This is a genomic window from Ruegeria hyattellae, assembly GCF_041537925.1.
Taxonomy (GTDB): domain Bacteria; phylum Pseudomonadota; class Alphaproteobacteria; order Rhodobacterales; family Rhodobacteraceae; genus Ruegeria_C.
Genome location: NZ_JBGOSH010000008.1, coordinates 1 through 57,671 on the forward strand (window position 1 = coordinate 1; position 57,671 = coordinate 57,671).

At 55.0% G+C, this 57,671-nt stretch carries 50 protein-coding genes and 1 pseudogene (1 of these 51 running past the window's edge); 22 read left to right on the forward strand and 29 right to left on the reverse strand.

The features are described 5' to 3' along the window. The 12 genes and pseudogenes from AB1E33_RS17975 to AB1E33_RS18030 all read right to left on the reverse strand — a co-directional run. A pseudogene (locus AB1E33_RS17975) lies at positions 1 to 95 on the reverse strand (IS5/IS1182 family transposase); the annotation flags it as partial. A 23-nt stretch (positions 96 to 118) separates the two neighbouring features. After that, positions 119 to 808 (reverse strand): YHYH protein, encoded by a 690-nt coding sequence (locus tag AB1E33_RS17980; RefSeq protein ID WP_372578651.1) that lies wholly within the window; start codon positions 806 to 808, stop codon positions 119 to 121. Positions 809 to 883: 75 nt separating this feature from the next. After that, entirely contained in the window at positions 884 to 1,822 is a 939-nt protein-coding gene (gene kce, locus AB1E33_RS17985) for a 3,5-dioxohexanoate:acetyl-CoA acetone transferase (protein ID WP_372578652.1), read from the reverse strand. A gap of 4 nt (positions 1,823 to 1,826) precedes the next feature. Continuing rightward, on the reverse strand, positions 1,827 to 2,855 hold the full coding sequence (locus AB1E33_RS17990; protein ID WP_108862214.1) for a branched-chain amino acid ABC transporter permease: 1,029 nt from the start codon (positions 2,853 to 2,855) through the stop codon (positions 1,827 to 1,829). Next, positions 2,852 to 3,715 carry a branched-chain amino acid ABC transporter permease gene (locus AB1E33_RS17995; protein ID WP_372578653.1) on the reverse strand — a complete coding sequence of 288 codons (864 nt, stop codon included), beginning with the start codon at positions 3,713 to 3,715 and terminating at the stop codon, positions 2,852 to 2,854. Before AB1E33_RS17995 ends, AB1E33_RS17990 begins: the two co-directional genes overlap by 4 nt. Position 3,716: 1 nt before the next feature. Continuing rightward, a complete protein-coding gene (locus AB1E33_RS18000; RefSeq protein WP_372578654.1) occupies positions 3,717 to 4,424 on the reverse strand; it encodes an ABC transporter ATP-binding protein in 708 nt (235 codons plus the stop codon). Next, positions 4,417 to 5,145, reverse strand: a complete 729-nt coding sequence (locus AB1E33_RS18005; protein WP_372578655.1) for an ABC transporter ATP-binding protein — start codon at positions 5,143 to 5,145, stop codon at positions 4,417 to 4,419. The genes AB1E33_RS18000 and AB1E33_RS18005 overlap by 8 nt, the downstream gene beginning before the upstream one ends. 50 nt (positions 5,146 to 5,195) lie before the next feature. Continuing rightward, positions 5,196 to 6,476: an ABC transporter substrate-binding protein gene (locus AB1E33_RS18010; RefSeq protein WP_372578656.1), complete on the reverse strand. Its 1,281-nt coding sequence runs from the start codon at positions 6,474 to 6,476 to the stop codon at positions 5,196 to 5,198. Positions 6,477 to 6,519: 43 nt separating this feature from the next. Continuing rightward, complete coding sequence (locus tag AB1E33_RS18015) at positions 6,520 to 7,446, reverse strand: 3-hydroxyacyl-CoA dehydrogenase family protein (protein WP_372578657.1); 927 nt, start codon at positions 7,444 to 7,446, stop codon at positions 6,520 to 6,522. Next, positions 7,447 to 8,232: an SDR family NAD(P)-dependent oxidoreductase gene (locus AB1E33_RS18020; protein ID WP_372578658.1), complete on the reverse strand. Its 786-nt coding sequence runs from the start codon at positions 8,230 to 8,232 to the stop codon at positions 7,447 to 7,449. 11 nt (positions 8,233 to 8,243) lie between these two features. Beyond that, positions 8,244 to 8,588 (reverse strand): cupin domain-containing protein, encoded by a 345-nt coding sequence (locus AB1E33_RS18025; RefSeq protein ID WP_372578659.1) that lies wholly within the window; start codon positions 8,586 to 8,588, stop codon positions 8,244 to 8,246. A 66-nt stretch (positions 8,589 to 8,654) separates the two neighbouring features. Continuing rightward, positions 8,655 to 9,593 (reverse strand): cyclase family protein, encoded by a 939-nt coding sequence (locus tag AB1E33_RS18030; protein WP_372578868.1) that lies wholly within the window; start codon positions 9,591 to 9,593, stop codon positions 8,655 to 8,657. Positions 9,594 to 9,706: 113 nt separating this feature from the next. Between AB1E33_RS18030 and AB1E33_RS18035 the strand changes: the two genes are divergently transcribed. Further along, the gene (locus tag AB1E33_RS18035) at positions 9,707 to 10,453 is read left to right on the forward strand and encodes an IclR family transcriptional regulator (protein WP_372578660.1); all 747 of its coding nucleotides are present in this window, start codon (positions 9,707 to 9,709) and stop codon (positions 10,451 to 10,453) included. 185 nt (positions 10,454 to 10,638) lie between these two features. Here AB1E33_RS18035 and AB1E33_RS18040 read toward each other — a convergent pair whose 3' ends face one another. The 10 genes from AB1E33_RS18040 to AB1E33_RS18085 are packed head-to-tail and all read right to left on the reverse strand — an operon-like array spanning position 10,639 to position 18,848. Further along, positions 10,639 to 11,763 (reverse strand): cytochrome-c peroxidase, encoded by a 1,125-nt coding sequence (locus AB1E33_RS18040; RefSeq protein WP_372578661.1) that lies wholly within the window; start codon positions 11,761 to 11,763, stop codon positions 10,639 to 10,641. Then, positions 11,760 to 12,137, reverse strand: coding sequence for a hypothetical protein (locus AB1E33_RS18045; RefSeq protein ID WP_372578662.1), 378 nt, complete (start codon positions 12,135 to 12,137; stop codon positions 11,760 to 11,762). Before AB1E33_RS18045 ends, AB1E33_RS18040 begins: the two co-directional genes overlap by 4 nt. Next, entirely contained in the window at positions 12,134 to 12,940 is an 807-nt protein-coding gene (locus tag AB1E33_RS18050; protein ID WP_372578663.1) for an amidohydrolase family protein, read from the reverse strand. Before AB1E33_RS18050 ends, AB1E33_RS18045 begins: the two co-directional genes overlap by 4 nt. Positions 12,941 to 12,960: 20 nt before the next feature. After that, positions 12,961 to 13,827 (reverse strand): dioxygenase family protein, encoded by an 867-nt coding sequence (locus AB1E33_RS18055; RefSeq protein ID WP_372578664.1) that lies wholly within the window; start codon positions 13,825 to 13,827, stop codon positions 12,961 to 12,963. Between the two features lie 10 nt (positions 13,828 to 13,837). Further along, positions 13,838 to 15,142, reverse strand: a complete 1,305-nt coding sequence (locus tag AB1E33_RS18060) for a TRAP transporter large permease (protein WP_372578665.1) — start codon at positions 15,140 to 15,142, stop codon at positions 13,838 to 13,840. Continuing rightward, positions 15,139 to 15,690 carry a TRAP transporter small permease subunit gene (locus AB1E33_RS18065; protein ID WP_372578666.1) on the reverse strand — a complete coding sequence of 184 codons (552 nt, stop codon included), beginning with the start codon at positions 15,688 to 15,690 and terminating at the stop codon, positions 15,139 to 15,141. Before AB1E33_RS18065 ends, AB1E33_RS18060 begins: the two co-directional genes overlap by 4 nt. A 30-nt stretch (positions 15,691 to 15,720) precedes the next feature. Beyond that, positions 15,721 to 16,794, reverse strand: coding sequence for a C4-dicarboxylate TRAP transporter substrate-binding protein (locus tag AB1E33_RS18070; RefSeq protein WP_372578667.1), 1,074 nt, complete (start codon positions 16,792 to 16,794; stop codon positions 15,721 to 15,723). Between the two features lie 33 nt (positions 16,795 to 16,827). Next, positions 16,828 to 17,283, reverse strand: coding sequence for an OsmC family protein (locus AB1E33_RS18075; RefSeq protein ID WP_372578869.1), 456 nt, complete (start codon positions 17,281 to 17,283; stop codon positions 16,828 to 16,830). Positions 17,284 to 17,301: 18 nt separating this feature from the next. Beyond that, positions 17,302 to 17,967, reverse strand: coding sequence for a malonic semialdehyde reductase (locus AB1E33_RS18080; RefSeq protein ID WP_372578668.1), 666 nt, complete (start codon positions 17,965 to 17,967; stop codon positions 17,302 to 17,304). After that, a complete protein-coding gene (locus AB1E33_RS18085; RefSeq protein WP_372578669.1) occupies positions 17,964 to 18,848 on the reverse strand; it encodes a fumarylacetoacetate hydrolase family protein in 885 nt (294 codons plus the stop codon). The genes AB1E33_RS18080 and AB1E33_RS18085 overlap by 4 nt, the downstream gene beginning before the upstream one ends. 23 nt (positions 18,849 to 18,871) lie before the next feature. On the opposite strand from AB1E33_RS18085, the gene AB1E33_RS18090 reads away from it, so the two are divergent. From AB1E33_RS18090 to AB1E33_RS18105, 4 genes are read left to right on the forward strand one after another with little or no spacing between them, the layout of a single operon-like run. After that, positions 18,872 to 19,318 (forward strand): YciI family protein, encoded by a 447-nt coding sequence (locus tag AB1E33_RS18090; protein WP_372578670.1) that lies wholly within the window; start codon positions 18,872 to 18,874, stop codon positions 19,316 to 19,318. 41 nt (positions 19,319 to 19,359) lie between these two features. Further along, the gene (locus tag AB1E33_RS18095; protein WP_372578671.1) at positions 19,360 to 20,025 is read left to right on the forward strand and encodes a GntR family transcriptional regulator; all 666 of its coding nucleotides are present in this window, start codon (positions 19,360 to 19,362) and stop codon (positions 20,023 to 20,025) included. Position 20,026: 1 nt separating this feature from the next. Then, entirely contained in the window at positions 20,027 to 21,325 is a 1,299-nt protein-coding gene (locus tag AB1E33_RS18100; protein ID WP_372578672.1) for a malonyl-CoA decarboxylase, read from the forward strand. Beyond that, positions 21,322 to 22,845: a malonate--CoA ligase gene (locus AB1E33_RS18105; RefSeq protein WP_372578673.1), complete on the forward strand. Its 1,524-nt coding sequence runs from the start codon at positions 21,322 to 21,324 to the stop codon at positions 22,843 to 22,845. Before AB1E33_RS18100 ends, AB1E33_RS18105 begins: the two co-directional genes overlap by 4 nt. A 97-nt stretch (positions 22,846 to 22,942) precedes the next feature. Here the strand turns inward: AB1E33_RS18105 and AB1E33_RS18110 are convergent, their stop codons facing one another. From AB1E33_RS18110 to AB1E33_RS18125, 4 genes are all read right to left on the reverse strand, one after another. Next, the gene (locus AB1E33_RS18110; protein WP_372578674.1) at positions 22,943 to 23,920 is read right to left on the reverse strand and encodes a 2-dehydropantoate 2-reductase; all 978 of its coding nucleotides are present in this window, start codon (positions 23,918 to 23,920) and stop codon (positions 22,943 to 22,945) included. A gap of 4 nt (positions 23,921 to 23,924) precedes the next feature. Further along, positions 23,925 to 25,460, reverse strand: coding sequence for an acyl--CoA ligase (locus AB1E33_RS18115; RefSeq protein WP_372578675.1), 1,536 nt, complete (start codon positions 25,458 to 25,460; stop codon positions 23,925 to 23,927). A 60-nt stretch (positions 25,461 to 25,520) separates the two neighbouring features. Beyond that, entirely contained in the window at positions 25,521 to 26,204 is a 684-nt protein-coding gene (locus tag AB1E33_RS18120; protein ID WP_372578676.1) for a fumarylacetoacetate hydrolase family protein, read from the reverse strand. Positions 26,205 to 26,391: 187 nt separating this feature from the next. Then, on the reverse strand, positions 26,392 to 27,312 hold the full coding sequence (locus AB1E33_RS18125; protein ID WP_372578677.1) for a FadR/GntR family transcriptional regulator: 921 nt from the start codon (positions 27,310 to 27,312) through the stop codon (positions 26,392 to 26,394). 28 nt (positions 27,313 to 27,340) lie between these two features. On the opposite strand from AB1E33_RS18125, the gene AB1E33_RS18130 reads away from it, so the two are divergent. The 5 genes from AB1E33_RS18130 to AB1E33_RS18150 all read left to right on the forward strand — a co-directional run bounded on the left by AB1E33_RS18130 (position 27,341) and on the right by AB1E33_RS18150 (position 31,959). After that, positions 27,341 to 28,132, forward strand: coding sequence for a fumarylacetoacetate hydrolase family protein (locus AB1E33_RS18130; protein ID WP_372578678.1), 792 nt, complete (start codon positions 27,341 to 27,343; stop codon positions 28,130 to 28,132). A 126-nt stretch (positions 28,133 to 28,258) separates the two neighbouring features. Next, positions 28,259 to 29,218, forward strand: a complete 960-nt coding sequence (locus AB1E33_RS18135) for an ABC transporter substrate-binding protein (protein WP_372578679.1) — start codon at positions 28,259 to 28,261, stop codon at positions 29,216 to 29,218. After that, complete coding sequence (locus tag AB1E33_RS18140) at positions 29,215 to 30,024, forward strand: ABC transporter ATP-binding protein (RefSeq protein ID WP_372578680.1); 810 nt, start codon at positions 29,215 to 29,217, stop codon at positions 30,022 to 30,024. The genes AB1E33_RS18135 and AB1E33_RS18140 overlap by 4 nt, the downstream gene beginning before the upstream one ends. Further along, on the forward strand, positions 30,021 to 30,893 hold the full coding sequence (locus AB1E33_RS18145) for an ABC transporter permease (RefSeq protein ID WP_372578681.1): 873 nt from the start codon (positions 30,021 to 30,023) through the stop codon (positions 30,891 to 30,893). Before AB1E33_RS18140 ends, AB1E33_RS18145 begins: the two co-directional genes overlap by 4 nt. Further along, positions 30,883 to 31,959: an Ldh family oxidoreductase gene (locus tag AB1E33_RS18150; protein WP_372578682.1), complete on the forward strand. Its 1,077-nt coding sequence runs from the start codon at positions 30,883 to 30,885 to the stop codon at positions 31,957 to 31,959. Before AB1E33_RS18145 ends, AB1E33_RS18150 begins: the two co-directional genes overlap by 11 nt. Positions 31,960 to 32,001: 42 nt before the next feature. Here the strand turns inward: AB1E33_RS18150 and AB1E33_RS18155 are convergent, their stop codons facing one another. Further along, positions 32,002 to 32,679, reverse strand: a complete 678-nt coding sequence (locus AB1E33_RS18155; protein WP_372578683.1) for a GntR family transcriptional regulator — start codon at positions 32,677 to 32,679, stop codon at positions 32,002 to 32,004. Positions 32,680 to 32,688: 9 nt separating this feature from the next. Further along, positions 32,689 to 35,565 (reverse strand): FAD-binding and (Fe-S)-binding domain-containing protein, encoded by a 2,877-nt coding sequence (locus AB1E33_RS18160; protein ID WP_372578684.1) that lies wholly within the window; start codon positions 35,563 to 35,565, stop codon positions 32,689 to 32,691. 134 nt (positions 35,566 to 35,699) lie between these two features. On the opposite strand from AB1E33_RS18160, the gene AB1E33_RS18165 reads away from it, so the two are divergent. The 11 genes from AB1E33_RS18165 (at position 35,700) to AB1E33_RS18215 (ending at position 47,480) form a co-directional block, all read left to right on the forward strand. Then, complete coding sequence (locus tag AB1E33_RS18165; protein WP_372578685.1) at positions 35,700 to 36,863, forward strand: pyridoxal-phosphate-dependent aminotransferase family protein; 1,164 nt, start codon at positions 35,700 to 35,702, stop codon at positions 36,861 to 36,863. A 95-nt stretch (positions 36,864 to 36,958) separates the two neighbouring features. Next, positions 36,959 to 37,846, forward strand: a complete 888-nt coding sequence (yghX, locus tag AB1E33_RS18170; protein ID WP_372578686.1) for a YghX family hydrolase — start codon at positions 36,959 to 36,961, stop codon at positions 37,844 to 37,846. A gap of 567 nt (positions 37,847 to 38,413) precedes the next feature. Beyond that, a complete protein-coding gene (locus AB1E33_RS18175; protein WP_372578687.1) occupies positions 38,414 to 39,538 on the forward strand; it encodes an MHYT domain-containing protein in 1,125 nt (374 codons plus the stop codon). 117 nt (positions 39,539 to 39,655) lie between these two features. Next, positions 39,656 to 40,510: an FAD binding domain-containing protein gene (locus AB1E33_RS18180; protein ID WP_372578688.1), complete on the forward strand. Its 855-nt coding sequence runs from the start codon at positions 39,656 to 39,658 to the stop codon at positions 40,508 to 40,510. Between the two features lie 11 nt (positions 40,511 to 40,521). Continuing rightward, positions 40,522 to 41,016, forward strand: a complete 495-nt coding sequence (locus tag AB1E33_RS18185; protein ID WP_372578689.1) for a (2Fe-2S)-binding protein — start codon at positions 40,522 to 40,524, stop codon at positions 41,014 to 41,016. Next, positions 41,013 to 43,439, forward strand: a complete 2,427-nt coding sequence (locus AB1E33_RS18190; RefSeq protein WP_372578690.1) for an aerobic carbon-monoxide dehydrogenase large subunit — start codon at positions 41,013 to 41,015, stop codon at positions 43,437 to 43,439. Before AB1E33_RS18185 ends, AB1E33_RS18190 begins: the two co-directional genes overlap by 4 nt. 44 nt (positions 43,440 to 43,483) lie before the next feature. Beyond that, positions 43,484 to 44,359, forward strand: coding sequence for an AAA family ATPase (locus tag AB1E33_RS18195; protein WP_372578691.1), 876 nt, complete (start codon positions 43,484 to 43,486; stop codon positions 44,357 to 44,359). Beyond that, entirely contained in the window at positions 44,356 to 45,537 is a 1,182-nt protein-coding gene (locus tag AB1E33_RS18200; protein WP_372578692.1) for a vWA domain-containing protein, read from the forward strand. The genes AB1E33_RS18195 and AB1E33_RS18200 overlap by 4 nt, the downstream gene beginning before the upstream one ends. Further along, positions 45,534 to 46,313 (forward strand): XdhC family protein, encoded by a 780-nt coding sequence (locus tag AB1E33_RS18205; RefSeq protein WP_372578693.1) that lies wholly within the window; start codon positions 45,534 to 45,536, stop codon positions 46,311 to 46,313. Before AB1E33_RS18200 ends, AB1E33_RS18205 begins: the two co-directional genes overlap by 4 nt. Further along, positions 46,306 to 46,914 (forward strand): nucleotidyltransferase family protein, encoded by a 609-nt coding sequence (locus AB1E33_RS18210; RefSeq protein WP_372578694.1) that lies wholly within the window; start codon positions 46,306 to 46,308, stop codon positions 46,912 to 46,914. The genes AB1E33_RS18205 and AB1E33_RS18210 overlap by 8 nt, the downstream gene beginning before the upstream one ends. Positions 46,915 to 47,024: 110 nt before the next feature. Further along, positions 47,025 to 47,480, forward strand: a complete 456-nt coding sequence (locus AB1E33_RS18215) for an SRPBCC family protein (RefSeq protein WP_372578695.1) — start codon at positions 47,025 to 47,027, stop codon at positions 47,478 to 47,480. Between the two features lie 1,115 nt (positions 47,481 to 48,595). Here AB1E33_RS18215 and AB1E33_RS18220 read toward each other — a convergent pair. Then, complete coding sequence (locus tag AB1E33_RS18220) at positions 48,596 to 52,579, reverse strand: AAA family ATPase (RefSeq protein ID WP_372578696.1); 3,984 nt, start codon at positions 52,577 to 52,579, stop codon at positions 48,596 to 48,598. A gap of 369 nt (positions 52,580 to 52,948) precedes the next feature. On the opposite strand from AB1E33_RS18220, the gene AB1E33_RS18225 reads away from it, so the two are divergent. Further along, positions 52,949 to 57,671, forward strand: partial view of an alpha/beta fold hydrolase gene (locus AB1E33_RS18225; protein ID WP_372578697.1) — the 5' portion only. It continues 1,019 nt past the right edge of the window; the window shows 4,723 of its 5,742 coding nt (coding positions 1–4,723); its start codon is at positions 52,949 to 52,951; the stop codon falls past the right edge of the window.

A 57,671-nucleotide genomic window follows, 5' to 3' on the forward strand; every position in this document is an offset into this window, starting at 1 on the left:
TCAAACCAGATCGACAGCGAACCTCGTCGCTTTAGGGCTGCGTTGTAGTCTGACCAATTCTTGGTTTTGTAAGTCGTCGGTGTCCAGCTGCTCATGGCTGTCAGCTACCACACTGGATTCATAACATGAATCCCATCACCCAACTGGTGCAACAAAGCCCTGCGAAGCCAATAACTGGAGATGGCTTATCAAGGTCGTGATCCAAAAACAGAGCATTTGGATTGGAATGGTAATGATAGCTACCGTCGGGCTGGGCGTGAGCATTGTGAAGATCTACACCAAAATACTGATCGTAGGACAGCGGATCGAGCAACCAGGAATCAGTATCCCGACACCCTGCCAAAACGTTGCCATTCTTGTCTGCACGCGGGCCGCTTGGGCGATAACACCCGGCTGAAAGCAAATCGACTGGCACGCCGTTCAGAAGAATTGCGTCATAGCTACGTTGTGACAGTGCAGTTTGGCTTCCGGTTTTCATTGGATTTCTGGGAATCCGAAATGTGTAGGGCAATTCCCGCACATCGTTGGCGACGTTGGCTGTCGGCCCGTTGAAGTCATGGTTAGAGATGCCGTTGGTCTTGAGGATGCAGAGCTGACTATCCACGGAGACTTTGATTTCGGAGTTAATGCGTTGCTGGCGCATGACGTCTTCCACTGAAGCAGAATACACTCCAGCATAGTCCGCGCAGTCTCCAGACCGGTTGCTGAGCAAAAGATTGGTGATGTCCTGAGCCGCGTTCTGAGCATGAGCCTGAACGGCCGTAAATCCTGTTAGAAGCACGCTGAATGTCAAAACACTCACTCGCATGGTTCGATCTCCTTAGGGTTTTCAGAATTCCAAAAATATGTTGCTCAATGAGAGTTGCTGTCAGTCACTCTATCCTTAGAACGCGACGCGGTCCCCTCCTTTCAAGTCCAGGATTTCTCTCGCTTCGTCGGCAGTTGCGACCTGACTGCCCAGATCTTCTACGATGCGTCGAATTTTAGCGACTTGCTGAGCGTTGTTTTCAGCCAGTTTTCCACGAGAGATGAACAGGCTGTCCTCCAGTCCTACACGAATATTGCCACCCATCTGGCTTGCCGTCGTGGCAAGCGACATCTGCGCCCCGCCAGCCCCCAAGACTGACCACCGATAGTCGTCACCAAAAAGTCGGTCGGCCGTGCGTTTCATGAAGATCAGGTTGTCGACCTCGGGTCCGATGCCGCCGAGGATGCCAAAGATGAACTGAATAAAAATGGGTGCCTTGAATAGCCCGATATCCATGCAGAATTTCAGGTTGTACAAGTGGCTGACATCGTAACACTCGTGTTCGAATTTGATGTCATGTGGGGCCAGAGTTTCCGCCGCCTCGCGAATGTCCCGGAACGTATTGCGAAAGATGTTCTGATCGGAATTTGCGACATAGTCCTTCTCCCAATCAAACTTCCAATCGTCATCGCCATACCGGTTAGCTAGCGGATGAAACGAGAAGTTCATCGAACCCATATTCATAGAGCACATTTCGGGGCTGAAGGTCTTGGCCGGATTGATCCGGTCCTGAATGGACAAAGTCAGCGACCCTCCGGTCGACAGGTTCACGACAGCATCCGTCGCTTGTTTGATGCGCGGCAAGAAAGGTGCGAAGTCATTCGGGTCGACCGATGGTGAGCCGTTCTCGGGGTTGCGCGCATGCAGGTGCAGGATCGACGCTCCGGCCTCCGCAGCGTCAATCGCCTGACGCGCGATGTCATCATAGGTGTACGGAAGTGCATCCGACATGGTTGGCGTGTGGATAGCCCCGGTTACGGCGCATGTGATGATCGTTTTTTTCTGACGGGCCATAGGTTCAGTTTTCCTTGGATTGTCCGATGTGCTTGACGCGATAGCCCAGCGGGAAAAGTTGCAGGTCATAGCGGCTGCGGATAACGCCCCAGATGCCTTTTGGCGCCTTGAGCATGACAACGATTGCGACAACGCCGAGAACGATCAGATAAGTTGTACCGAGGTCTGCGAGTGTTTCGCGCAGGGCGAAAAAAACCAGCGTTCCAATAATCGGCCCTTCGATGGTGCCGATGCCGCCGATCACCACGATGAATATGACAAAGGCGGTCCAATCATTGACGCTGAACGCCGCATCCGGCGAGATGCGTAGCTTTTGCAGGAAGATGAGCGCACCGATCATTGCCGTAAACGCTGAGGTGACAACATAAACGATGAATTTTGTGCGCCAAATATCAATACCCAAGCTGCCGGCTGCGAGTTCGTTGTCGCGAATTGCCGTCAGCGCCAACCCTTGCCGCGAGCGTAGGAAGAGATACACGGCTGTCACCACCAGAACAGCGGCCCCGAGCGCCAGCCAATAGCTAAGCGCTTCTCGCATCGCACGACCCGACGCCAGCGATTTCACGATGGCAACGGGGAGCGAAGACCCCGATCCCCCTCCAAGCGCAGAGATTTGTGCGAAGCTCAATCGAAAGACTTCGGCAATGACCCATGTACCTATGGCAAAATAAGCGCCGCGGAGCCTGAAGATCAGAACAGCAACCGGGATTGAGATCAAAGCCCCCAGCACTCCCGCCGCTGCGATGGCGGCCAACGGGTGCAGCCCGCCCAACATCGTCAACGCAAAGAGCATATAACCACCGAAGCCCACATAGGCCTGCTGACCAACCGAGACGAGACCGGCGTAACCCGCCATAAGGTTCCAAAGGGTGGCGAGGGACAGGTAGAGAAACAACTCGCCCATCAGTCGCATGTCAGCGCGGCCCGCCCACCAGGGCGCTGCTATCAGAACGAGTAGAGTGACCGCGGCAAGGATCGCAGCAACCCGGGCTGCTTTTGACGATCGAGATACGGAATAGTCCTGCAGGTTCATCCTGAAATCCTCGGGAAGAGGCCGTTCGGACGAATGGCAAGAATGACAAGAAAGGCGATATGGCCAGCAAGCACCTGCCAACCCGGATCGATCTTGGCACCGATGGTCTGCGCAACACCAAGGATCACGCCGCCGACCAGTGTACCCCAAAGGTTGCCGAGCCCCCCGATAATGACGGCCTCAAAGCCAAAGATCAGACGACCGCCGCCGATTGAGGGATCAAAGCTAGTCCGAATCCCAAGCAGGATACCGGCAATCGCAGTCACACCCAGGGCCAGAGCCATGGCCAGACCAAAGATGTGCCGACGATTAAGGCCCATGAGCTGGGCGATGTCCTGATTGTCTGAAACGGCACGGAAGGCACGCCCCAGAGCGGTATGATAAAAGGTCCATTGCAGCCCCCAGATCACCGCGATGGCGATACCGAAGGTGAGAAGCGGTAAGATTCCGAGTGCCACACCGCCCACGGCAACGCTTGCTGTTTCCAGCGCACCGGCATTCAATGTTTGGGGGTCTGCGGTGTAGACCTCCAGCAACCCGTTCTGGATGATCACGCTTAGGCCGAAGGTGACAAGCAAGGGCGGAAGAATATCGTCTCCTAAAGTTTGGTTCAGAAGGCCGCGCTGAAGGGCATATCCGATCAACGCCATGGCGGGAACAACGATCACCAACGCGGCCATCGGATGCATTCCCGTCGCGGTCGTAACCGTCAGCCCGAGATATGCGGCCAGCACAATCAGGTCACCATGGGCAATATTGACCAGCCGCATGACTCCAAAGATCAATGACAACCCAGCCGCGAACAGAGCGTAAAGCCCGCCTAGCAGAGTTCCCTGCACGATAGCGTTCAGCCATTCCATGTTATTCGATCCCGAAATAAGCGCGTGAGATGTCTTCGCGCGAAACGGTGTCAGACGCGCTTTCCAGCGAAACGCGCCCCTCTTGCAGGCAGTAGACCCGGCTCGAGACCGACAGTGCCTTGGTGATGTCCTGTTCAACGATGATCGCGCTCATGCCCTCGCCAATGATACCGGGCAGCGCTTCGTAGATGTCTTTGATGATGATCGGCGCCAGCCCGAGGCTAACTTCGTCAAAAAGGATCAGATCGGGATTGGCCATGAGAGCGCGCCCGATAGCAACCATCTGCTGTTGACCGCCAGAGAGCGAAGTAGAGGCCTGATCTTTTCGCTCTTCAAGGATCGGAAATAGATCGTAGACGGCTTTCAGATCCCAGGGGCCTTTGCGGCCAACCTGAGCTCCTATCATCAGGTTCTCTTTGACTGACAAAGAGGGGAACAATTGGCGACCCTCTGGAACCATCGCCAGGCCAAGTTCTGCAACCTCGTCTGCGCGAAGACGGCTGATATCCTGACCCCGATAGAGAATCTGACACGGTCCGTTCGTCAGCAACCCTGTGATGGACCGCATCAAGGTGGTTTTTCCCGCACCATTCGCACCGATGATGGCAAGCACTTCGCCCTCGCCCACGTCCAGTTCGACGTCGTAGAGCGCTTGGAAGTCGCCGTAGTAAGAGTTCAAACCGTGTGTCTGGAGAATGGGATCAGGCATCGGCTTCGATCCCCAGATAGATTTCTTTGACTTCAGTGCTTTCCATGATTGTTTGCGGCTCGCCTTCGGCGATCTTTTTTCCGAAATCGATGACGATCAGGCGGTCCACAACGGCCAGCAGCGCATGCACGACGTGTTCGATCCAGATGATGGTGACGCCGGAGGCATGAATGTCCCTGATGGTTTGAACTAGTGAATTACACTCGGCTTCGGTAAGTCCACCGGCGATTTCGTCCAGCAGCAGCAATCTTGGCTTGGCGCAAAGAGCGCGTGTCAGTTCCAGGCGTTTTCGTTCCAGCAATGTCAGGCTGCCCGCAAGAACGTTCGCCTTTGGCAACAGTTCCGTTTGGTCCAATACTTCCAGACAAAATCGTTCAGCTTTGTGTCCATGCAGTCCAGCCGACTGTGTTGCAGCTATCATTGCGTTTTCGAAAACGGTCATGCCCGAAAAGGGCTGCGGGACCTGAAACGAACGTGCAATCCCTGCATGGCTGCGCCTTGCGGCGCTCCATTTGGTGATATTCTGCCCATCAAACTCGATACGTCCGGAATTCGATTTCAACGTCCCTGTTATCAAGTTGAACATTGACGTTTTGCCGGCGCCATTGGGGCCGATCACCCCCAGCGCCTCACCTTGTTGGACCTGATAGCTCAGCGCGTCGGCGACAGTGACCGCACCAAATGCTTTGCTCAGGTCTTGGAGATTCAGGATTGTTCTCATGCTTCACTCGGATGGAGGGTTCGGCGCCATGATCGGCGCCGAATGTCTGGTCAACCCAGCAGCTTCATATCTGCCGTAACCGGAACTTCCGGTGCGGTGTCGTTTGCAACGATCTGCAGTTCGTAGGCGTCCCCGGACTTTTGCCACTGGCCACCGACCAGTGGCGTCTTGGTGACGTTGTTCATCGGCCCATCACCCCAGTTCACCTGCCCGACGATTGTGTTCAGGTTGGTGGACGTTATCGCCGAGATGATCGAAGAGGGGTCTTCCAGATCATCTGCACGTTTGATGACATCCGCGACGACCTCGAACAGAGCGTGTTTGAAGCCGAGCGGTTGCGTCCACGGACGCCCCGACTCTGCCGTGTACCCTTCTGCCAGTTGTTTTGAAGAAATGCCGGTCAGCGAAGACGAGAACGGGTGGTGTGGAGACCACCAGACCTCGGTCGACAATCCGTCGCCACGATCGCCGAGCGATTCAATGACAGACGGGAACAATAGGGCCTTGCCGATCGTGACGACCTTGGGGTTAAACCCTTGCTGTGCGGCCTGACTCCAGAACGTCGCAAAATCCGGCGGGATCATGTTGCCGGTAACGATTTCACATCCAGCCGCTTTAAACGCTGCAATCTGGTTTGAGAAGTCATCGGACAGCGGCTGATAGCGACCGGGATCGGTGAGCGTGTATCCGGCGGAGGCAAGCGGTTTGGGCAGACCCAGTTCCGCATCACCCCAAGCATTGCCGTCGGCATCGTTGGGGAAAAGACCGCCCACTGTCTTGGCCACTCCGGTCTTTTCCCACATGTCGAGGAACGCGGCGATAACGTCTTCAAGACCCCAGAAGAAGTGATAGGTGGTCTCAAACCCTTCACCCGGAACGCCGTTGCGGCCAAAGAAATACGGCTGCCATGGGCAGTCGGTCGTGATGCAGGGGACTTCATTGATCTCTGCCTGATCAGCAACAGGGTTCACCGTGTCCGGCGTTGAAGCCGCGACGATGATATCGACCTCATCACCCAGAATCAGGTCAGCGGCGACCTCGGCAGCGCGGTTTGGATTAGACTGGCTGTCTTTTGAGATAATCTCGACATTCCATGTCTTGCCATTGTTGTCCAACCCGGCCGAAAAGACCTGCTGGATGGCTTGCAGCACATATTCATCGGCCTCGGCAAAACCGGCCAGTGGCCCGGTGCGCGGGCTGACATTACCGATCCGCAGCGTCGGGTTCGCAGCATAGGCACGCGTTGCCCGGAGTATGGCCGGAGCAGCAATTGCCGCCGTGGCCCCGGCTAAAAAATTGCGCCTTGTGGCTGTCTTAAATGTCCTTGTCATTGCGTCCTCCCTTCACCGGCCTCCCGCCAGTGTTTGATTGATCTTACAAAGTCTTTTCGAGATTTTTCAGATGTTTCGCGACGCGCTGGCGAACTTCATCCGCCTCGCCCTCGGCCCATTTTCTGAACCCTTCGCCGGATTTCATGCCCAGCTTGCCAGCATCGACAAGCGCCTTGAGATAGGATGAAGGGGCCTTGTGCGCTTCAAGATCGTGCAGCACGTTTTCGTGGATATCGAGCGTCAAATCAGTGCCAACAAGGTCAGCGTTCTCTAGCGGCCCAAGCACTGCCAGCCGGCGGCCAAAACTGGACTTTATCACGGTATCGACCGCCTCTGCGTCGCAGATACCGTTTTCCACCAGGCTGACCGCTTCACGCCATAAGGCGTGCTGAAGCCGGTTTCCGATAAAGCCAGGCACATCCTTTTCGACCATCACCGGAGTTTTTCCGGCATCCTTCAATAGATCGTACATCGTCTGCGCAGTCTCTGGGTCTGTCCACTCAGTCTTGATGACCTCGACCAACGGGATCATATGCGGCGGGTTCCACCAATGCGTTCCGAGGGCCCGGTTTTTCAGCCGCAAGCCAGACATGATCTGAGTGATCGGCATGACTGAAGTATTGGACGCGAGAATGCAAGTCTCTGGTGCGTGCGCCTCGATTTCAGCAAATATCGCTTGCTTCAGCTCCAATTTTTCCGGCGCCGCTTCGAATACTGCGTCGGCATTTCGAACCGCACTTTCCGTTATCGCAAAGACCTCAATCATCTTGAGGGTCTTTGTGATTTTAACCTCGTCATCCCCCATCGCCGCCATGCTGGCGCGAATGCGTTCTGACACCGTATCCCGGGCTTCTTTCACCGGATCCGTGATAGCGACGTATTGACCGGCCTTCGCTAAAGTCAGGGCAATTCCATGGCCCATAAGACCTGCGCCAATCACTGCCATCTGCTGCTTCTTACGCACCATCATTTAACCCGCCGTATATCCACCGTCGGCATGAAGGATATGCCCGGTGTAAAAATCTGATGCCCGCGACGCGAGAAACAGCAGAGGACCGGCAAGGTCTTCTGGCTCACCCAGTCGCCCCTTTGGAACACGGGTAAGGAAGCCATCGCGCACCGCTTTGGCCTCGTCGGTTTCTTCGAACATCCAAGCTGTTAAAGGAGACCTGAACACTGTCGGAGCGATCGCGTTGACGGTAATTCCAATCGGCCCGAGCTCACACCCCAAGGCTTTGGTGATCCCGTTTACTGCGGCCTTTGATGCGCAGTACGCTGTATAGCCAGCCGGGTGGCCAAGGATACTGCGAGCGGAACTGACGAAGATGATTTTGCCGTATTCGCTGACCTTCATCTGTGCCGCAGCCGAACGCGCGAGTAACCAGCTTTGATTGACGTTGGCATCCATCACCGCATCGAAGGTTTCGGGAGCCATTTCGTTGATTGGCGCAACTTTGTTCATGCCGGAAGCGACAACGAGAATGTCCAGCTTGCCAAAACTGTTGACCGCTTCATCGACCAATGCGTCGCATGACGCCTCATCGTTTGGGCGTGTGTTCACTGTTACAACAGCAGCTCCGAGCTCCTCGCACTCTTTGGAAATCTCATCGAGCGCTTGTTGGTTGCCTGCTGCCAAAACCAAGTTGCAACCAGCCCCGGCCAGAACACGTGCAGCCACCATGCCAAAAGCCCCAGAGGCCCCCGTGATCAGTGCGACATTGTCCTTAACATCAAACATCTTGAGTGGATTAGACATACTATTCGTCCTCAGCTTTCTGGCGGGTACGGAATGACGACAAGCATCTTGCAGGTGTAGTTCGAACGGTTTTCAATTTTGCGCACTTCGCCAGGCGCAACCGTGCAGCTGTCCATGGGTCCCAAGGTGGTTTCCATTCCATCAACGATGACGGTCATTTCGCCGTCCAAAACCACGTAGACCTTCTCGAACGGCGTAGAGTCCGGCCCCGCACCTCCACCCGGCAGGAACTGACTGAATCCGATCCACTGATTTGTCGGCCCGCCTTCCTCGAACCCCTGCAGCCGAAGCCCGTGGCATCCGAAGTGGTTCGGTGCTTCGTAGGGTTGGGCGTCTTTAAACCGCTTTAGATGCATGTTCGTCTCCGCTTATGGTTGGAGAGAGGGCGGCCGCCGGCGAACCGGCGACCAGTCCGTGAGTGTTCAGAAATCTTCGCCGGCTTCGATGCGGTAGGACTGGTTCTTGTCGATCATTGCGACCAATCGGATGATGCAGCCATCACCACGGTCCCAGTTCCAAGGAAAGAATGCAAAGGTGCATCGCTTGCCGGTCACCGCATCAAGGTCACCGCCAACATTTTCAATTCCAAGAATACCTTTGGAGAACAGCATGTTGTGCACCGGTTCCCACTCGGGGAAATCCACCTCCCAAGGCGTTCCACCTGACCACTCAAGATATTCCTTCTCGAGATGCGGCATGATCGGACCGTTTCGCTGCGGGCCAATAGCCGTTGCCAGCGGGTGATCGTTTGCCTGGGTGTCATGCCCGACAACTTTCACACCTTTTTCGATCATCCATTCGGCGGCCGAAGGGACAAGACCTGGACAGTAGGCGAAGTAGTCACCATCTTCGTACTGCTTGTGCCAACCGGTGTTGATGATCAGAACATCGCCTTTGCGAATTGCATGCCCGCAAGCTTTTTCCAGGTCATCGCCTGTGATTTGCTCCCACTTCTTTTTGGGAACCGAAACCACCAGGCCCGAACCAAAGAAATGCGGCAAAGGCACTTCATCAATGAACGGCGTTCCCTGAACAACGTGCGCCGGTGCATCGATATGAGTGGTCACGTGCATGGTTGTGGTAATCGTTTGCGACAAGACGCCCGACTTGGCCATGTAGTGTTTGCGGTCGATCTGGACGTCTTTGAAATAGGGCCAGTTAGGGCATTGAAACCCGTATCTGTGACTCAGGTTGTAGAACTCCAACCCCATGTCATTGTCGGTGTTGCTCTGGAACTCGATGCCGCGGATTTCAACCATTGGGCATATCTCCTCTGTTCGCCGACGAAGCGGCGTTGGTCGATTTGAATTGTCTGGGTGGCCTCCCCACCTGTCCCGTATCATGATGCATACGCACCACATCGCGGTCAACTTAAAACTCACATTGCGGTTGACTTGCACCGCATTGCGATACAATGTGCCTGAGTACTCAACACCGATATGCGGTGACAGAAAAAAGTGTGAGGGCAACTTAAGTGTCTGATAAAAATGACAAAGGTGGAATTCAAGTTATTTCACGAGCGGCTTCGATACTGCGTGTTCTGAAGGAAAGCCAGTCCGGGATGAGCCTGGGGAAAATTGCCGAACGCGTTGACCTGCCCCGCTCTACGGTACAGAGAATCACAAGTGCCCTTGCGGAAGAGAAGTTTGTTATTTCCGACGCGAATGGAGGCGGTCTGCGGCTCGGCCCTGAACTGAACGCCCTTGCGGGGGCGGCTCAATACAGCATTGTCGAGCACTGCCGGCTTCTCTTGACAGAACTGACGCAAAAGACCGGAGAAACAACTGACCTCGCAGTTATGCGCGGTATCGGTATGGTTTTTCTCGATCAGGTTCCCGGCGTGTACCGTTTGACGACGGTCTCGCAAGTGGGTGAAGTGTTTCCATTGACCACCACCGCGAATGGCAAAGCGTGCCTTGCCCAACTCAGAAAAGAGGATGCGATCAAGCTAATTCGAAACGAATGGGATCGGAATGGTATCCAGAGGAACTTAGATGAGTTCTTGTCCGAGCTGGCCGTGATCCGAGAACAGGGTCTTGCCTATGATTTGGACGAACATTCCGCCGGCGTGTCGGCAATTGGTTTTTCCTTCGTCGATTGGGTTGGAGATTTGCACGCAATCTCCATTCCGGTACCAACGACCCGATTCTCACGACAAAAAGCAACTATTGAACAAGCGCTTCTTGAGACAGTTGACAATATCCATCAAACTTTTCAGTGACCTGACAGGCGAAGTTTGGGTTCGGTTGAACCGTGTACCCCGACTGACTCAATCGTATACGATAATTGGAAAAGGCTCGGGAGAGCACTTTCTTGAAGAGAAAAGCTCAGATACCAAGGTCTACAACGGTCTCCAAAACCGCAAGCCAGATAGCCCATTTCCAAGCCGTTAACACAAGCGCTGTGTTAAGGCACTTTGGACAGTGACTCCAAAAATGCAGCTAAGTCTGCAATCTCCTGCTCAGACAATTTTAACTCCGAAAGAATGGCTTCACCGTCGGCGTGTAACCTTTCCGTATCAATTTCGCTGTAGTGCCTGATCACCGCATCCAAGTCGATCAGGCTGCCGTCATGCATGTAAGGCGCGGTTTCGGCCACGCCCCTCAGGCTTGGCGTACGAAAGGTCCCAAAATCAGAGTGGCTCCTGCGTACATTGCGAACCACCCATGCACCGTGCTTTTCCGGATCGTCGCTCCAGTTGCCGTCCAATGTGTAAGCGCTTGAAAGCAAAGAGTTTAATCCACCGAACCGCCCTTCGTCGACCTCGGTTTCGCTAAGAAAATATGGTACGCTAGCGTCATGGAACTCATTGTTGGAAAATCTCGGACCATTGTGGCACAAAACACAGTTTCCACGCCCTATGAACAGCTGAAGACCTCGCTGGGCAGCTTCGGGGTAGTTCGCAGCCGCTGCTAAATCTTGGTTCTCCAATGCATCGCGAAAATCGTCAAATTGTGTCCGGCCGGTAGCCAACGTTTCCAAGTAAGCGGATAGCGTTTTGGCAGAGTTCACCAGAACAAGTTCTGGATCTTGAATCTGGATGTCGCCAAATATGGCTTCAAAATCATCAATGTAGATACTTTCCGAGATAGCTGTTTTTAGGCTTTCTTTACTGTGCGCCATCTCATGTTCTTCGATGATCGGATGTAAGCTGGCTGCCCACAGGCTATCGCTCTTACCGCCCCATCCATACCAGCGGAGACCGGCAAGGTTCCGCAGGGATGGTGTGTTTCGATCTAACAGGACGCGACCAAATGCTCGCGCATCGGACGTGGTAAATGCCTGTTCAGGGTCATGACAACTTGCGCAAGAAAATGCACCGTCGACAGACAACACTGGATCGTTGAATAAGGCCGCCCCGAGCGCAATCGCTCTTGTATCGTTTGAAACCCTGTTGCTTGGGTCCGGCTGGAAGAACGGCGGCCATGGTCCGAAGGACAGCGTTTGTTGAATTTCGCTATCAGACAACAGGACTTCAGCACGAACGGCCCCCGCTAGGACTACAAACGCCGCCGTCACCAGAACCTTCATTTTAGCACGACATCGGAAGTGTAGGATACCGATCGCCCGCCAAAGTTGGCGTCAACTCGCAGTTCCCACAGCCCCGGCATGTGAAACAGCATGTTATCTGCACGGAACACCCCATCGCCTAATGCGGTGATTTTGGGGGCGTAGTTTAGCCCGTGTTGGTGAGCAGGCATTATTGCATCGACGCGCATCTCACTCACGGCAATATCATCACAGACTGTCACATGAATAAAAAACGGTTGGGCCAATGGAAATTCGTCGACTGCTACATACACCTTAGGTGCGTTTTGAGTTTCCGAACTCATGCGTTGCCCTGCCGTTTCACAAGCGACGGCCGCGCCCGATGATATTAAAAACCAGACAACCCAGCGGATCATTCTGATGCCAGTAAACGTTCTGCGTTTGCATATGCGATGTTGTCTGCGATCTGGTCCGGAAGCAAATCCAGCCATTCACGAGAAAAATCTGCATGAGGGCCTACGTAGAACCAACGCTCCGGAGCGAATGTGTCCGTACCGACCATAAACCGATCCGGGTGCGCTTTGAACGCAGCCTTCCAATCTGGGTCGACACGGCCCCGCGAGACCATATCAGAGCGAAACGCCAGATCGGCCCAAAGCCTTGGATAGGTGTCCAAGGCATCAGTTACACTGGCCGGGTCGTCGAAGCCAGAGTGGGCCCACAATACCCGAGCCTCCGGCCAGGCCTCAAAAATCAGATCAACTGCCTCTCGATCGCCGTGGTGGTGCAGAATTAGGTTCCGTTCTTTTGCCAGTGCGATCATATGCTGGATGACCGGTGTTTTGATATCATCACCATAAGCGTGAAATTCGCCGATGGCTTTGTATTCGTTTTTCGCCAGATTTGCTTCCAGGTAGCCGATTACGGTTTCATCGTGCATCCAGGAGTTGATCTCACCGCGGCGACGGTAAGGGCGAAGGGCCGGCACAACGATGTCCGGCGCTGCGGCCAACAGCAATTGGGTACCATTGTCATCCGAGCTGGAAACCAGTGCTTTGCGCACGCCTGCGTCCCGAAGGATTTTGGCTATTTGTTCGGGAGGAACTTGTTTGACGGCATCATGGCTGTAATGAATATGTGCATCGAAGATCGGTCGCTCTTCTGCAATGGCCGTACCGCAAAAAAGCGTAGCACCTAAAATTAACGTATGTTTCAGCACCTCACCATCCTCAATAGCATTTAGACTCCGGCAAGCTTCACATCGAACTTTACGTGCAAGAAAGGTTCAGTGATCTTGCCAGAAAGTTCCATGCCTTCGGGGAATTCTGAAGCCGGCCTTTCAAAATAAGTCATCACCAGGTCATCCCGAACACCAAACACTGTATCCTGATCCAAGTAAGGATCGTCGTCGGGGAAAATTTCGGTAACTAAAGATCGGTGCCCGGGTGCCTTAACGATATAGTGCAGGTGCGACGGTCGCCAAGGATGGCGACCGCAGGCGCGCAGGATGTCCCCGACAGGCCCGTCTGACGGCACGGTGTATTCGACTGGCTTGACGGTCGTGAATGCATACCTACCGTCCTCACCAGTGGTCATCAGGCCATGAAAAGAATAGGTGTCCTGTTCTTCATCCTGGCTTGCATACATTCCATTTGGCGCCGTTTGCCAGATGTCGAGTTCTGCACCGGCAATCGGATTACCCTCGGAATCCCTGATAACGCCCTCGGCCAGCAGAACCGGCCCACCGTAGTGACGCTTCATATCACCACCGAATGGCAGTGGCGGTGCGCCAGAGACGTGAAAAGGCCCAAGAACAGAAGAGCTTGTGGCGTCTGGGGTTGATTGGAGCATATCCACCAGCGATGACAGGCCCAATACGTCCGAGGCCAAGACAAACTCATGCCTGTCTTCGGTTTCCACAGCGGCACACCCCTCCAGAAACGCAATTCCCGTGCGCCATTCGTCATGCGTCAGGTTGGTTTCACGGGCGAAATCGTGGAGGTGCTTAACCAGAGACCCCATGATTTCACGCATCCGCGGATCGGTGTCCTTGGACAGGTATCCCATGAACACGTCGGTGATATTGTCTTTGGTGACAGAGCGCATCTTGGCCTCCTTAAATCAGGGCAAGGCTGAGGATCGGGAACTCGATCAGAATGAACAGAACGATCAGCATCACGAACGCGAACGGCAGCGCGCCCATAAACACGTCCTTCAGCGAGATGCGATCATCGTTGATCGTGGATTTGATAACAAAGCAGGATATGCCCAGCGGCGGGGTCAAAAGCCCAATTTCGGCTCCGACGACCGTTATGATCCCAAACCAGATCAGCGACATATCCAGCGCTTCGGCCATAGGCAGAAACAACGGGACAACAATCAGAATGATGGATGCCGTATCGAGCAATGTTCCCAAAAACAGCATCAGAAGCACGTAAAGCAGCATGATCGACCAAAAGGACGCGGAATTCCCCGCAAGCAGGTCCTGCAACTGGTTGGGCAGCCCCGCCAGTCCCAACATGCGGCTGTAGATCGAAGCCGCAGTGATCAGGAACAGGATCGCCGCTGTGATATGACCGGTTTCCAGCAACGCCTCCCAGAACGCTTTTGGGGACATGGACCTGCGTAAGACCGCGATAATTAACGCGACAAATGCCCCGGCTGCTCCTGCCTCGACCGCAGTAAGCCAGCCGGTGTAGATCCCGCCAAGAACGATAGTGATGATGCACAGGGTTGGTAGCGTTTTGGACGCGATCTCGCGCCCGGACATCCATTCGGTATCTTCGACGACGCGGCCACCGACGAACGCCGGTGTGAATCGGCCCATGGCCCAGATCGCGCCAACATAGGCGATCGCCAGCATGATCCCGGGAATGACCCCTGCCAGGAACATGTCCCCTACGGATTGTTCAGCGACAAAGGAGTAGATGATCAGCATGGCCGATGGTGGGATGATCATGCCTAAAACCGAAGATCCGGCGACCACGCCAACTGCGAAGCGCGGATTGTAATCTTGCGCCATCATCTGCGGCACTGAGACTTTGGTGAACACGGACGCCGAAGCGATTGAAGAGCCAGTCACCGCAGCAAAAACGGCGTTGGCTCCAACCGTCGCCATTCCAATCCCGCCTTTGACCTTGCGAAACCGCATGGTCATGACTTCGTAAATGTCCCTGCCTAACCCAGCCTTTGAAACTATGAGCCCCATGAAGGTAAACAGCGGGATAGTCGCGAAGCTATATTCCATCGCGCTGTCGCCGACCGCCACTTTCAGCAGGTTAAGCGCTAGCGTGAAGTTGTCCCGCATCAACCAGATCGACACGAACGAGACGACGCCCAGAGCAATGGGAATGTATACGCCTGCGTAGATCAAAAAGACGATGGCAACGACCGAGATCAGGCCAATCTCAATCGGCGTCATTCTGCGGCCCCGTCATGTTCAGGGGTGCGGATAAGTTGCGGGCGGTCCTGCGCCGTGACGACCTTGAGCAGGAAGATCACGCAGGCAAGCGCAGTACCGCACGCGATGACCAGTTTGACCGGCCACCATGGCAATGTGAAAAGACCGGGCACTCCGAAGTAGTCCTGTGTCTGCCACATGTGTAGGAATTCAGGGAATGTCACATAGGCGATCAATGCCATGAAGATCGCCGAGATGGCATTGATGATGCGCCTCAGGTTGGCTGTCAGGCCCGGGCGACGATGGTGCAGCAGGTTCAGAAATCCATCCGAGCGTGTCAGCCGGTCAACTCTGACCACGTCTGCCAACTGAAGAAAGACGATCATCACGACCGAGAATTGCACCATCTCATAAGTGCCACGCAATGGGGCTGAAAACAGGCCACGTGCAATAACGTCGACATTCAGAACAACCACCAACGCCAGGACGACGAGAGTACCCAAAGCGTTGGCGGCGATTGCAAGTGAATTGGCGACCCGCGACAGGCCAGCAACTGCGGTCTTCAGCATGAAAGGCCCCTTTCCCGGATCGCCGGACAGTTATTCGGCCGTCCAGTCACGCACTCCGGTGAAACCGGCGTCTTGAAGCTTGCCAAGATAGGCGGCCAGCATCTCTGTGCCCTGTTCACCATTGTCATTCAGTGTCGCGGCCCATTCCTGCGCGACATTCGGCATGGCGTTTGCCCATGCGGCGCGGTCTTCGTCCGAAACCTCAACGATCGTTCCACCGGCCTCAACGTAAGCATCCCGCGAAGCAGCAGCCCTGTCCATCGCGATACCGGCGACATGGTCACGGTAATCGATGGCAACCGCCGTCAACACCTCTTTGACTTCGTCCGGCAGGCTTGCCCAATAGTCTGCATTAACCGTGATGGTTTTTGAGTTCACAGCACCCAGATCGGCCTTGAGCATATAGGGCGCCACTTCAGCGATCTTGAACGTCTTCGCAGCTTCGGGCCACAGCATTCCACAATCAACCAGACCCGTCTGAAGCATGTTGTAGAAATCGGTCAGACCACCGCGTACACCCGCCGCATCCTTGATGCCTTCTAGATACCGCAAATTGAGGCCAGCACCGGCAATCTTGCGACCCTCAAGGTCCGTAACCGAGGTAACCGGTTCCGTGCAGAAAATCTGATACGTGTCGAGAACAACACCCGTGGCCAGATAGACCTGGTTCTGTGCAGCAAACTCGTTCTGCATCGCCGGGTATTCGCGCGCGATTTCATCCACCGCCTTGGCCACCGCACGAGAATCCGATGCCACAAAGGGTGTCGATCCTGAAATACCCTGGCTGGGCAGCTTCGAGGAGTGGAAGATCGTTGTCACGATACCGATGTCACCAAGGCCAAGCTGGATCCCTTCCAGAACGCCTTTCGGCTTTACGATTGAACCGCCATAATTCTCTTGCCAGTTCATCTTGTAGTTGCCGGAGTCGGCCAGTCGTTTGTCCACTTCCGGAATGAAGAAGTTGGTGAATTCTTTCACCCACAATGCCCGGTCCGGGTAGCCATCGATGACAACGGCAGAAATAGCTTCTTCTGCTGCGGCAGGCAGCGCCATGACGCTTGCCAGAGCAGCTCCGAAAAGGCTGCGTTTGGTCCAGATTTTCATTTCTCTCCTCCCAGAAAGTTGGGCCTTTTGTCTTTATTGGTTTGTTTTGACCCAGTTGACGGTCAGGTCCGTGCCTGCCGCTTCAAACAGTTTTGCGATGGCGCAATACTTGGCTGTCTCTTCGCCCACCCGTGTCAGCTCCTCCTGACTGGCGGGTGTGTCACACTTCACGGTGAGCTCGATTTCCGGAAACGGAACACCGATCTCTTCCTCCATCAGGACCCCGCGCCGGTCCAACCTGCATTTCGCGTCGATTGTCACAGTGCCAAGATCAATTCCTAACCGGTGCGCGTTCTTGTGCCCGATGACATTCGTACAGGCGATCAAGGCTGCCATTGCGGTTTCGGTCGGAGACGGGCCAAGATTTGTTCCGCCGCGTTCGACGGGTTCGTCGACAATCACATCAAGATCGCGAATTGGGATCTCGGTACGCGCATGTGTCGGGCATTGAGCTGTCGTGCGGTAAGTCACGACAGGTTTTACCTTCATAGCCACAGCGTCACCTCCTCATGCATAAGAGCAAACCTTTTCGAATGGGAAACGTGGAAGCTTCTGGAACAAACCGGTCTCGTCCGCGTAGCCCAGATTGCAAAGAAAGTTGGACTTGAGCGTCGTGCCCGCGAAGAACTCCTCGTCGACGATCTTGTTCGAAAAGCCTGACATGGCGCCGACGTCCAACCCGACAGCCCGGGCCGCAATCATGAAGTAAGCGCCCTGAAGGGTGCCATTTCGAAAGGCAGTGTCTGCCACGTAGTCGGGCTTGTTTTCGAACAATGGCCGACGATCTTCGTGCGGGAAAAGAAAGGGCAGTTCCTTCCAGAACTCCATGTCATAAGCAATGATCGCCGTGACAGGGGCATCCATCATCTTGGGCACATTCTTCGGCTTTAACGACTTGGCAAGCCGCTCTTTGCCCTCGGCGCTTTTTACAAGAATAAAGCGGGCGGGAAGAGTATTCATGCTGGTCGCGCCGTTGATCGTGATGTCGTAGATCTCTTCAAGTATGTCGTCAGAAACAGGCTTGCCGGTCCAAGCGTAGTGCGATCTGGATTCGCGCAGGATCAAGGCGATCGCGTCATCCGACAAACGTGGAATGCGGTCGCGCAGATCGCGATGATCCTGCTGCGCCTTGGCGCGAAGTGCTTCCAGTTCTGCCCCGGTTGGTGCGCTCATGCTGCGGCCACCTTAGACTTGGCGTCCTTTTCGTCGATGATCGGGCTGGCGCAGATTCCAATGCCTTCAATCTCGACCTCGACGGTCTCACCCGGCTTTAGCCAACGTGGATTGGGTTTTTTGGCGTGCCCGACACCCGGTGGTGTACCCAACGCGATCAGGTCTCCGGGCTCTAGAGTGGTATATTCCGAAATTGTCGTAATGACCTGCCGAACGCCCCAGATCATGTTGGCGGTGTTCGAGCTTTGTAGGATTTCATCGCCCACGCGGCTTTCGATCTTCAGACCGGATGCCCCATCGGGCAGTTCGTCTGGCGTTACGGTGAAAGGCCCAATTGCGCCGGTGTCATCGAAGTTTTTGCCGGGCGTCCATTGAACGGTTTTGCGCTGATAGTCCCGCAGCGACCCGTCGTTGAACACGGTGTAGCCAAAGACATAATCCAGTGCGTCCTCTTCCGAGATATGCCGACCACGTTTTCCGACGATCAGCATAAGCTCGGCTTCGTAGTCCAGCTTCTCAGAACAGGCAGGCCGCACCATGGGCTGCCCCGCCGCCATGATCGAGTTCTTCCCGCGCATGAACAGCGTCGGATACTCGGGAATGTCATATCCGCCTTCCTTGATGTGGTCCGTGTAGTTCAACCCCATGCAAATGATTGTGCCGGGCGCGACTACAGGCAATGCTGGTGTGATGGACGACACAGGCACACTGTCTGCAGCGGCGATTTTGTCAGCCAGTGAGTCGGTCAGCTCAGGCTTGGCTATTAACCCCATCAGATCGGAACCGACAGCAGCGTCCAAAGCCGTTAAATTCACTGCGTTTTCACCGTTCACGGCAAAAACCGCAGTGCCTTCCGAGGTTTCGCCCACCAGGTATTTCATTTTTTCCATCCATGTCAGTTCGCTTGATTTTTGCCGACTATTTTGCAATATGTCAAATAATATCGATATTTTTGGAGACACTGATGGTTGCTTGGGCAGACTACAAATCAGAAGCAAAGAGCCGTGGAGCTCTCGCTTTTGAGCTATACGTTGCACACAGCACGCCGGCCAAAGCGCCCGAAGATGTAAAGGCGTCGCTTCCGGATCATTTGGCATATCAGGCGCAACTTGAACGCTCGGGACAGTTGGCTTTTGCCGGGCCAATGTCAGATGAGACTGGAGAGCATATGCAGGGGATGGGCCTGATCATCTATCGCGCCGACAGTCTTGAGGCCGCCCGAAAACTGGCCGAGGACGATCCCATGCACAAAAGCGGGGCCCGCTGCTTTGCACTTCGACGCTGGATGATAAACGAAGGCTCGCTAAACCTTTCAGTTGGCCTATCGACTGGAACGAGTGCCCTCAGTTAAGAGCACCAAGAGTTTGCGCCGCCAAAAAGGAAAAGTCGGATATGGACGCCATGCTTGATACCGAGGGCAAAGAAACATCAGCCACTCATGGTGCGTATCGAAGGCTGCGCGAAATGATCCTGACAGGTGAACTGCCTCCTGGACAAAAGCTAAAGATTGAACAGCTTCGTGGGCTACTGGACACTGGCGCAAGCCCGGTTCGCGAGGCGCTTAGCCTTTTGACCTCGGATATGTTGGTTGAACGGATTGACCAGCGCGGGTTCAGGGCTGCGCCAGTGAGTAAATGTAACTTCAAGGAAATCCTTCTGCTGCGGTGCAACCTGGAGGAAACAGCGCTGCGCGCCTCCATCGCCAACGCCGATGCGACCTGGGAGGACAGGCTTGTTTTGCGTCACCACCATATGAAAAAGGCCAGCCAAAAAGGGGCACATGACTTTGAAGACGCTCACAAAGCGTTTCATATGGCATTGTTGGACAATGCGAAAATGCCATTGCTGCTGCGATATTGTTCTCAGCTTTACGACCTCAATATTCGCTACCGCTATTTGGCGGCGGGCGGGCCGAGTTACAAGAAGCGCGATATCTCCGCAGAGCACCAGAAGATACTGGACGCGGCACTGGATCACGACGCGGATAGCGCAACTAGGAATTTGATCGATCACTACCGTCGAACAGGTGAGTACCTGAGCAGCCAGATGGATTCCTGAGATGCAGCGGAATTGGTTTCTGGGTGATTTATTGAACCAATTGTTGGACCGCCCCGGCAAAAGGCGGGGCAAAGATGACAAACGATCCATCGCAGAGCTTTGTGAGGCGCTTTTATCCGCTGAAGGTGAAGTATCGGGCTTCATGCTCGCCTCCACGATCCTTGATCGCTACCAGATCTTGGACGATCCGGCAAAACTCGACTTTTTCATCTATTTGAACAACCAGCTTGAGTTAGACGCAGACCAGCTTGCTGAAACGGCGCGCCTCTACGCTGATGCTCGAAGCATCGAGCTTTATCAAAAGCTTAGTGAAGTCGCGGAACCCAGGCGGCAAGAATTGCTGCGTCGGCTGAACCAACCATCTGGTGCGACGCAAGAACTTGTGGCTATGCGCGTTGATCTGCAGCGCTTTCTCAAATCCAACCCCGAACTCAAACGAACCGATATTGATTTCGTCCATTTGCTGCGAAGCTGGTTCAATCGAGGTTTTCTTGTCCTCAAACAAATCAGCTGGGACACCCCTGCTCGCGTTCTGGACAAGATCGTTGCCTATGAGGCGGTCCACCAGATCAACGATCTGGACGATTTGCGGCGTAGGCTCTACCCGCCAGATCGTCGTTGCTTTGCGTTTTTTCATCCTTCAATGCCAGATGAACCTCTGATTTTTGTCGAAGTTGCTCTGACAGCTGAAGTTCCAGACGCGATTGGTACGCTTTTGTCCGAAGGTCGAGAACCGATCGAAACCGAACTGGCAAAAGTCGCGGCCTTCTATTCAATTTCAAACTGCCAGAGGGGTTTAACGGGTATCAGCTTTGGCAATCTACTTATCAAACAGGTAGTTACCGAGCTTTCGCGAGAGCTTCAGGGGCTTGATACCTTTGTGACCTTGTCACCGATACCGGGGCTGACCCGTTGGTTGGCTGGCGAAACAGAACATCCTGAGCACGGCCATGCCGCCGAGGCCGTGCTTGCAAAAACAGCCACGCCGCAGGACTTGCGCGCTATGGCCGCCCGGTACCTGATGTTCGCCAAGCGCGAAGATGGGATGCCGCTGGATCCGGTGGCACGGTTTCACCTTGGTAACGGTGCCGAGCTTCACGAACTTCATGCTGAGGCTGATCTGTCGCCAAATGGACGGTCCCAATCCGGCGGTGCGATGGTCAATTACCTTTACGATTTAAACAAGACAGAACGTCATCACGAAGAATTCGCAACACATGCCACGATCGAAGCCTCGCGTTCAGTTCGCGCGGCTTCAACCACAGCGCTTGCGGTCAGATCAAGGGAAAATACATCGTGACCAACTCCCTCTACGACAGCCTGTTTGCCTGCCACAAAGGTAACGAGGCTTCATTCCTGCAACTCGATGATGGCCAAGTGGTTTCCTATGACGTGTTTCTGAAGCGCGCCTCGCAGATCGCGCATGTTTTGCAAAATAGCGGAGTTTCCCCAGGTGATCGCATCGTCGTACAGGCCCCAAAGCTGGCCGATACGATTGCACTCTACGCTGCTGCGGTTCAGGCAGGCGCTGTCTACTTGCCGCTTAACACTGCCTATACCATGGCAGAGTTGGAGTATTTCATCTCTGATGCACAGCCTGCGTTAATCGTCTGCGACAGCAACGACAAAGTTGAACTCGAACAATTGGCAGTCCGATCTGGTGCAAAGCTGCTGACCCTGGGTGGCGAAAATCCAAGCCTGAGCCACGAGGCAGACGTGCAGCCTTGCGTATTCGAAACCGTGGATCGCGCGCCAGAAGATCTCGCGGCGCTTCTTTACACATCAGGCACCACGGGTCGGTCCAAGGGCGCGATGCTCAGCCACCGAAACCTGCTGTCCAATGCCCAAACCCTTGTGGATTTGTGGGGCTTCACCAACGCCGATTGCTTGATTCACGCGTTGCCGATCTTTCACACGCACGGGCTTTTCGTGGCGATGAACACATCATTACTCGCCGGTTCCAAAGTTCGGTTTATGGAAAAATTCGACATTGGCGTGATCTTGGAGGAATTGCCGCACTCGACCCTTCTGATGGGTGTCCCCACTTTCTACAGCCGATTACTGGCGGATGAAGGCTTCACCAAAGAGGTCACGGGGAACATGCGTCTGTTCATTTCCGGCTCAGCCCCGTTGCTGGCCGAAACCCATGCGGCGTTCGAAACGCGCACCGGCCACCGCATCCTTGAGCGCTACGGCATGACCGAGACGAACATGAACACCTCTAATCCTTATAGTGGTGAGCGTCGCGCGGGAACTGTTGGCATGGCGTTACCCGGCACCGAGGTGATCGTAACCAACCCTGAAACTGGAGAACCGCTGCCCCAGGGCGAGGTTGGAATGATCGAAGTGCGTGGACCCAATGTTTTCAAAGGCTATTGGCAGATGCCCGAAAAAACCGCCGAAGAGCTTCGAGAGAATGAGTTCTTCATCACCGGAGATCTGGGCCAATACAGCGAAGATGGCTACCTGTCGATTGTAGGTCGGTCAAAAGACCTTATTATTACTGGTGGTTACAACGTCTATCCCAAAGAAATCGAAGACATCTTGAACGACATCAGTGGTATCCTGGAGTCAGCAGTTTTTGGCGTTCCTGATAAGGATTTCGGCGAGGCGATCATTGCCACTCTGGTTGCCGAACCCGGTGCACAACTTGACATGGAAGAGATAGCGGGGACGGTCAAGGACAGGCTTTCGCGCTTCAAACATCCCCGCGCCTACGGACTCGTCTCGGGCCTGCCGCGCAATACAATGGGAAAGGTTCAAAAGAACGTGCTGCGCGAACAGTACACGCAAAAGGAACTGACAATGGGCGCGCCCTAGCAGTCCCTCCGAATCCTCAAACCATCCAAGACCCTTAGGTCTGAGAACCTGTCTATCCACCTCAAGCCAAGTTCTTGTTACAAGGCCCAAAAAGACATTAATAAAGACCTGCGACCTTTGCCCTCAGTTTGATCAGTGATGCTACGGTGTCGATTATGGGCGTTGAGATTCCTGTAAGTTGCCCCAGTTCTTGCACCGAAGTGACCAAGGCATCAATTTCCATCGGTCGGCGCAACTCCAAATCCTGCCACATAGAGGTCTTATGCACACCGACAGCCGCTCCGCCGTCGAGCCGTTTTTCAACATCTATCGGGAATCTTACACCAAGTTTCTCACCGATTTCCTGAGCCTCAAGCATCATCCCGCGTGCCACGGAGCGTGAGCCTTGGTCGGTACACAAGACATCAAGTGTTGAGTGGGTTAGAGCTGAAATCGGGTTGAAAGACAGATTACCCCATAACTTAAGCCAAATTTCGTCCCGAATTCTTGGTCTTACGGGTGCGCGCAACCCAGCGGCGGACAGTGCAGCCGAAAACTTGTTAGCACGGCCTGATTTAGAACCATCGGGCTCGCCCAACGAAAAACGATTGCCTTCGATATGCTTGATTGATCCTGGAGCAATGACCTCGGCGGCTGGATAGACGACACATCCGAGGACTCGATCTGGCCCAAAACCGTCCCACTGAACGTTACCCGGGTCGACTGACGCCAACCTCGTTCCCTCGTAAGGACCGCCCAGTTTGTGGAAATACCACCAGGGCACCCCGTTCACTCCACTTACAATCGTTGTCTCGTCCCCGATCAACGGCTGCATTGAGTCCACGACTGCTGGGACGGAATGCGCTTTTAGTGTGATGAAGACATAATCTTGTGGGCCGAGATCGGCAGCATTGTCTGAAGCGCTTATTGGACCGCTAACCTGATCCTGCCCTTCCTCAAACAGGGTCAGTCCTTTTTGCTGCATTGCCGCAAGGTGGGGCCCGCGCGCGACGACACTGACTTCTGTGTCGGTCTGTGCAAGTTTCGCGGCAACGTAACCTCCGATAGCTCCGGCACCAAAGATACAAACTTTCATGTGTTTAAGCCTTTGCCAGTCCCAGTTTAGCGGCCAACCCAATCCTTTGTATCTTGCCAGTCGCGCCTTTTGGAATCTCTTCAAGAATAACCACTGAAGTCGGTACCTTGAATTTTGCGAGCCGCGCGCCAACAAAAGCCCGGACCTCCTGACCTTGGATCGCCGCGCCTTCTGAGAGCACCACAGCTGCCGCTATGTCTTCGCCCAGTTTTTCGTGGGGAACGGCAAAACAAACTGCCTGAGCAACGTCTGGGTGGCTTAAGAGTACAGCGTCAACCTCAAGTGGGCTGATTTTCTCTCCACCGCGATTGATGAGCTCCTTAAGGCGTCCCGTTAGTCGCAGATAACCATCTTCGTCGAATGAACCTTGGTCACCAGTGCGAAACCAAGTTTTCCCATCCACTTCAAAGAAATTGTCGGCATTTGCCAGCGGGTTGCTTTCGTATCCCGGTGTCACGTTCGGACCGCTGATAACGATTTCTCCGACTGTCCGCGAAGCAATTAGCATATTTTCCTTTTCGTCCGCAATTCTAACTTCCGGGCCTGCTGCTAATCCAACGGATCCGGCTTTTTGCATCTCGGGAGGAAGCGGATTGCAACACATTTGATGTGTGGCCTCAGTCATGCCGTAGGCCTCAATGACTGGAGCATTAAAAGTTGCCACCAACTCTTCCATTACCGGGCCTGGCAAAGAAGCAGAGGATGACCGAAGAAAGCGCAGCCGCGATTGCTCAATGATCGATTGGTTTCGTGCAGCTCGGGCAAGAATGGCTTGATGCATTGTCGGAACTGCCGTGTACCAGGTCGGATCAACTTCGACGACCTGTGAGAAAAAACTAAGAGCGTTGAACCCCGGGGCGCAGCTAATTTGAGATCCAGCACCTAAAGACGCGGCAACAGCCGCAATCAGCCCATGGATATGAAACAGCGGCATAATACTCAGGCAGCGATCGTCGATTGTCAGTTTCAAAGACGAAGCCACATTTCGCGCGGATGCGTAGATATTAGCCTGGGTCAGAGGGACGATTTTGGGACGCGACGTTGTTCCGGACGTGTGCAGTATCAGGGCGACATCATCTTCACCCGGAGCGGATGTGTCAGCCGTGCCAATTGGGTCACAAGACAAAATAGAAAACTGACCGGCCGAATGTAAGCGATCGTGAGAGGCCCTCAAGACAGCGATGCCGAGGTCCTTTGCCGCATTTACGGCGGGTCCATCGTCGTTTTCGTTTACAAGAAGGGCCTTGGCCTTCAGGTCTTTGAGGTAGAAAACGTATTCTTCGTAAGTGTACGCAGGGTTCAAAGGTGCCGTCGTCGCCACTTGGGCGACGGAGAGGAAAGCCGTCGCCATCTCCGGGCCGTTGTGCAACACGATTGCCACCCGGTCACCGCGACCTACTCCGATCTGATGGAGATCCTTTTTGACCTTTGCGCAAAGCTCGCGGACCCTAAGGTAGTTCAGCCAAGATCGACCTGGGGCACCGATAGCATTTGCAGTGCCAGGATGTGGTGCAATCAATTCAGCGACTAAATGGGGCATCCGGGGTCCGTTTACAAAAGCGTTGGCCTTATTCGTGTGCAGGGTTTGGCTCAGTACTTGCTAAGTTACGTTGACGGTCAGGCTACCCAGTTTGTCGACCGCCAGAACCATCACATCGCCTCGGTTGACTGGGCCAACGCCAGAAGGCGTTCCCGAAAGGATTACGTCTCCGGCAGCAAGTTCGAAGTAATCGCTCAGGTATGATATCATCTCAGGTACTTTCCAGATCATCTGGTTCAAATCACCTTCCTGCCTAATTTCCCCGTTCACCGATAGTTGAATTGCGCCTTCGTCAAGTGGTCCAACATCTTCCGCTTTGTGAACCGGTCCGCATGGAGCAGAGTGCTCAAATGCCTTCCCGATTTCCCAAGGGCGACCCATTTTCTTCATTTCGCCCTGTAGATCTCGACGGGTCATATCGAGCGAAAGTCCGTAGCCGTAGACATGATCCAGAGCATCTTCCACAGAGATTTTCGTGCCGCCGGATTTTAGTGCCACATACATTTCGGCTTCATGATGTACGTCTGAGCTGTGAGCAGGATATGGAAATTCCCCGGACGGATCGAGGTTGTCGGGATTCTTTTGGAAGAAAAATGGGGGTTCACGGTTTGGGTCGTGCCCCATTTCAATGGCGTGCGCCGCGTAGTTTCGACCAATGCAATAAACCCGACGTACCGGGAACATGCCACCGCCTTCTACCGGTATTTCGTGAACCTTCACCGCGGGAATTACATGATCGGGCATCGCTTTCCTCCTGAACGTTTCGTTGCCAAAGATCGGTTTGCCAATCTGTGGCCTTGTTCCGATCAATGCTGTGCCACGCCCGAAAAGACGTAGCTCTTGCCTCAGTCATCGCCAATGTGACCGTCGATTTGCAAGAGGTTCAGCCGCAGCTTAACCCAACCATTTCCCGAATTGGTCGGACGCTAGTTTAGTGGTCGGCCTCAAGGCTAGCTGGCAACACGCGGGAGTACACAGATCTCAGATGAGCCAACATGGCCTGCGCCGCCTCTTCTCCGTCTCCATTCGATATCGCCGACAGGATCAAGTCATGCTCTCGAAAGCTGGAATAGTCATCGGGGGGTTTAAAGGTTTTACGAGGTTGTCCCCACACAATGGACCTCCGAACGGAGTTAAGAGTCTCGAAGAAATACAAAAAAAGCTGGTTACGCGTTGCCCGGGCTATCGCGTGATGTAAATTGTTGTCCCACGCTTCATATGTGCGCCAGTCCTCTGCGGCACGGCATCTCTCAACGCATAGCCTCATTTGCTCGCGATCCGAACGCGTAGAATGAAGCGCGGCAAGGCGGCTTAGTTGCGGCTCGATGGTAAATCGCACACCCACAACCTGTTCTGGCTTGATCTGGTCACCCAGATAGGTCACGTCCGTCAGATTGAGAACCGGTCGGGCACCAACGAACGTGCCCCGACCCACATGCCGCCAGATAAGCCCTTGGGCCTCAAGTTCAGCCAATACGCGCCTCAACTGATTTCGGGTTGTTCCCAGCCATTCGCACAGTTCCCTTTCAGGCGGAAGCCTATCGTTGTGTCGGTATCCAGCATTGTCGATCAGGTCCCGGACACGTTGCGAAAGTTCTGTAGGCTCGTTCACATTGCCACCCAATTTGCTGATTGGTTGATTGATTGAAGCGCCAAGTCGGCAAAAACTCAAGTGCAAGTGACAACCAAATCCGAGTCGCCCGCCAAGATCGGTGACCGAAGTGGGCGACAGCATGTAGGAGGAGAGCCGAGTGCGTTTAGCGACTGTTTCTGTAGATGGCAACGCCGTTTGTGTCGCAATACTTGCTAACGGCAGCAGGTTGGATGTTTCGCGTGCGATTAAGATGCTCATGCCAGTTACGGCTCTTGACGTAAGCACGATGCAGTCGGTTATCGAAGGCGGCCAAACCTCACTGGAGGCGTTGAAAGCCGTTGTTACTGCGGGTGAGGCAGGCGAACTCCAGGATGTGCTCGTCCCCGAGGACGCGCCGCTTCTGTCGCCCATTCCCACGCCACGTAAGAACGTGTTCTGCGTGGGGCGAAACTATGCTGAGCACATCGCGGAAGGTGAGCGGGCACAAAAAGAGAAAATCGGCATCACCAAGCATCCGGTTTTCTTTACCAAGCCGCCGACCTCGGTCGTTGCACCAGACGCTGACATCCTGCTTTTCCCTTCGGTTTCACAGTCCATCGACTACGAAGTCGAGTTGGCAGTCGTGATAGGTAAGCGCGGGCGAAACATCGCCAAGGCAGACGCGTTTAATCACGTGTTTGGGTATTCTATTCTGAACGACATAACGGCCCGTGACATACAGCGCCGCCATGGTGGTCAGTACTTCAAAGGCAAAGGGCTTGATGGATCTTGCCCAATTGGTCCATGCATCGTGACCGCCGGTGCCATCAGCGATCCGCAAGCTCTGTCGGTCGGTCTGACAGTTAACGGTGAGCAGCGCCAAAACGGGATGACGTCGGACATGATATTCGACATTCCAACGTTAATCGCATCCTTGTCAGAAGGCCTGACACTAGAACCGGGAGACATCATTGCGACAGGTACGCCATCAGGCGTCGGATACGCAATGGAACCGCCGCAGTTTTTAAAAAACGGGGACGTCGTAGTCTGCGAGGTTTCCGAAATCGGCACGCTAAAGAATACAGTGCGCGCCGTATAAATGGCTCCTACGCAGCTATCGCTGTGAGGCGTCAACGTTCAAGGGAGGAAGACTACAATGATGAACAGAAGGACTTTCACAGCGTCTCTGCTTACTGCTGTTCCGGTAGCAGGAGCACTTGGAACAATGGGTTTTGCGCAAGACTTGCGTGAAATCACCTTCGTGCAACCAAGCCCTTCGGCAATCAACTCATTTCCTGTGTTTGTTGCCATCGGAGAAGGGTACTTCGCAGATGAAGGGTTGTCCGTAACCGTCGAGGCTATCAACGGCTCAGGTGCCGTGCTTCAGGCATTGTCTGCCGGGCAAGCGCATTTCGGTCGCCCTGGGCCTGGACCTCTGATTGCAGCGCGGTCGCGGGATGTAGATGCCGTACATATCTACAACGTTGCGGCACGCAGCAACTTCGGCATCGCCGTGCCGGAAGACTCAGAAGTCCAAAGCGTTGAAGAACTGCGGGGCAAGGTCATCGGAACCGGCACTGCGGACGGTGCCGAAGTGGGTTTTGCACGAAACGTCTTGACCGGTGCAGGCATGAAAGAGGGTGAGGATTTCACATTTCTTACCGTTGGCGACGGTGGCCCGGCGACTGCAGCTTTCCTGAACGGTGAAATCGACGCATATTCTGCTTCGACAGCTGATACAGCGATCCTGAACCAGCGAGGAATGAAGGTGCGTGATATCACACCTGCGGAATTCGGGCGTTTCTTCGGAAACGGTATCGCCACAATGGCCGACACAATCGCTAACGATCGCGAATTGGTCGAGGCTTGGAGCCGCGCTTTCGCACGTGGTCATGCTTTTGCGCTTGATGATGCCAACCGTGAAGCTGTGTTGAAGCATCTGGCGGACGGCAATCCGCAGGAAGGCGAAGACAAGGAATTCCAGTCAGCGCTATTCGATGCCGTACGTTCGAAAACCATAGCTGCGGATCCAAGCAATGGTCTGGGATGGTACCCCGCCGAGGTTTGGCAAGAATGGCAAGACGCACTTGTCGCTGGGGGCGAAATTCCGGGACCGCTTGATGATTTGAGCGCCGCCTGGACCAATGAATTTGCCGCCATTGGCAACGAGGCCGCCAGCAAATGAATGCTGCAGCCGCTCAAGAGTTTTCCGGCGCGCCCTTGGGCACGCCGGTCTATGAGTTGACCCATTTAAGCAAGACCTATGCACGCAATCTTGTTGTTGCGCTTGAGGATATAAATCTGACGCTACGGAAAGGCAGCTTCACATCTGTTATCGGGTCCAGCGGCTGCGGGAAATCAACTCTGCTCAAGATCATGGCAGGTCTGATCCCGCCTACCAAAGGGCGCGTGATCCTACAGGGCCTGCCAGTTACGGGGCCGCGTCGGGATATTGGTATGATGTTTCAGCAAGCGACGCTTTTTCCCTGGAAAACAGCAGTGGAAAACATCACATTGCCGATCGAGATCCGCGACGGCAAAGCAGCCGCCAAGCAAGCAATGGGCAAGGCTCACGAACTTTTGGACATAGTGGGTCTAAAAGGTTTCGAAAACGTATACCCAAACGAATTGTCGGGCGGTATGGCACAGCGCGCCTCAATTTGCCGTATGCTGATCACTGAACCAGCCGTGCTTTTGTTAGACGAACCATTCAGTGCGCTGGACGAGCTGTCGCGCGACATGATGAATATGGAACTACAGCGGATTTGCCATGAACAGGATGCGACTGCATTTCTTGTCACGCACTCAATTCAGGAAGCCGTGATTTTGTCCGACGAAATCGTCGTGTTGAAACCACGCCCGGGCAGGATTGCCGAAATTGTGAAGGTCGACCTGCCACGCCCCCGCACGCTGGATATGATGACGACGCCCAAGTTTGGCGCTATTGTAGACTACATTCGCGGCCTCCTGGATAAGGGAGAAGAAATGTGAGCGAAGTTCAGAACTATTCACCTTCCCTAAAAGACGCTGACACCGCAGAAGACACGGTATGGGAGCAAAAAGTTCACTTTATCGACTCGGTCCCACGCTGGCTGGCGATGACCTTTGTCTTCGTGGTTTTTGTGGGCACATGGCAAAGTGTGACGAGCCTTGGGCTGGTTTCCCCAATCATTTTGCCTACGCCGTTGGAAACCCTGAAAGATATGATCTTCGTGGGACAAAATCTATTGACTGGCGGCTATATGCTTGGAGCGCTGTGGATCACAATCAAAGAAGTTATCTATGGTTTTGCGCTGGCAATCGCGATCGGTTTTTCGCTGGGCGTATTGGTGGGGGAAACGGCATTTGGTGAAAAGGCAGTGATGCCTTACCTGGTGGCCATAGATACCATGCCAAAGGTGGCATTTGCCCCACTTTTTGTGGCGTGGTTAGGCTTTGGCATTGAATCGAAGGTCGCGCTTGCCGCCTTTATCGCAACATTTCCAATCGTGGTTGGTACTGCGGCTGGGCTTCACGCCGCCGATGAAAACGCGCGCATGCTTTTCAAGACAATGGGCGCAAGTCGGATGCAGACATTGATCAAGATGAAACTGCCGACTGGCCTGCCGCAAATTTTTACCGGCCTTAAGATCGGAGCAGTCGGCGTAATGGCTGGTGCGATCACAGGAGAATTCCTGGGTGGTGGCAAGGGATTTGGCGAACTTATCCGAGTTGCGGCCTCGCAGCTCAACACTCCGCGCGTCTTCTCGTTGATCCTGTATCTCAGCCTTGTTGGTCTGGTGGTATTTGCGTCAGTGGTTTGGACACAGCGTAAATTGGTGTTCTGGCACAAAGAACAGGTGGGAAGAGATGACTTCTGAGCCTGTGAAAATAGACTGCCACACCCTGCGTGAATTTGTGGCGGTCGCGCTCGAAACTCGAGGTGTGCCAAAAACAGATGCGGACAAGGTGGCCTCGCTGATGGTCGAGGCCGACATATACGGATACGGCACGCATGGCGTCTTTCGCTTGCGCCAGTATCTTGCCAGACTGGCAGGGGGCGGCTCTAATCCGACGCCAAAAGTCATTGTAGAACATGAGACTGTCGCAACCGCTTTGATCGACGGAGATGATGGCCTCGGCCATCTGGCTATGTCGGCGGCGCGGGATCTTGCAATAGAAAAGGCAAAAGCAGCCGGTATCGGGTGGGTCGGTGTTCGGCGCGGCAACCATGCAGGACCACTCGCACTTTATGTGCGTCCACAAGCTGAGGCTGGGTTGCTTGGTATGGCGGCAGCAGTAGGCAGCGCGAACCATGTCCCGCCCTATGGCGGAAGCGATTTGCTTCTTGGCACCAATCCCATTGCTTTTTCCGCCCCTGTCGATGGCCCCGACCCGTTTGTGTTCGATATGGCGACGACTGTGGCCGCGATGGGTAAGATCAAAACCCTGTTGCAGCAAGGCAAGCCTATGCCCGAAGGCTGGATGGTTGGGCGTGATGGAAACCCATTGACGGACCCCGCCCTCAAGTCAGAAGGATTTCTTTTGCCGATCGGCGGTCCGAAAGGGTTCGGTCTTTCCGTAGCTATCGGGTTGATGGCCGGGGTCTTGAACGGCGCGGCCTTCGGCTCTGATGTGGTTAACTTCACCTCAGACACAACGTCGTCCACAAACACAGGGCAATTTGTAATGGCGCTAGATCCGGCAGCTTTTGGATTGGACAAAGACTTTGCTTCTAACGCAGCCCGCGTGTTTTCTGAAATGCGTGCATCTCCCCCCCTGCCCGGTCATGATCCCGTGCACCTGCCGGGCGACGGCAAAACGGCCGCCGCTGAGGCTCGCCGCAAAGACGGCGTTAGGCTCAACCCGGCCCTTTGTCGGGACCTCAACAATCTTGCCTTGGACTGTGGGCTGACGCCCCCGTTTCTTGGTCTAAAGACAGACTAGCGGCGTATCCGAGGGAAGCTGGTAGGCGCATTCGACCAGACGTTAACTAAGCGATTCATCCTCAGCCTCCAGCGCTTTCACAAGGGCCGAAAGTTTGTTCATCATGTGAAGCTTCATGGACTTTCCAAGCCCATCTGCGTCGCGGGCCCTGAGTAACTCCATCATGGTTTCATGTTCGTCAATTGCCTGCGCCCAGCGCTCGCCCGACAAGTTGGCCATAAAACGTGCGCGGCGGACCCGCGCGGCCAACAGCGTGTGGTGGCTTTCAAGGATATCGTTCCGCGATCCGCGTATCAGAGCCTGATGAATGTCCTGATTGGCCTTAAAATATGCCTGTCGATCACGTGAATCGTAGGCATTCAGCATATCCTTGTGGCGGCTCTCGATCTGTTGAGTTTCCGCGGAGTTCATGCGCTGACACGCCAACTCTCCCGCCAGTTGCTCAAGCGTTGCAAGCACTGGAAACGTATTCTCCAATTCCTCACGCGTGACACTTGAGACGCGGGCTCCCCGGTTGGCTTGAAGTACCACAAAGCCTTCTGATGCAAGCACCTTTAGGGCTTCTCGCAGCGGTGTCCGTGAGACCCCCAATGAGTCGCAAAGCTGTTTCTCGGGCACCTTTTCACCCGGCTTTAGAACATCTTCGACAACTAGGTTACGCAGCCTTTCGACCAGTTCTTCGTGAAGGGTCGTGCGTTTGATGCTATCCGTCAGGTTCATTTCCATTTCCTAAACATCAAGAACCATATCCAACAGGCGCGCGACGTGCATAGCTTGATGCTGCGTACCTTCGGCGACTTGGTGGCGGCAAGATGTTCCGTCTGCCACGATAACTGCATCTATAGGCGCTGCTTCCAACGCCGGGAACAAGTCGAGTTGTGCCATCTTTATCGAAACATCGATAGTGTCAGGCGCGTATCCAAACGCCCCGGCCATGCCGCAACAACCGCTTTCAATCATGTGAACTTGTGCCCCCGGAATATGCTTCAAAAGGTTGAGCATCGGTGTGACAGCTTCGTGAGCTTTCTGGTGGCAATGCCCATGCACATAGATCGGGCGATCCAACGAACTCAGGGGCAAATCCGGCTGGTTGGCCAAGAATTCCTCAAAGGTGTGAGTGGCGTTCGACAACATCTCCGCTTCCGGCCCTGGGCAAAGCGCCATAACTTCATCCCGGAACGTGAGGATAGAGGAAGGTTCGAGCCCTACTATCGGCACACCTTTTGCAACTGCCTCTCGCGTCGTGTCAATCACACGCTGTACCTCGTGACGCGCTTCGTCGACGCAGCCAATAGCTAAGAGAGTACGTCCGCAATCCAAACCCCGGTCAGATCGCTTGTCTCGCGCCACGGCCACCCGTAGTCCTGTTGCCCGCAAAACCCGGATAGCAGCGCGTAAATTTTCCGGCTCGAAATACCGGTTGAACACATCGGCAAACAGCAACACCTGTGGATCATTGTCCTGAGCCTCGGCATCACGGAACGGAGCAGAAGACCACACTGGCAGGTCACGTCGCGCTGAAATACCAGTCGGTCCCTCCAATAGCTTACGCAAGGGACCAATTTTGTTTCGTAAATTCATAAGCCACGCGATCTTCGCGACTTTTGGCGCATATCGGGGCAGGTAAGCTATCAATTTGTCTGCCAACGTCAGCCCATCTTTTTTACGTTTTGCTGACAATACTTCGATTTTCATTCGCGCCATGTCGACGCCAGTCGGACATTCCCGAGCGCACGCTTTACAGGACACGCAGTACTTCATTGTGTCCAACATGGCATCGGACGACAATCCGCCCGGTATCTGCCCGCTGATCGCAAACCGCAGCGTATTTGCCCGTCCACGCGTAACATCACGCTCGTTTCGGGTCGCTCGAAAAGATGGGCACATAACCCCACCCTTGAGCTTGCGGCATGCACCATTGTTGTTGCACATCTCGACGGCGCCCTGAAACCCTCCTCCGGAACCCGGCCAAGTGGACCAGTCCAGCGAAGTTTCGAATTCAGGAACCGAATAGTCCTGGCCATAGCGGAACAATCGCCGGTCATCCATCGCAGGCGCGTTCACGATCTTGCTGGGATTCATCACCCCGTCGGGATCAAACCGGTTCTTAACCTGCTCAAACGCAGAAACGATACGCTGACCGAACATCTTCTCATGAAATTCTGATCGTACGATCCCGTCACCATGTTCACCTGAATGAGATCCTTTATACTTTTTGACCAGATCAAATGTTTCTTCGGCGATCGCCCTCATTGTCCGGACGTCTTTGTCTTGCCGCATGTTCAGCACAGGGCGCACGTGTAAACACCCCACCGAGGCATGCGCGTACCATGTTCCCTTTGTGCCATGTTTTGCAAAGATTTCGGTCAGGCCAGCGGTGTATTCGGCGAGGTCGGGCAACGGGACAGCGCAATCTTCGACAAAAGAGATTGGTTTTCCCGCCTCTTTCATCGACATCATGACATTCAACCCGGATTTTCGGTACTCGGCGATAGAGTTCTGCAAAGAGTTGTCCGTAACAGAGACAACGCCGCCCCACCGGTTTTCCGCACCGCTGAAAGCAAACCCGAGATCTCCCATCAGTTGCGAAAGCTCGACCAGTTTTGCGGCATTTGCCTCGGCGCTACCCTCGGCGAATTCCACCAGCAGCAGGGCTTCGGGAGTGCCTTCAACAAAGGCATTAATCGTTTCGCGAAACAATGGGATTTCACGCCCCAACGCAATCATGGTGTCGTCGACCAACTCTACCGCCTGGGGGTTGAGTGTCACGATGTGCTGAGTGGCCTCCATTGCTGCACGGAATGTCGGGAAATGGCACACACCGGTAACTTTCGCGGCCGGCAGCTGTGCCAGACTTAATTCCAGTTCTGTGAAATAGGCCAATGTGCCTTCAGACCCCACCAATAAATGGGACATGTTGATGTCGTTACCTACAAGGGCGTCGATATTGTACCCGCCCACACGGCGCTGGACTTTGGGAAAACGAGCGTCAATTTCAGCAGCCTCGCGACGCCCAAGAGCGCGCATATCACCAACTAGATCCGCATAATTGCCTGATGCGGCCGTATCAGCGCTGAACCGCGCTTCCATGCCGTCAACCAGGATTGCGTTTATCGCACGGACGTTGTCTCGCATGATCCCGTATCGCAGAGACTTTCCGCCTGAAGAATTGTTTGCGGCCATCCCCCCAAGAGTGCAACGAGACGCTGTAGAGGGATCCACGGGAAACCACAGGCCATGCTTCTTCAAAGCTTCGTTCAATTGATCCAGAACAACACCGGGCTGAACGCGCGCAATTCGCTTCTCAACGTCTACGTCTAGAATACGATTCAAGTGTTTTGTGTTGTCCAGCACAACGCCCTGATTGACCGTTTGCCCGCATTGCGACGTGCCGCCGCCGCGAGGCAGAACCGAACTCCCTTCGTCCCGCGCAATGGACATCACGGCTTGGACATCTTCTGTGGACTGGGGGATCACCACAGCGTCCGGTATCATCTGATAGATTGAGGCATCGGTCGAGTATCGAGCAAGCGATGCCGGACCTGACATCACTTCCCCCCGTACATCAGACAACAGTCGGCGGTACAACGATCCATTCTCTACCATCAGGTTCGCCTTCCCTTCCCTGTAAGCCTAATTAGACGCTTCACTTCACCGTTGACTGAATAATGAATTCATAATTAACTTTTGCAATAGGCAATAGCGCCACTTTTTTGGCACCAGCGTAAGGATCAGTTCAAATGCGTCAGGCGGGTAGACACTTTTTGCAGATTCCAGGGCCAAGTGCTGTGCCGGATCGAATCCTGAGAGCCATAAGCACGCAGACCATTGATCACCGAGGACCCAATTTTGCAGAAGTCGGGAACAAAGCCCTCAATGGTATGAAGACGATTTTCAAGACAAAACAGAACGTCTTTATCTATCCTTCATCCGGCACCGGTGCATGGGAAGCCGCACTTGTGAACACGGTTTCGCCTGGCGAAAAAGTTCTGATGTTCGAAACAGGGCATTTCGCCTTCATGTGGTGCAACTTGGCTGGAAAACTAGGATTGCATCCAGAGCTGATCGAAGGGGATTGGCGCGGCGGCGCGGACCCCAATCAGATTGAAGACCGTCTACGTGCGGACGAGCAGCACGAAATCAAGGCGGTTTGCGTCGTTCACAACGAAACGTCCACCGGGTCAGTCTCATCAATTGAGGAAGTGCGCAGGGCCATAGACGCAGCAAAACACCCCGCACTTCTAATCGTGGACTCTATCTCCGGCCTTGCGTCGATTGATTTTCGGTTCGATGACTGGGGGGTTGATGTGTGTGTCTCCGGCTCGCAAAAAGGACTGATGTTACCGCCTGGTCTGAGCTTCAACGCCGTGAGCGATCGGGCGCTGAAACACTCAAAATCCGTGACCACGCCGCGAAGTTACTGGGATTGGCAGGATATGGTCGGGCCAAATCAGAAGGGGTTCTTTCCTTACACCCCCGGCACCAATCTTCTCTATGGATTGAATGAGGCCATCGACATGTTGCACGAGGAGGGGTTGGACAATGTTTTTGCCCGTCACGCCAAACACGGAGCCGCGACACGGGCTGCCGTGCGCGCCTGGGGTCTTGAGGTTTTGTGCACACATCAAGGTCAGGAATCGAGCGTCTTGACTGCGGTTAAGGTCCCAGAAGGTCACTCCGCCGATGCATTTCGTGCTACGGCGCTTGAGCACTATGACATCTCACTAGGAAATGGTCTGTCCAAGGTAGCCGACAATGTGTTCCGCATTGGTCATTTGGGCGATTTCAACGACCTAATGTTGATGGCCACCCTTTCTGGCGTAGAAATGGGGCTAACCAAGAGCGGTATGCCTCATAACGGAGGTGGCACTCAGGCTGCCTTGGAACATCTAAAGGCTGCGTAGCGCCGGACAGAGTTTCTAAAAATGCAACCAAACCAAGACTCATGGATCGGACAATAACGAACCTTTTTGACTGCCAACTCATAAGGAGACTTAAAATGACTCGCATGACGGCAAAGGACTTCGACCAGGAACTTCTGGACCTGTACGACTTTTACGCGCACGGCAAAATCACCAAGCGCCAGTTCCTGGACCGCGCCGGTAAGTTCGCGGTTGGTGGTTTATCAGCGGTTGCATTGCTGAGCATGCTTAGCCCGAATTATGCTTTGGCCGAGCAGGTATCCTTCAACGATCCCGATATCCATGCAGACTACATCACCTATCCTTCACCAAATGGAACCGGCGATGTAAGGGGGTACCTTGTCAGACCGGCCGGTGTGGATGAGCCCCTACCTGCGGTGCTGGTCATCCATGAAAACCGAGGCTTGAATCCTTACATCGAGGACGTGGCGCGCAGATTGGCGAAAGCCGGGTTTATGGCATTGGCCCCCGACGGCCTGACATCAGTGGGCGGATATCCTGGCAACGACGCGGATGGGCGCGAGCTGCAAAAGACAGTGGACCGGGTCGAGTTGATGAATGATTTCTTCAATGGGTTCGAATACCTGTTGAACCGAGATGACTGCACCGGAAAGGTTGGCGCTGTCGGTTTCTGCTACGGCGGTGGTGTCGTTAGCGCAATTGCCGTGGCCTACCCCGAACTTGCCGCTGGTGTTCCGTTCTACGGACGCCAGCCAGCAGCCGAGGATGTCGCCAAAATTCAGGCACCGTTGCTGGTTCAGATGGGGGAGCTTGATGATCGGATAAACGCGGGCTGGCCCGAGTTTGAGGCCGCTCTAAAAGCCAATGATAAGGTTTATGAGGCCTATATCTACGAAAATGCCAACCACGGATTTCATAATGACAGCACGCCACGCCACGACGAGGAGATGGCAAACTTAGCTTGGGACCGCACAATTGATTGGTTCAACACCTATCTGAAGTAATTGGTGTAGGCTGCGAATTCAGCCATGCATTGACATCGCTTCGTCGCACGCCACGGTTCACCGGGGCCAAGTCCTTTGAAGCCCGTGCATTCTAACTTACGTGGTAAAATAGACCGCTATGAGCCCTTGGCCCTTAGAACGCGTAGTGCCAATGAAGGTATCCAATACCCATAGATGCGTTCATTGGCAGTTTCACAGCCATTGGATGTTTGTCGGCGTTGCAACGAACCTCGAACGTTGCTGAAGGGGTATTATGTGAACCGATCTCTGGTTGAGTGGTCAGCTCCCCTGCGGACCAAACGATCCATTACTCAATCCGCCGGATAGCAGTCATTGATCCTGCGCGGAGAACGTCTGTTTCGAGCCCAAACTGATGAATGCTGCGGCACGCATGAATGTCAGCAGCGGCGCTTATCGATTGAAGCATGCCAGTCTCATAATGTGGCAACCGTCGGGGCGTTGAGTGCGTTCGCAACCTCTCGACATTCGCGTTCTCAATAAGCGATCAAAGCGATGAGCAGCCCACATTGTTTGCAATGTGCACTCTAGTTGGTCATCTTGCGCATCATGGACTTCTTGCCCGTCAACCACAGCGGTTTTCTGATCGCGATGTCTTTCCTAGTCGCACTTGTGGCAGGCTTCACCGGGCTGTCGTTGACACGGGACTTGTCCGAAAAGCCGGTGTTTCAGAAGAAAGCGTCAATTGCACTGGCAGCGATCGCCTTGGGCGGTGGGATCTGGGCGATGCACTTTGTCGCCATGTTAGGGCTAAAACTGCCCATCCTGTTCTATTATGACGCAGCGATTACGCTTGTTTCCGCCCTTTGCGCCATATTGCTTGTAGGTGCCGCCTTGATCTTGCTGCACTTTGCAGATCGAACACCAAAGATCATTGCCGCCGCCGGCGTGATCGTAGGGATTGGCATTCTGACCATGCACTATATTGGAATGGCGGGGCTGGAGCAGTGCCGCGCCGTTTACACTAATTCGGGTGTTGCATTGTCATCGATTGTCGCGATTGGCCTGTGCATGTTGGCGTTTTGGATCGCCTATGGGCAACGGACCAATCGCAATATCATACTGGGCACGTTCTGTTTTGCGGTGGCCGTTTGCTCTGTCCACTTTTTGGCAATGGCGGGGACCAACTTTGTCGCAGAGCCGAATACATCTGACTTTGGGCCGTCCATGAGCAATGAGACACTTGCGCTTGGTGTGATCTTTTTCAGTTTCGTGATCTTCGGTGCCTGCCTATGGGTCAGCGTCACATATCTGATCCCGCCTGACAGCATTGATGATGGAGGAAGCCCGTCTGAGGACATCGTTCCTGTGCAAGTTGTTGATGGGTTGCAAATCCCGTGTGAGCGGGACGGAAGAAAGATCTTTATTAGATCTGAAGACGTTTCTTTCATGCGCGCTGATGGTCACTATACGCAGGTCTACACCGACAAAGAACGGCTGTTTTGCGCCTGGCCCGTTACAGAGGCTTTGGACCGCCTGCTGCCCATCGGTTTCTTGCAAACCCATCGAAGCTATCTGGTCAATCCTGTCCATGTCTCACGGTTTGAGCGGACCAAGGACAAGGGCCGCTGCATCTTTGGTGGCGCTGATTTGCCGCCGGTCCCGGTTAGCCGCTCGAAGCTGAAGGTCATTCAGGACGCGCTGGCGTCGCAGGTCGGCGCAATTCGTGCGTAGGCCGGCGCATTTCGTGCAAAAGACCTGTATTTCATTGATTTTCTAGTGCCCCAGCATACAGGCGTATGCAGTCTTCGCCCCAAGCCAGAACATTCGCTTTAAGGGAGGAGAAAGCCGATGATTCCAGCGGCATTTGAGTATTATCGCCCCAAGGACATGGCCGGTGTCCTATCCATTCTCGCCGAACACGGAGATGACGCGCGCGTCATGGCGGGCGGTCACAGTCTGATCCCGATGATGAAGCTGCGCATGGCCGACGTTCCACATCTGATCGATTTGCAAGACGTGGGTGGCATGTCCGACATCGCCGTTGGTGGCGATGCCATTCGGATCGGTGCGATGGTGACACAAGCCGATATCATCGATCACGAGGGCCTCGCCGCTGCCGCTCCGATCCTACGGGAAGCCGCCTTGCAGATCGCTGATCCTCAGGTCCGCTATATGGGCACAGTTGGCGGCAACGTTGCAAACGGTGATCCAGGCAATGACATGCCGGGACTGATGCAATGTCTTGATGCCGGGTTCACTGTTGTTGGTGCAGATGGCGAGCGTGATATCCGCGCGCGGGAATTCTACGAGGCGGCCTACATGACGGCCCGCGAGGACGAAGAAGTTCTGACAGCCGTGACGATCCCGCTGCCCAAAGGTGGCTACGCTTACGAAAAACAGAAGCGTAAGATCGGTGACTACGCGACAGCCGCGGCGGCGGTTCAGATCGTCAAAGATGGTGGCGCATGCGTTAGTGCGTCGGTCGCAATGACAAACCTCAGCGACACACCCGTCTATTCCGAAGCTGCAAGCCAAGCGCTTGTTGGGTCTTCAGTAGACGATGCGGCCTTGGATGCCGCCGTTAACGCAATGTTGGGCGACATCGACCCAACCGAGGACAATCGCGGCCCCGTCGCATTCAAGAACCACGTGGCTGGCGTCATCTTGCGCCGCGCTATCGCGCGCGCCTGGTTGCGGGCGTAAGGAGCACACTCATGTCAAAAAAAATGCACATCAAACTGAACGTGAATGGCAAAGACGAAGAGTTCTTGGCCGAGCCGCGTGAGTTGTTGATTTACACGCTGCGCGAACGGCTGAACATCACCGGGCCGCATATTGGGTGCGAGACATCCCATTGCGGCGCATGCACCGTCACCATCAACGGTAAGTCGGTCAAATCCTGCACCATGTTTGTCGCCCAAGCCGATGGCGCCGAGGTGACCACCATTGAGGGCATTGGTGGACCAGACGATCTGCACCCGCTGCAAGAGGCGTTCAAGGAACATCACGGGCTTCAGTGTGGCTATTGCACGCCCGGCATGATCACCCGTGCCGCCAAGTTGCTGGAAGAAAACCCCAACCCGACTGAAGAAGAAATCCGCTTTGGCATGGCCGGCAACATCTGCCGCTGCACGGGTTACCAGAACATTGTGAAATCCATTCAAGCCGCTGCGGCTGAGATGAATACAGCCAAGGAGGCGGCAGAATGAAGGACGAGATCACTCGCGAAGAACGGGTCGATAACCTCAAGGGCATGGGCTGCTCGCGCAAGCGGGTCGAGGATGCCCGGTTCACGCAAGGCAAAGGCAACTACGTCGACGATATTAAGCTGGATGGCATGCTGTTTGGCGATTTCGTGCGCTCGCCCTATGCGCACGCTCATATCAAAAGCATCGACACCGCCGCTGCGTTGGAAGTCCCGGGCGTTTTAGCGGTCTTGACGGCTGCTGATCTGGAACCGCTGGGACTGCATTGGATGCCAACGCTTGCGGGCGACAAGCAGATGGTGCTGGCCGATGGCAAAGTTCTGTTTCAAGGGCAGGAAGTGGCCTACGTCGTCGCCGAAGACCGTTATGCCGCGGCAGACGGCATCGAAGCCGTCGTCGTTGAATACGATGAGTTGCCAGTCATCGTGAATCCATTTGAAGCACTGACATCAGATGTGGTTTTGCGCGAGGATCTGGTGGCCGAGGATGGGTCCATCCCTGACGGTGCTCATGGTCCCCGCAAACATCCAAACCACATTTTCACATGGGAAGCGGGCGACAAACACCCGACCGAAGAGGTCATCGCGAATGCAGAGGTCGTGGCGACCGAAAGCATGTACTATCACCGAACCCACCCTTGCCCGCTGGAAACCTGCGGCTGCGTGGCGTCGATGGACAAGGTCAACGGCAAGCTAACGCTTTGGGGGACCTTCCAGGCACCGCACGCCATCCGGACGGTGGTTTCATTGATCTCTGGCATCGAGGAACACAACATCCGCGTCATCTCGCCCGACATCGGTGGCGGATTCGGCAACAAAGTGGGGGCTTATCCGGGTTATGTCTGCTCGGTCGTGGCTTCGATTGTCACCGGCAAACCAGTCAAGTGGATTGAAGACCGGATGGATAATCTGATGACCACCGCCTTCGCGCGGGATTATCACATGACTGGCAAGATCGCGGCCACGCCAGAGGGCAAGATCACCGGCCTGCAATGCCATGTGACGGCTGACCACGGTGGCTTTGACGCCTGTGCTGACCCGACCAAATTTCCGGCGGGCTTCATGAACATCTGCACCGGGTCCTATGACATCCCGACAGCGCACCTTGCCGTCGATGGCGTCTACACCAACAAGGCGCCCGGCGGCGTCAGCTATCGCTGTTCGTTCCGTGTGACCGAGGCGGTCTACTTCATCGAGCGCATGATCGAGGTTCTGGCGATCAAGCTGGACATGGACGCAGCCGAGCTTCGCCGAATCAACTTTATCAAGAAAGAACAGTTCCCCTATACAGCCGCACTTGGCTGGGAATACGACAGCGGCGATTACCACACTGCATGGGACAAGGCACTTAAGACCGTCGACTACGAAGGTTTGCGCGCCGAACAGGCGCAGCGCGTCGAAGCTTTCAAAGCTGGCAAGACCCGCAAGTTGATGGGGATTGGCCTGTCGTTCTTCACCGAGATCGTCGGCGCAGGTCCAGTCAAGAACTGCGACATCCTTGGTCTTGGCATGTTCGACAGCTGCGAGATTCGCATTCATCCAACCGGCTCGGCCATTGCCCGGTTGGGAACGATTTCTCAGGGCCAGGGGCATGCGACGACATTTGCGCAAATCCTGGCGTCCGAGATCGGCCTGCCCGCTGACTCGATAACCATCGAGGAAGGCGATACCGATACTGCACCATACGGTCTTGGCACCTACGGGTCACGCTCGACTCCGGTGGCAGGAGCGGCAACGGCTATGGCAGGCCGAAAAATTCGCGCCAAAGCACAGATGATTGCCGCCTATTTGCTGGAAGTTCACGACAACGACGTTGAATTCGATGTGGATCGGTTTGTGGTTAAGGGAGCGCCTGAAAAGTTCAAGACGATGAAGGAAATCGCCTTTGCCGCGTATAATCAGGCCATCCCGGGCATCGAGCCGGGGCTGGAAGCGGTCAGCTATTATGATCCGCCCAATATGACGTACCCCTTCGGCGCTTATGTCTGTGTGATGGATATCGACGTCGATACCGGTGTTCCGGAAATCCGCCGCTTCTATGCGCTGGATGATTGTGGCACCCGGATCAACCCGATGATCATCGAAGGACAGGTGCATGGCGGTCTGACAGAGGCGCTTGCCGTCGCATTGGGCCAAGAGATCGCCTATGACGATATGGGCAACGTGAAGACCGGCACGCTGATGGACTTTTTCCTGCCGACAGCGTGGGAAGTCCCCAATTATGAAACGGACTTCACCGTCACACCCAGCCCGCACCACCCTATCGGCGCCAAGGGCGTCGGCGAAAGCCCGCATGTGGGTGGCGTGCCGTGTTTCTCGAACGCAGTGCAGGATGCCTTCCGGCCCTTTGGCAATACGCACACCAACATGCCGCACGATCACTGGCGCATCTGGAAAACTGCCAATGAACTTGGCCTGCATGGCTGATGCTAAGGTAGGGTGCGCAGCCTGCGCACCCTACGGAGATTTGCATGACCTGGACCACTCTTAAATCCGTCCTCGCAGATGAAGGCTATGTCGCATCAGATGATCTGGCGGTTGCCCTACAGCTGGCATTGTCGCTTGGCCGCCCGCTTTTGCTGGAAGGAGCTGCTGGTGTTGGCAAGACCGAGATCGCGCGCACGCTGGCGCAGGTTCAGGACACGCGCCTTATCCGTTTACAATGCTACGAAGGGTTGGACGCGTCACAGGCCATCTATGAATGGAACTATCAGCGCCAACTTCTGACCATCCGGGCAGCTGCGGAAGATGGAGAAACAGGCAAGGTTGTGGAAGAAAGAATATTCTCTCGCGACTTCTTACTCGAACGCCCTCTGCTTGCGGCGATCACGCAGCCAACACCGCCCGTATTGCTGATCGACGAAATCGACAGGGCAGACGAGGAGTTTGAGGCATACCTTTTGGAAATCCTGTCCGACTTTCAAATCTCGATTCCAGAACTGGGCACAATCACCGCAAAGACGCGGCCCATCGTGATCCTGACGTCAAACGGCACCCGCGATTTATCAGACGCATTGCGCCGTCGATGCCTTTACACATACGTAGAATACCCTGATCGGAAAACGGAACTCGCTATCTTAAAAGCTCGCTGCCCTGATGTTGAGGCGCGGCTGGCCGATCAGATCATCGGTTTTGTGCAAAAGCTGCGCAAAGAAGAGTTGGAGAAAACTCCCGGTATCGCCGAGATGTTGGATTTCGCTGCGGCCTTGATGGGCCTTGGCATTGCTGATCTCACCGATGACCCAGCCGTTTTGCAATCGACCTTGACGACCCTGCTGAAAACACAATGCGATCAAGCACAGATCACGCCTGAGGTGGCGGGTCGGATCGCGGGCAAAGCGGCATGAGCCGGGTTACGAAATTTGCGGCCCGTGATCCGGGCCCCGCCGCACGGATTGTCGGTTTCATTGCGCATCTGCGCGAGAACGGGCTGCGGTTGGGCGTTGCAGAAGCAGATGTTGCCATTGCGGCCTTGGCCGAGGTGGATGCAATCCAACCCGACGACAGCCGCCGCGCATTGCGGGCCGTTTGTACAGGCTGCAGGGAAGAGGCCGAACGTTTTGACGATCTATTCGACAGTTACTGGATGGATATGGGGCGGGTGAAACAAAAGATTGTTGCGAGCACGTCTTCACCGATCAACGATGATGTGCATTCCACACGTGATGCACATGGCGCAGACGTCGGAACTTCGGGCAGTGCCACGTCCCCGGATAGCGAAGGCGGCGAAGCCAGCAGCGACGGCACCGGAAAACTGATCGCGATCAAGCAGCGAAACATTGCCCGCAAAGACCTACGTGACTTAGTTCGCCCCGACGAGATTGCCGAGGCCGAAGATGTCGCGCGCCGCATTGGGGCCGCCTTGCGCGACAAGCGCTCTCGTCGGCGGATCGCGGCACGAAAAGGCGACCGGCTGCATTTTCGCAAGACGATCCGTCAAAGCCTTGCCACAGGGGGCGAGCCTCTGCGACTTTTGCGCAAGGAACGCCCCGACCGGACGCGCAAGATCGTGGCGATCTGCGATGTGTCAGGCTCGATGTCTGTCTATGCCCAAGTGTTTCTGGCCTTCCTGGCCGGGCTGATGCGCGCTGACACGACAGCAGATGCCTATCTGTTTCACACACGACTGGTGCGCATCACGGAGGCCCTGCGCGACAAAGATGCGATGCGCGCCATTGGGCGCATGTCATTGATGGCCGATGGGTTTGGCGGCGGGTCCAAGATCGGGCCATCGCTAATGCGGTTCGCCGACACCTATGCCAAGCGTTTTGTCGATGGACGCAGCGTCGTGCTGATCCTGTCAGATGGCTTTGACACCGAACCTCCTCAGATGATCGCCGAGGCCTTGCGAAAACTGAAAAAGCGCGGCTGCAAAATTGTCTGGCTAAACCCGTTGAAAGGCTGGGCAGATTACGCACCGGTGGCGGAAGGCATGGCGGCAGCGTTGCCTTATCTCGATGCGTTCAATGCCGCCAACACGCTCGCTGATCTGGCCGCATTGGAGCAGGAGCTGGCGACGCTATGACCCCTGCCGAGATCTTGTCCGACGATCTGGCCGAAGCCGCGCAGGAGTTGCGTGACAAAGACGAACCCTTCGCTTTTGCCACCATCGTGCGCACGGCTGGGTCAACTGCTGCCAAACCCGGTGCCAAGGCGCTTTTGAGTGCGGACGGGACGATCCTGCAAGGCTGGCTTGGCGGCGGATGTACGCGTAAAGCAGTGAAACGCGCAGCATTGCGGGCGTTGCAGGACGGCACGCCACAGTTGGTGTCCGTTGCACCCGAAGACTTACTGGCCGAAAGGGGTGTCAGCGCCGGGGAAGAAGTGGAAGGCACGCGTTTTGCCCGTAATGGCTGCCCGTCGCGTGGGACAGTCGACATCTTTATCGAACCATGCCTGCCGACACCGCAGTTGATCGTGATGGGGGCGTCGCCGGTGGCCAAGGTGCTTGGCGCCCTAGCTCCACAGTTTCATTGGTCGGTGGCATCCGAACTCAGCACTGAAAATCAGCATCAGCCGCGTTTTGTGGTCATAGCAACCCAAGGCCAGGGTGATCTGGACGCTTTGCAATCTGCCCTTGCGACGGAACCTGACTATGTTGCCTTTGTCGGAAGCCGCAGAAAATACGCGGTGCTTGCCGAAAAGCTGACGGGCGCAGGCCTTACACAGTCTGCTATTGATGGAGTGCAAGCCCCCGCAGGGCTTGATCTGGGGGCAGTCACTCCGGAGGAAATCGCACTTTCGATCCTGGCACAATTGGTGCAAGCGCGACGCGCTGCGGTGAAGCAGACCGATGGGTGACGTGACCGCGATCCTCCTGGCCGCGGGACTGTCCCGCCGTATGGGCGAGCGGAACAAGCTGCTTTTGCCGATCAATGGTGTGCCGATGATCCGCTACATGGTGGAGGTCTATCGGGCCGTAACACAAAGACCCATTCTGGTTGTCACCGGGCATCAGTCAGATGCCATTGAAGACAGTCTTGCTGGCTGTGATGTGCGATTGATCTTCAATTCGGATTTTGCGGATGGGCAACAAACATCTGTTGCTTGCGGTCTGCGCGTCGCAAAGGATGGGGCACAGATACTGATTGGTCTGGGGGATCAGCCGCGCCTGACTGGCGACAATCTGCGGGCGCTTCTCAAAGCGCACAAAGCCGCAGATCCTGCTCGCATCTCGATACCAAAAATTGGCGACCAAAGGGGCAACCCGATCGTGGTCCCCAGCAACCTGCGCGAACGCGTGCTTGCAGACCCAAAATCTGCCGGGTGCAAGGCATTCACACGGAAATATCCGGAGCGCGTGCAATTCCACGCTCTGTCTGCCCACGGCTTTTACACAGATGTCGACACGCCCGACGCATATGACGCCCTTGTCTCACAAAATCTGGGGGACGCGACATGAAGACCCTCAAAAGGTTTGTCAAGCGCGTCTACCGCACTTGGGCGCTGACCCCCAAACAGGCCGAAGTCTTGGCCACGATCAAATTCCCCTGTTGCTAAGAAGGACATCCCATGGAACTGGCAGACGAAATCACCCTCAAAGCTTCGAAAGAGCGTGTGTATGCGGCGCTGAACGACCCAGAGGTCTTGCAACAATGCATTCCTGGCTGCGAAGAGTTGATCAAACATTCTGATACCGAATTGGAGGCCAAGGTCGTTCTTAAAGTGGGCCCTGTAAAAGCCAAGTTTGGCGGTGAAGTTCAACTTGACACTTCGGGGGCACCGGATGCGTTTTCATTAACCGGGCAAGGCAATGGCGGTGCTGCGGGCCACGCGAAAGGAGGTGCGGATGTGACGCTTACCGCAGATGGTCCAGACACAACGATTTTGCGGTACGAGGCAAAGGCTGACATCGGCGGTAAGCTGGCCCAGCTGGGCAGCCGCCTCATTCAAAGCACTGCGAAAAAGCTGGCAGCCAAGTTTTTCAAATCCTTCGCAGATGTCGTAAATGAAGACGTTGCTGCCTAGCGATCTTACCTATGCCGAGACGGTGTTGCATGGATCAGGATTGCGACGATTATGCCCCAGACCCCATCCCTTTAGAAGACGCGTTCATACTCCGCACGACTGAGAGATGTCATGCGGTTGAGCGCTTTCGCGGCGATTTTCGCTTCTGATATTTGATTGTCGAGATCACCCGCTTGCAGGCGATCGCCGATAACCTGTTTCCACCTGACATTCTGGGCTTCAACCTGTGATCTCTAATTGTATCCCGTCTCAGCTTGCCAGTTCATTCTGCCATGTTCAGCGATGGCAGTGATGTGTCGATTGCGCTGTGCATTCTCGCCATGAACAGCGTTCTTCGGCGGAGGGATTATGATCTCTAGCCGCGACACAGTATTGATTGGTGGAGCTCAACGGCGGCAATCGGGCGCACGCGAGACTTTGCAAGGTCCGTTTTCTGTGCTTTGCCGCCGTTAGCGGCCACCAGTGTCACTGATGCAGCGAACGGCAGCTTTGTGGCCCATCTCTTATCTTACCCAACAGTTTGCTGGCACGGCTAATGTCGGCAAGGTCCCGCTTGGTGTGATTTCGTCCAACAGAGATTGAATGTCTGCAAGTGGTGGCGGAGCATATTGCACCGCCGCTTCTGTTTGTGGGCCAGCGGGATTTGGACAAGCCAAACGCCCTTGGCCGTCAAGGGGAAAGCGCTGCCTTCCCCCTTGGACAACCCTATTAGGCACCACCGTGTCCTCGGCTGAGCCTGCGGGCCGCGCCACCCCTGTCGAATAGCATTGCCTCGCCCGCTTCCGCGTTCGCCACGTGGCAGATCAGCATGAACAGGCGCCTTCGCCGTCTGATCTGCAAATCAGCCCAGATTTCCGGAAGGGAAGTCAGATCAAACGAAACAGTCTGCGGGAGTATGACAAGGGGGTGTTGGTTCAGTTTATGACGCAAAGGTCAAATTCGTCTGACGCCTTACAAAAGGTGCGGAACGTCACTGATCTTTGACTCAATCAACAACCGAAACCTCAACAAATCAGTGAATCACCGTCATTCAATTCTGACCCAAACGTCAAGCACTACTAGCCCAGCATTTAGGGTGGTCTGCATGACATCAGCACTCCGTATGAGAATTCCTGTCAATCGCTCTGCCACCGCCTGATTTCCGCAGCGATCAATGCCGAGTCCTTGCGCAACTTATGCGTATCGGCCCACTGCTTTGCTTGCGTCCATTCGGCCATGGCAAGGGTGTACTTTCCATCCAGCCTGTGACTTGTGCCCCGCCACATACCAAGCTGCGCTTGTCCGACAGAAAAGGCTTTGCTGTATTCTTCCATTTTGGACAGAGCGCTTTTTTCCAGACTGTTCCAGTCTTCATACCGATCGGAAAACCCCGTTTCGCGCCCGCGCAGAAGTACTTCAAGCACGCTAGAAATACCAACAATGACGCTGTGCGATGACGGTCGGCGCATCTTGTCCAGCAGTTTCAGGGTGGCAGCTGCGGCATCAAAGCCTTCCGATTGGTTCCCGATGCGAGTAAGCGCCAGCGCCAGGGCGCCTACGGCAGAAATCTGGGCCGCCAAATCAACAGATCCAGACATGCCGGATGTGGTTAAGCGCAGAATATCCACAGCTTCACGCGGCCTCTCGATATGCAGAAGGCAAAGGGCCTTGCACCTCAGTGCCCAAACTTCCTGCTGAATGTTGCCGGCATTCTGAGCCCTCAGTAGCAACAGATATGCGGTTTCTTCCAATGCACTCAGATTGCCTCGATAGTACTGCGACCAGAAACGAATTCCCTGTGCGTTACACCATCGCAACTGGTCCCCGGATTTCACGGCAAAAGCCTGCGCCATCTCAAGCCGTTCGTCGACTTTGTCCCATTCGCAGAATCCTAGCCGCCAAAGGGCGTCCAAGGTACAAACGTGTGCAAGCAGAGACGGATCGTCCAGCTTAATCGCTACTTGTTCCGCACGATTCATCAGCCTGGCATTCAGGGTCCGCCAACCCATCATGCCCAGACCTGCGGCGAGCTGGCAATTGGACAACACGGTTTCTACCGAAATTCCTGTATTCTCTGACCGGTTAACAGCGCCCAGAAGGTTACACATTCCCTGTACGAACCGCAGTTCGAAATAGTCTACCGTTGCGGCCTGGTTCAGACAGCGTGCTATTTCGCCATCCCAATCCGACTTTTTTGATGTTACAACGTAATTGCGGGAAAGCGGCAAGTAATGACGCGCGACTATGCGAAGACCTCGTTCGACGAGGCAAAAGATAGTCGAGATTTTGGTATTCGGTATTTTTTCCCCGGCAGCATCCAGAGCTTTCCGGATCGCTTTGCCCTGCGCCTGAATATCTCCGCGACCATAATGTGCTTCCGCAAGTTGCCGGCGCCAACGAACCGATCTCAACTGGTCATTTCGTCTCCGACCGCGTCGATGCGGTTTGTGTTCCAGACAAATTGAAATGAAGGATTCAACCTCGCGATAGGCTCCGGTACGAAGCGCATTTGTCGCGGCGATATCTGCATATTTGACCGCATGATCAGCAAGCCCGGCCGCTTCAAAATGCTGGACCAAGGCAGCAAGGTTTCGACCTTCGGCATCGGGATGTTCGGCTTCAAGCCAAAGGGCAAGGGATTTGTGCAGTTCTCGTCTTCGTTCACTTGGTATCGATTGGTAGACGACATCTCGGATTTGATCATGACGGAACTCGAACCCTCTATTCTTCCTTCGGCATATTAACTGAGCGTCCGTCAGGTCATTGATGATATCGGTTGGTTCAAATCCCATTAGAGCTTCGAGCGGCTTGATTGCGAAAGAGCGCCCAACTACTGAAGCGGCTTCCAGAGCGCTTCGCGATCCCTGATCCAATCGATCAACTCGTTCCCGAATGACCTTTTCAACTCCTTCGAAAAAGGCGAGATCGGTCAATGGTAGGGTTGATTGCCAACACCCGTCGCGAATCGAAATTAGTCCCTGATTCTTCAACGTGAGCGTGATTTCTTCCACAAAAAGCGGATTGCCACCTGCCAGCTCCGCAATTCTCTGGGCGACATCGTCATGCGGCGGGACATCATCCAAGATTCGATCCATCAGCCTTTTGACCGAGACATCGTCAAGCTCTCTGACTTGGAGCGGGCGAAAACACCAGGCAAGATCATTTTCTTCGGAACCAAGCCCTGCATCGATTCTTTCCGCACGCTTGTATAAAGAATCGAGTTGCTTCGGCATTTCGCCAACGCGGACACACAGAACAACCAAAATTGAGTCCAGAGAACCAAAAATCCACTCCAGAAGCCGCCATGAGGCGGAATCGAGCCACTGGCTGTCTTCCAGAACCAAGGTGAAGGGACGGGGAACCAAGACGTTGATGACTTCGCCAACAAGGCGCATCGCCGCGTCAACTCTGTTAGCCCCTTTCAGATGAAGCGTACTTGCGGTTTCAGGCTGTTCAGCTGCCAGGAGATCACCCAACAGAGGCAAACGGTCAGCGAGATCAGAGGCATCGGGAATTTGGTCGCGGATGGCATCGTAAACCTCAAGTCCCGAATTGTCGTCATCCATCTTCAGAACACCGGTCAACACCCTGCGCCACGCAAGCATCGATGTGCGCCGATCATCCCGTTCGGCGTGTGCAACAACGACTTCACCTGTTTCAATGCTCAAGTTGCGCGCGAATGCATTGATCAGTGTGGTTTTTCCAATGCCGGGTTCTCCAATTACTGCGACCAGTCTCTTCGCTCCGGACTTAACCTCTTCATGAGCTTTCAAAAGCCAAGTCAACTCGTCTGTTCGCCCGATCAACCCGGTTTGACTGCGAACGGCAACTTGACGCTCAACCGGGCGAAACACGGGAACAACTTGCCCTAAACCAGCAAGTTGCAGCGCTCCGCTTTCTTTGAAGTTGAATTGATCTCGCGTCACTCGGTGAGTCTGGGAATCGCAATGGACACCATCCAGCGCCTTGTTCATTAGGCGAGCCGCACGGTTAACCGGTTGGCCAAAGAGAATGGGTTCCAAATGACGGGTATTGCCAACGATCTGGTGCAGAACATCGCCTGTTGCAACGCCGATTGACGCCTTCAGCTCTAATCGATGAGCAGCATTTTCGATTGCAATTGCGAAGTCCAGCGCGCGTTGGGGATCATCGCGATGAAATGACCCGGTTTCTCCAAAAGCCGCGAGGCAGATCAGCCCATCTTTATCCATGATGAAGTCGGCCGTCGGGCCATCCCGATTATTGAGTTCGGACTGAATTTCGAGGCACAACGTCTGCAGAGTCGGAAACACATCCAAGATATCGGACGAGCGCAGATAGACGCGGATGAAGATCACGGTCATGGGCCGAATTTCGGCCAGCGCTCTGAACGCATTCAGCGCATTTTCCAGGCCTGCCGCGTTATGATGTGCATTTTCCCGGCGTAGTTCCAGCAGATGGAATATCCTTGGTGGAAGGAAACCCTTCACCCATTCTTCGGACGGATCGCTGGCTACCTCTGTCACGGTTGTTGCGGCAGCGTCTTGCACAAAGGTGTGTTTTTCCCCCAGAGCGGCGTTTGCCTCGTCAGAGAGTTGCACCTGACGCGCGCCCGCGCGCCCGAGCGCGTCCGATGCCTGCGAACAGGCATCGCCCCCTGCGAGGAGCTGCCAGTGAGGGTCACCGCTCACGGCCGCAATCCAGATATCTCCGCAACCCAGACCCGCGTGAAACTCCGGCTGAACCGAGCTGTTACCGGTGTCGGTTTCTGCCTGCAGATTGCGACAAATGACCTCGGCGCATGCGGCGGCATCACGCACCGCCTGCTGCGGATTGCCGGGCGTGTTCAGCCAAAAGGCCAAGATGGAATCGCCGGTAAAGCGATAGACATCACCGCCTCGGGACACGATCTGTTCCACGCACAAACTGTAAAGCTGATCCAGCGTTTTCGGGATTTGTTCCATACCGGACTGGCCACGATGGGACAGGCTTTCGACTAGCGCCGTGTACCGCGACACATCAATCAGTAATGCCGCACCGGATAACCTGACGAAGTTGGGTCTCGCCCCATCGGCGCCGTGAAGCTGTCGCAGAAGATGTATTGGCAGTAAACCGCCAAGTGATTGCAATGAAACGTCCAAATTCGATCCCCGCGAGGTCGAGACACTGTTCAAACACCAAACTGCCCGGACAGTGCGCAGGCGACGCGACCTCTGATCCGGCTCGTTTGGGCACTCGCCTTCTCAGGGATTGTCGCACACTTTCCTCTAAAAACGAAAAGCGCGATCTGCTGGCGGGTCTTCCTGTTTGGCCCGCCGTCCTGCCGGGCCTTGGGAAATTCACACCAAAATATGCTAGAGTGACAATATTGAAGTGCCCTGGGGGGATGGCACGCATATTTGAACGTCGTCCATCACATTCAGCCCCGGTGGTCCACCGATGGCGCGTTCCATGGCCCGGAACGCCTGTCGATTGGTTTCCCCGCATTCGGGCCGACTGGAACATTTGCCATGACTGATTTCGACAATGACTCGCGCACCGCCTGGATTTCGCAGGGATTTGAAAGGTTGGTTGATCACGTTCGCACCAATCCCACCGACGTGCATTTCGATGTGCTGATCATCGGAAGCGGCTATGGCGGTGCCATGGCGGCCGCGGTTCTGGCCGGGCGCACGGTTGGGACTGACACCGCAAGGATCGCGGTTCTGGAACGCGGGAACGAATATCTGCCCGGCGCGTTTCCGACAGGGCTGGGTGAACTGGCCAAACACGTTCGGCGTGACGGGAACCGGCAGGGGCTGTTCGACATACGGCTCGGGCCTGAGGTCAATACGGTCATCGCCAACGGCGTCGGCGGCGGGTCGCTAATCAATGCCGGCGTCATGGAGACGCCGAAGCCAGGCGTTTTCCAGAATGGCTGGCCTGTGGAAGTGTCCGACCTCGCGACGTTGAATCCTTTCTATACCAGAGCCATGAAGAAGTTGGGCGCGCATGTGGACGGAGCGCCGAACAAAATCGACAACCACCCCGACGGGGTGCCACTCAAACACCAGGCGTTGGAAGATATTGCCCCGCATGCGACGTTCAGGTCGGCGGCAATAACCGTTGCCATGAAAGACCGCGTCAATAGTGCCGGTGTCAAGCTGAAGAAATGCCTGCAATGCGGGGATTGTGCGACGGGATGCAATTTCGGAGCCAAAGAATCCCTGGATCTGAGCCTGCTGGCGAAAGCCCATCAGGCTGGCGCGAAAATATTTAGCGGCGCGACCGTGCTCTTCGTGTCGAAGGATGACACGAGTTGGGTGGTCAACACGGTTTACACCGACAAGAACCTGCGGCTCAGGGATGGTGCAGTCGTAAAGATCCGGGCCGACAAGGTCATCCTTGCGGCGGGGACGTTGGGATCGAATGAAATTCTCGAACGATCCAGCGAAGGCGGGTTGGCTGTTTCGGCCAAGAATATTGGGCAAGGATGCTCGACCAACGGCGACATGCTGGCTGTGGATTTTGCGACCGATACGGTTGTAAACAATGTGGCCGACGAGAGCGTGCGACCGTCTCAGCGCGCTATTGGTCCGACGATCACCGGCATCATTGATCTGCGCGATGACAAGGGGGTCCTGATCGAAGAAATTTCGGTCCCCGCGTCATTGCGTCTGGCGTTCAATGAGGTGTTCGGTTTTGTCAATGCACTTCAGGGGTTGCAGGACATTGACTGGTCGTCCCATTCCGATGGGTTTCCGACCGACGATGGGTACGCGGTACCGCCGCAACACATCAAGACGACCGCCGCGTTTGCCATTATGGGCGACGACGGCGCGCAGGGTTCGATTAAATTCAAGGACAATTGGAATAACACCAAGGTCGATGGCACCGCCTTTATGAGTTGGCCGACCGATCCCGAACCAGAGATTTTTGAGAAAGAGATTGCCGAGTTATCCAAATTGACTGCCGGGACGGGTGGGCGGTTGATCGCAAATCCTGCCTGGCGGCCCTTGCCCAAGGATATGGATTTTCTGGTCGGGGATCAGACTGGCCCGGTCACAACCGTGCATCCGCTAGGTGGTCTAAACATGGCGGAGAACGGGACGCATGGGGTGGTCAACCATCTTGGGCAGGTTTTCAGGTCTGAAACCTCGAACAGCGTTTACGATGATCTTGTCGTTCTGGACGGTTCGATCGTGCCCACCGCGTTGGGGACAAACCCGGCACTGACAATTGCCGCACTGGCCCTGCGCGCGGCCGAGGAACTGGCGGAGCAATGGTCGTTTGGGTCCAAGCCTGACGTCGCGGCCGATACACAGCCTTTCGAGCGTCCGGTCTTTCGCGAGACCGACAGGGCGGCTTCACCGCAGCCGACCGAGGTTGAGGTGATCGAACGTCTTTCCGGACCTGTGGAATTGGCCCCTGCCGGAGGGTCACCAGATCAGTACATTGCCGAGCTGACGCTGCGGTTTAAGCCCAAACCGGTTCAGGACTTGAATCCGGGGGCTCAGGGGGATTGCACGCTTGTTCTTTCCGAGGACGAACTGGACCCGCTGACCCGAAGCGAAATCCGGATTTTCCGGAAGGATGACTGGGAACCACTCAGCAAAACATGGAGCCCTCCTATGTGGCGCGAGCGGGAGCTTGACGCCATAGCGATCCTTCGCGCGCCACTGACCGGCTACCTCAAAGTTCTGGAGCGCGAAAGCAGCTGGCCCACGGGGCGGATCTGGAGGGCGGGCAAGGCATGGTTGCTGAACCGGGGGTTGCGGGACATCTACCAGGCGACCTTCGAAGATCATACAGGCGGGTCCGGACCAGGGCTTCTCAGCCGGATCAAATCCGGAATCGCCATCGCCAGCAAGGCCGGTGAAGTCAGAAAATTGGTTTACAGATTAAGGATTGGTCCCGCAGTTTCAGGGTCCGAAATTCAACTTGGCGGCAATCGCATTCGAGGTGTCAAGCGGTTCACATACAACCGTCGCGGCAACCCGTGGCGGCAATTGATGGACGTGACCCTGGAAGACTTCCCGGGGCTCAACAGGCGCGGACCGCGTGTCCTGAATCTGGATATGGCATATCTTGCGCGGATCGGCGTTCCGCTGTTCCGGATTACAAAGCAGTCGGATGCCATGACTGCGATTTCGGACATTACCGGATTTGTCGGCTATTTCTTACGTCTGCTGCTTGGCATTCATATCTGGAGTTTCAGGGCTCCAGATACGAATGATGACGGTAAGGTGATCAAATTCGCTCCGCCGGACAAGCTTAGGCTTTCAGATGGTACAACCGTGAACGCTGACGCGTTTTGCGACGGTGGCCAAATTGGTGCCGAAGTGCCGGATCTCGACAAGTCGCTTGGTCCAATCGAGGGGAAGGTTCGGATCACCCGCTACCCCAACCCGAATGCCACAAGGCCTCCGGTGGTCATGTTCCATGGCTACAGTGCCGGCGGAACCACATTTGCTCATCACGCGGTCAATCCGAACTTTGCCAGCCACCTGTGGGAAAGCGGACGGGAAGTTCTGATCGCCGATCTTCGCACCAGCCCGTATTTTCGCGAAACAACGGCGACCGTACCCTGGAGTTTCGACCAGATCGCCGCGAACGACGTTCATTATGTTATCAACAAGGCAATCGAGGCCACCGGGGCCCAGCAGGTCGATGTGGTCGCGCATTGCATGGGGACAGTCGTGTGCAGCATGGCGATCCTGGACTCTGCATCGAATGAACTTTTCAAAAAGATCCGGCGGGTGGCATTCACGCAGGTTGGGCCTCTTGTGGTGTTTTCCCCGGTCAATATTCTGCGCGGTTATATCATGAAGTATTTGGTCGGGTTATTGCCTGACAACTACCAGTTTCGCCCCGATACCCGGTCCCTGACGGACGACATACTGGACCGCGTGCTGGCAACGCTGCCGTATCCCGTAGATGAGTTCGATATCGAAAACCCCGTGATCCCCTGGAAACGCACGCCCTGGACCAGAACACGGCACAGGATGGACGCGCTGTACGGACGCGACTTCAACGCGGCCAGGATGGACCCCGGAGTGTTGGAGTTTATAGACGAACATTTCGGAGCACTGAGCATTCGGACTGTCAGTTCCACTCTGCACTACGCCCGAAATGACATGATGACGGACTTTCGTGGCCGGAACAAATGGGTTTCGCGGGAAAATTTCGGCACAACATGGAGTGAAATTCCAACATTTAGCCTGCATGGTGGCGAAAACGGACTGTCTGATCCCGTTACAGTCAACAGAATGGAAAAAATTCTGCATGACGCGGGGGTTCACTATCTCAAGCCAGAGATCGTTGATGAAGCAGGGCACCAAGACGCTTTGATCGGCGCGGACAGGTTGGCCACATTTGAACATATCCGCACCTTCCTGGACCTGGACCTGCCAACCCATGAGGGTGAACGCAACACTGATAAAGTGGCCCATCCACCCTGGATCGGGCCAGTCATGACTCTTGAGACTCCTGAGACCGAAACGACGCCGGGGTACTTTGCGCGGATCGGCGCGGCGCCATCGCACAGGAAACCGGAGAGCATTGTGTTGTTGCGGGTTCAAATAGCCGGTGACCGGATATTGCGACCTGACACGCAATCCGATGATTGGGCCGAAGACTATGTGCTGTTGTCGATGGTTGTGTACCCTGCGCAGGAATTCGCTTCGGACGGCTGGGCCGTTTTCGAAGTTCCCAAGCCGGAATTCATGCCAGGATTCGATTCTGAAAAACCGGGCAACGCCACATTGGTGTTGATCGTATATGACGAGGCAGATGAATTGGCGCCGGCTGCGGGCAGCCAATATTTCTTTGCACGTCGAAATAACAACGGCCAGAATGAAGTGTTTAAGTTCGGCCGTGATGGTAAGTATACCCGCGCAACACCGGAAGAATTCGATCTCGAACGGTTCGTAAACACCCGTAAGGCAGTTTCAAAGTCGTTGCTACGGGGGGCCAGTTTGACCAGACCCGCGGATGGGACCCACAGTTCGGGTATCGTGCTGCGTGGTCGACGGGATGTGAACAGGGTTGCAGTTGACCCGAGCGCGGATACCGGCATGCGGGAAGTGCCGGTATCCGAGTTGCAGTTCGCGTCCAACCAGGCAATTGGAGAGGCGGTGTTTGATCAGCTTCAGGATCAGGACGATATTCTGTTGGATGGTGTCATTCCCGATTGGGAATTGCCCGACGGGAATGAGCAAACGCGCTTTATGTTCGGGTCGTGTCAGTATCCGG

Excerpts from the sequence above, each read along its gene's own strand:
- AB1E33_RS17980 (WP_372578651.1), bottom strand. The coding sequence starts at position 808 with ATGCGAGTGAGTGTTTTGACATTCAGCGTGCTTCTAACAGGATTTACG.
- kce (WP_372578652.1), bottom strand. The coding sequence starts at position 1,822 with ATGGCCCGTCAGAAAAAAACGATCATCACATGCGCCGTAACCGGGGCT.
- AB1E33_RS17990 (WP_108862214.1), bottom strand. The coding sequence starts at position 2,855 with ATGAACCTGCAGGACTATTCCGTATCTCGATCGTCAAAAGCAGCCCGG.
- AB1E33_RS17995 (WP_372578653.1), bottom strand. The coding sequence starts at position 3,715 with ATGGAATGGCTGAACGCTATCGTGCAGGGAACTCTGCTAGGCGGGCTT.
- AB1E33_RS18000 (WP_372578654.1), bottom strand. The coding sequence starts at position 4,424 with ATGCCTGATCCCATTCTCCAGACACACGGTTTGAACTCTTACTACGGC.
- AB1E33_RS18005 (WP_372578655.1), bottom strand. The coding sequence starts at position 5,145 with ATGAGAACAATCCTGAATCTCCAAGACCTGAGCAAAGCATTTGGTGCG.
- AB1E33_RS18010 (WP_372578656.1), bottom strand. The coding sequence starts at position 6,476 with ATGACAAGGACATTTAAGACAGCCACAAGGCGCAATTTTTTAGCCGGG.
- AB1E33_RS18015 (WP_372578657.1), bottom strand. The coding sequence starts at position 7,446 with ATGATGGTGCGTAAGAAGCAGCAGATGGCAGTGATTGGCGCAGGTCTT.
- AB1E33_RS18020 (WP_372578658.1), bottom strand. The coding sequence starts at position 8,232 with ATGTCTAATCCACTCAAGATGTTTGATGTTAAGGACAATGTCGCACTG.
- AB1E33_RS18025 (WP_372578659.1), bottom strand. The coding sequence starts at position 8,588 with ATGCATCTAAAGCGGTTTAAAGACGCCCAACCCTACGAAGCACCGAAC.
- AB1E33_RS18030 (WP_372578868.1), bottom strand. The coding sequence starts at position 9,593 with ATGTGGTGCGTATGCATCATGATACGGGACAGGTGGGGAGGCCACCCA.
- AB1E33_RS18040 (WP_372578661.1), bottom strand. The coding sequence starts at position 11,763 with ATGAAGGTTCTGGTGACGGCGGCGTTTGTAGTCCTAGCGGGGGCCGTT.
- AB1E33_RS18045 (WP_372578662.1), bottom strand. The coding sequence starts at position 12,137 with ATGATCCGCTGGGTTGTCTGGTTTTTAATATCATCGGGCGCGGCCGTC.
- AB1E33_RS18055 (WP_372578664.1), bottom strand. The coding sequence starts at position 13,827 with ATGCGCTCTGTCACCAAAGACAATATCACCGACGTGTTCATGGGATAC.
- AB1E33_RS18060 (WP_372578665.1), bottom strand. The coding sequence starts at position 15,142 with ATGACGCCGATTGAGATTGGCCTGATCTCGGTCGTTGCCATCGTCTTT.
- AB1E33_RS18065 (WP_372578666.1), bottom strand. The coding sequence starts at position 15,690 with ATGCTGAAGACCGCAGTTGCTGGCCTGTCGCGGGTCGCCAATTCACTT.
- AB1E33_RS18070 (WP_372578667.1), bottom strand. The coding sequence starts at position 16,794 with ATGAAAATCTGGACCAAACGCAGCCTTTTCGGAGCTGCTCTGGCAAGC.
- AB1E33_RS18075 (WP_372578869.1), bottom strand. The coding sequence starts at position 17,283 with ATGAAGGTAAAACCTGTCGTGACTTACCGCACGACAGCTCAATGCCCG.
- AB1E33_RS18080 (WP_372578668.1), bottom strand. The coding sequence starts at position 17,967 with ATGAGCGCACCAACCGGGGCAGAACTGGAAGCACTTCGCGCCAAGGCG.
- AB1E33_RS18085 (WP_372578669.1), bottom strand. The coding sequence starts at position 18,848 with ATGAAATACCTGGTGGGCGAAACCTCGGAAGGCACTGCGGTTTTTGCC.
- AB1E33_RS18095 (WP_372578671.1), top strand. The coding sequence starts at position 19,360 with ATGGACGCCATGCTTGATACCGAGGGCAAAGAAACATCAGCCACTCAT.
- AB1E33_RS18100 (WP_372578672.1), top strand. The coding sequence starts at position 20,027 with ATGCAGCGGAATTGGTTTCTGGGTGATTTATTGAACCAATTGTTGGAC.
- AB1E33_RS18110 (WP_372578674.1), bottom strand. The coding sequence starts at position 23,920 with ATGAAAGTTTGTATCTTTGGTGCCGGAGCTATCGGAGGTTACGTTGCC.
- AB1E33_RS18115 (WP_372578675.1), bottom strand. The coding sequence starts at position 25,460 with ATGCCCCATTTAGTCGCTGAATTGATTGCACCACATCCTGGCACTGCA.
- AB1E33_RS18120 (WP_372578676.1), bottom strand. The coding sequence starts at position 26,204 with ATGCCCGATCATGTAATTCCCGCGGTGAAGGTTCACGAAATACCGGTA.
- AB1E33_RS18125 (WP_372578677.1), bottom strand. The coding sequence starts at position 27,312 with ATGAGCATCTTAATCGCACGCGAAACATCCAACCTGCTGCCGTTAGCA.
- AB1E33_RS18130 (WP_372578678.1), top strand. The coding sequence starts at position 27,341 with ATGCAGTCGGTTATCGAAGGCGGCCAAACCTCACTGGAGGCGTTGAAA.
- AB1E33_RS18135 (WP_372578679.1), top strand. The coding sequence starts at position 28,259 with ATGGGTTTTGCGCAAGACTTGCGTGAAATCACCTTCGTGCAACCAAGC.
- AB1E33_RS18140 (WP_372578680.1), top strand. The coding sequence starts at position 29,215 with ATGAATGCTGCAGCCGCTCAAGAGTTTTCCGGCGCGCCCTTGGGCACG.
- AB1E33_RS18150 (WP_372578682.1), top strand. The coding sequence starts at position 30,883 with ATGACTTCTGAGCCTGTGAAAATAGACTGCCACACCCTGCGTGAATTT.
- AB1E33_RS18155 (WP_372578683.1), bottom strand. The coding sequence starts at position 32,679 with ATGAACCTGACGGATAGCATCAAACGCACGACCCTTCACGAAGAACTG.
- AB1E33_RS18160 (WP_372578684.1), bottom strand. The coding sequence starts at position 35,565 with ATGGTAGAGAATGGATCGTTGTACCGCCGACTGTTGTCTGATGTACGG.
- AB1E33_RS18165 (WP_372578685.1), top strand. The coding sequence starts at position 35,700 with ATGCGTCAGGCGGGTAGACACTTTTTGCAGATTCCAGGGCCAAGTGCT.
- yghX (WP_372578686.1), top strand. The coding sequence starts at position 36,959 with ATGACTCGCATGACGGCAAAGGACTTCGACCAGGAACTTCTGGACCTG.
- AB1E33_RS18175 (WP_372578687.1), top strand. The coding sequence starts at position 38,414 with ATGGACTTCTTGCCCGTCAACCACAGCGGTTTTCTGATCGCGATGTCT.
- AB1E33_RS18180 (WP_372578688.1), top strand. The coding sequence starts at position 39,656 with ATGATTCCAGCGGCATTTGAGTATTATCGCCCCAAGGACATGGCCGGT.
- AB1E33_RS18185 (WP_372578689.1), top strand. The coding sequence starts at position 40,522 with ATGTCAAAAAAAATGCACATCAAACTGAACGTGAATGGCAAAGACGAA.
- AB1E33_RS18190 (WP_372578690.1), top strand. The coding sequence starts at position 41,013 with ATGAAGGACGAGATCACTCGCGAAGAACGGGTCGATAACCTCAAGGGC.
- AB1E33_RS18195 (WP_372578691.1), top strand. The coding sequence starts at position 43,484 with ATGACCTGGACCACTCTTAAATCCGTCCTCGCAGATGAAGGCTATGTC.
- AB1E33_RS18200 (WP_372578692.1), top strand. The coding sequence starts at position 44,356 with ATGAGCCGGGTTACGAAATTTGCGGCCCGTGATCCGGGCCCCGCCGCA.
- AB1E33_RS18205 (WP_372578693.1), top strand. The coding sequence starts at position 45,534 with ATGACCCCTGCCGAGATCTTGTCCGACGATCTGGCCGAAGCCGCGCAG.
- AB1E33_RS18210 (WP_372578694.1), top strand. The coding sequence starts at position 46,306 with ATGGGTGACGTGACCGCGATCCTCCTGGCCGCGGGACTGTCCCGCCGT.
- AB1E33_RS18215 (WP_372578695.1), top strand. The coding sequence starts at position 47,025 with ATGGAACTGGCAGACGAAATCACCCTCAAAGCTTCGAAAGAGCGTGTG.